At 68.2% G+C, this 43,669-nt stretch carries 39 protein-coding genes (1 of these 39 only partly in view); 16 read left to right on the forward strand and 23 right to left on the reverse strand.

From position 1 onward, the window contains the following. Positions 1-672, forward strand: the 3' portion of a protein-coding gene (locus ACFOSH_RS17270; protein ID WP_378239923.1) for an alpha/beta fold hydrolase. The gene continues 384 nt to the left of window position 1, outside the view; 672 of the gene's 1,056 nt are visible here — the last part of the coding sequence; its start codon lies beyond the left edge, outside the window; its stop codon occupies positions 670-672. 3 nt (positions 673-675) lie between these two features. Here ACFOSH_RS17270 and ACFOSH_RS17275 read toward each other — a convergent pair whose 3' ends face one another. The 5 genes from ACFOSH_RS17275 to ACFOSH_RS17295 all read right to left on the reverse strand — a co-directional run bounded on the left by ACFOSH_RS17275 (position 676) and on the right by ACFOSH_RS17295 (position 7,197). Next, positions 676-1,665, reverse strand: a complete 990-nt coding sequence (locus tag ACFOSH_RS17275) for an MASE1 domain-containing protein (protein WP_378239924.1) — start codon at positions 1,663-1,665, stop codon at positions 676-678. Positions 1,666-1,817: 152 nt separating this feature from the next. Next, positions 1,818-3,026, reverse strand: coding sequence for an acyl-CoA dehydrogenase family protein (locus tag ACFOSH_RS17280; RefSeq protein WP_378239925.1), 1,209 nt, complete (start codon positions 3,024-3,026; stop codon positions 1,818-1,820). A gap of 181 nt (positions 3,027-3,207) precedes the next feature. After that, a complete protein-coding gene (locus ACFOSH_RS17285) occupies positions 3,208-4,503 on the reverse strand; it encodes an acyl-CoA dehydrogenase family protein (RefSeq protein WP_378239926.1) in 1,296 nt (431 codons plus the stop codon). A gap of 256 nt (positions 4,504-4,759) precedes the next feature. Further along, positions 4,760-5,968: a low temperature requirement protein A gene (locus tag ACFOSH_RS17290; RefSeq protein ID WP_378239927.1), complete on the reverse strand. Its 1,209-nt coding sequence runs from the start codon at positions 5,966-5,968 to the stop codon at positions 4,760-4,762. A 35-nt stretch (positions 5,969-6,003) separates the two neighbouring features. Then, positions 6,004-7,197 (reverse strand): TetR/AcrR family transcriptional regulator, encoded by a 1,194-nt coding sequence (locus ACFOSH_RS17295; RefSeq protein ID WP_378239928.1) that lies wholly within the window; start codon positions 7,195-7,197, stop codon positions 6,004-6,006. Between the two features lie 156 nt (positions 7,198-7,353). Between ACFOSH_RS17295 and ACFOSH_RS17300 the strand changes: the two genes are divergently transcribed. Then, positions 7,354-8,565, forward strand: a complete 1,212-nt coding sequence (locus tag ACFOSH_RS17300; RefSeq protein ID WP_378239929.1) for an acetyl-CoA C-acetyltransferase — start codon at positions 7,354-7,356, stop codon at positions 8,563-8,565. A gap of 10 nt (positions 8,566-8,575) precedes the next feature. Further along, a complete protein-coding gene (locus tag ACFOSH_RS17305) occupies positions 8,576-10,747 on the forward strand; it encodes a 3-hydroxyacyl-CoA dehydrogenase NAD-binding domain-containing protein (RefSeq protein WP_378239930.1) in 2,172 nt (723 codons plus the stop codon). Between the two features lie 85 nt (positions 10,748-10,832). Here the strand turns inward: ACFOSH_RS17305 and ACFOSH_RS17310 are convergent, their stop codons facing one another. The 3 genes from ACFOSH_RS17310 to ACFOSH_RS17320 all read right to left on the reverse strand — a co-directional run bounded on the left by ACFOSH_RS17310 (position 10,833) and on the right by ACFOSH_RS17320 (position 14,807). Then, positions 10,833-12,956 (reverse strand): MMPL family transporter, encoded by a 2,124-nt coding sequence (locus ACFOSH_RS17310; protein ID WP_378239931.1) that lies wholly within the window; start codon positions 12,954-12,956, stop codon positions 10,833-10,835. 109 nt (positions 12,957-13,065) lie between these two features. After that, a complete protein-coding gene (locus ACFOSH_RS17315) occupies positions 13,066-13,734 on the reverse strand; it encodes a response regulator (protein WP_378239932.1) in 669 nt (222 codons plus the stop codon). Continuing rightward, complete coding sequence (locus tag ACFOSH_RS17320; RefSeq protein WP_378239933.1) at positions 13,731-14,807, reverse strand: sensor histidine kinase; 1,077 nt, start codon at positions 14,805-14,807, stop codon at positions 13,731-13,733. Before ACFOSH_RS17320 ends, ACFOSH_RS17315 begins: the two co-directional genes overlap by 4 nt. A gap of 84 nt (positions 14,808-14,891) precedes the next feature. On the opposite strand from ACFOSH_RS17320, the gene ACFOSH_RS17325 reads away from it, so the two are divergent. The 5 genes from ACFOSH_RS17325 (at position 14,892) to ACFOSH_RS17345 (ending at position 19,142) form a co-directional block, all read left to right on the forward strand. Beyond that, positions 14,892-15,449 (forward strand): helix-turn-helix domain-containing protein, encoded by a 558-nt coding sequence (locus ACFOSH_RS17325; protein ID WP_378239935.1) that lies wholly within the window; start codon positions 14,892-14,894, stop codon positions 15,447-15,449. A gap of 16 nt (positions 15,450-15,465) precedes the next feature. Then, a complete protein-coding gene (locus ACFOSH_RS17330; protein ID WP_378239936.1) occupies positions 15,466-16,329 on the forward strand; it encodes an SRPBCC family protein in 864 nt (287 codons plus the stop codon). Between the two features lie 11 nt (positions 16,330-16,340). Then, positions 16,341-17,093 carry an SDR family NAD(P)-dependent oxidoreductase gene (locus tag ACFOSH_RS17335; protein WP_378239938.1) on the forward strand — a complete coding sequence of 251 codons (753 nt, stop codon included), beginning with the start codon at positions 16,341-16,343 and terminating at the stop codon, positions 17,091-17,093. Positions 17,094-17,192: 99 nt separating this feature from the next. Further along, entirely contained in the window at positions 17,193-17,657 is a 465-nt protein-coding gene (locus ACFOSH_RS17340) for a DUF3761 domain-containing protein (protein WP_378239939.1), read from the forward strand. Between the two features lie 57 nt (positions 17,658-17,714). Beyond that, positions 17,715-19,142: an MFS transporter gene (locus tag ACFOSH_RS17345; protein WP_378239940.1), complete on the forward strand. Its 1,428-nt coding sequence runs from the start codon at positions 17,715-17,717 to the stop codon at positions 19,140-19,142. Positions 19,143-19,189: 47 nt separating this feature from the next. Here the strand turns inward: ACFOSH_RS17345 and ACFOSH_RS17350 are convergent, their stop codons facing one another. Next, positions 19,190-20,743 carry an acetolactate synthase large subunit gene (locus ACFOSH_RS17350; RefSeq protein WP_378239941.1) on the reverse strand — a complete coding sequence of 518 codons (1,554 nt, stop codon included), beginning with the start codon at positions 20,741-20,743 and terminating at the stop codon, positions 19,190-19,192. Between the two features lie 5 nt (positions 20,744-20,748). Next, positions 20,749-22,137: an FAD-binding oxidoreductase gene (locus tag ACFOSH_RS17355; protein ID WP_378239942.1), complete on the reverse strand. Its 1,389-nt coding sequence runs from the start codon at positions 22,135-22,137 to the stop codon at positions 20,749-20,751. Positions 22,138-22,327: 190 nt separating this feature from the next. Between ACFOSH_RS17355 and ACFOSH_RS17360 the strand changes: the two genes are divergently transcribed. Next, positions 22,328-23,116 (forward strand): Calx-beta domain-containing protein, encoded by a 789-nt coding sequence (locus tag ACFOSH_RS17360; RefSeq protein WP_378239943.1) that lies wholly within the window; start codon positions 22,328-22,330, stop codon positions 23,114-23,116. Here the strand turns inward: ACFOSH_RS17360 and ACFOSH_RS17365 are convergent. Next, positions 23,100-26,087, reverse strand: a complete 2,988-nt coding sequence (locus ACFOSH_RS17365; RefSeq protein WP_449224187.1) for a BTAD domain-containing putative transcriptional regulator — start codon at positions 26,085-26,087, stop codon at positions 23,100-23,102. The two genes, ACFOSH_RS17360 and ACFOSH_RS17365, sit on opposite strands and share 17 nt — an antisense overlap. A 149-nt stretch (positions 26,088-26,236) precedes the next feature. Between ACFOSH_RS17365 and ACFOSH_RS17370 the strand changes: the two genes are divergently transcribed. Then, positions 26,237-27,223, forward strand: coding sequence for a hypothetical protein (locus ACFOSH_RS17370; protein WP_378239944.1), 987 nt, complete (start codon positions 26,237-26,239; stop codon positions 27,221-27,223). Positions 27,224-27,286: 63 nt separating this feature from the next. Here the strand turns inward: ACFOSH_RS17370 and ACFOSH_RS17375 are convergent, their stop codons facing one another. Further along, a complete protein-coding gene (locus ACFOSH_RS17375) occupies positions 27,287-27,784 on the reverse strand; it encodes a DUF3830 family protein (protein ID WP_378239945.1) in 498 nt (165 codons plus the stop codon). Then, on the reverse strand, positions 27,784-29,034 hold the full coding sequence (locus ACFOSH_RS17380; protein ID WP_378239946.1) for an aspartate aminotransferase family protein: 1,251 nt from the start codon (positions 29,032-29,034) through the stop codon (positions 27,784-27,786). Before ACFOSH_RS17380 ends, ACFOSH_RS17375 begins: the two co-directional genes overlap by 1 nt. Before the next feature lie 88 nt (positions 29,035-29,122). On the opposite strand from ACFOSH_RS17380, the gene ACFOSH_RS17385 reads away from it, so the two are divergent. The 3 genes from ACFOSH_RS17385 (at position 29,123) to ACFOSH_RS17395 (ending at position 32,823) form a co-directional block, all read left to right on the forward strand. Next, a complete protein-coding gene (locus ACFOSH_RS17385) occupies positions 29,123-30,586 on the forward strand; it encodes an NAD-dependent succinate-semialdehyde dehydrogenase (RefSeq protein WP_378239947.1) in 1,464 nt (487 codons plus the stop codon). Further along, complete coding sequence (locus ACFOSH_RS17390) at positions 30,583-31,674, forward strand: tartrate dehydrogenase (protein WP_378239948.1); 1,092 nt, start codon at positions 30,583-30,585, stop codon at positions 31,672-31,674. Before ACFOSH_RS17385 ends, ACFOSH_RS17390 begins: the two co-directional genes overlap by 4 nt. Positions 31,675-32,343: 669 nt before the next feature. Then, the gene (locus ACFOSH_RS17395) at positions 32,344-32,823 is read left to right on the forward strand and encodes a DUF4262 domain-containing protein (protein ID WP_378239949.1); all 480 of its coding nucleotides are present in this window, start codon (positions 32,344-32,346) and stop codon (positions 32,821-32,823) included. A 4-nt stretch (positions 32,824-32,827) separates the two neighbouring features. Here ACFOSH_RS17395 and ACFOSH_RS17400 read toward each other — a convergent pair whose 3' ends face one another. Genes ACFOSH_RS17400 through ACFOSH_RS17410 form a run of 3 tightly spaced genes read right to left on the reverse strand, consistent with a single transcriptional unit; the run spans position 32,828 to position 35,079 of the window. Continuing rightward, positions 32,828-33,520, reverse strand: coding sequence for a GntR family transcriptional regulator (locus ACFOSH_RS17400; RefSeq protein ID WP_378239950.1), 693 nt, complete (start codon positions 33,518-33,520; stop codon positions 32,828-32,830). 3 nt (positions 33,521-33,523) lie between these two features. Continuing rightward, on the reverse strand, positions 33,524-34,294 hold the full coding sequence (locus ACFOSH_RS17405) for a maleate cis-trans isomerase family protein (protein ID WP_378239951.1): 771 nt from the start codon (positions 34,292-34,294) through the stop codon (positions 33,524-33,526). A gap of 44 nt (positions 34,295-34,338) precedes the next feature. After that, positions 34,339-35,079 (reverse strand): maleate cis-trans isomerase family protein, encoded by a 741-nt coding sequence (locus ACFOSH_RS17410; protein ID WP_378239952.1) that lies wholly within the window; start codon positions 35,077-35,079, stop codon positions 34,339-34,341. A gap of 160 nt (positions 35,080-35,239) precedes the next feature. Between ACFOSH_RS17410 and ACFOSH_RS17415 the strand changes: the two genes are divergently transcribed. Together ACFOSH_RS17415 and ACFOSH_RS17420 are read left to right on the forward strand one after the other, a co-directional pair. Further along, entirely contained in the window at positions 35,240-36,169 is a 930-nt protein-coding gene (locus ACFOSH_RS17415; protein WP_378239981.1) for a D-2-hydroxyacid dehydrogenase, read from the forward strand. A 7-nt stretch (positions 36,170-36,176) separates the two neighbouring features. After that, complete coding sequence (locus tag ACFOSH_RS17420) at positions 36,177-37,553, forward strand: amidase (RefSeq protein WP_378239953.1); 1,377 nt, start codon at positions 36,177-36,179, stop codon at positions 37,551-37,553. 51 nt (positions 37,554-37,604) lie between these two features. Here ACFOSH_RS17420 and ACFOSH_RS17425 read toward each other — a convergent pair whose 3' ends face one another. Together ACFOSH_RS17425 and ACFOSH_RS17430 are read right to left on the reverse strand one after the other, a co-directional pair. Further along, positions 37,605-38,825: an MFS transporter gene (locus ACFOSH_RS17425; RefSeq protein ID WP_378239954.1), complete on the reverse strand. Its 1,221-nt coding sequence runs from the start codon at positions 38,823-38,825 to the stop codon at positions 37,605-37,607. Further along, complete coding sequence (locus ACFOSH_RS17430) at positions 38,822-39,340, reverse strand: ArsR/SmtB family transcription factor (RefSeq protein ID WP_378239956.1); 519 nt, start codon at positions 39,338-39,340, stop codon at positions 38,822-38,824. The genes ACFOSH_RS17425 and ACFOSH_RS17430 overlap by 4 nt, the downstream gene beginning before the upstream one ends. A 109-nt stretch (positions 39,341-39,449) precedes the next feature. Here ACFOSH_RS17430 and ACFOSH_RS17435 point away from each other — a divergent pair, with 109 nt between their 5' ends. Further along, complete coding sequence (locus ACFOSH_RS17435; RefSeq protein WP_378239957.1) at positions 39,450-40,424, forward strand: aldo/keto reductase; 975 nt, start codon at positions 39,450-39,452, stop codon at positions 40,422-40,424. Here the strand turns inward: ACFOSH_RS17435 and pqqB are convergent. The 5 genes from pqqB to pqqA all read right to left on the reverse strand — a co-directional run bounded on the left by pqqB (position 40,421) and on the right by pqqA (position 43,515). After that, a complete protein-coding gene (gene pqqB, locus ACFOSH_RS17440) occupies positions 40,421-41,284 on the reverse strand; it encodes a pyrroloquinoline quinone biosynthesis protein PqqB (protein WP_378239958.1) in 864 nt (287 codons plus the stop codon). The two genes, ACFOSH_RS17435 and pqqB, sit on opposite strands and share 4 nt — an antisense overlap. Then, complete coding sequence (pqqE, locus tag ACFOSH_RS17445) at positions 41,281-42,369, reverse strand: pyrroloquinoline quinone biosynthesis protein PqqE (RefSeq protein WP_378239959.1); 1,089 nt, start codon at positions 42,367-42,369, stop codon at positions 41,281-41,283. The genes pqqB and pqqE overlap by 4 nt, the downstream gene beginning before the upstream one ends. Next, the gene (gene pqqD / locus ACFOSH_RS17450; RefSeq protein ID WP_378239960.1) at positions 42,360-42,632 is read right to left on the reverse strand and encodes a pyrroloquinoline quinone biosynthesis peptide chaperone PqqD; all 273 of its coding nucleotides are present in this window, start codon (positions 42,630-42,632) and stop codon (positions 42,360-42,362) included. Before pqqD ends, pqqE begins: the two co-directional genes overlap by 10 nt. Before the next feature lie 2 nt (positions 42,633-42,634). Beyond that, positions 42,635-43,315 (reverse strand): pyrroloquinoline-quinone synthase PqqC, encoded by a 681-nt coding sequence (gene pqqC, locus ACFOSH_RS17455; protein ID WP_378239982.1) that lies wholly within the window; start codon positions 43,313-43,315, stop codon positions 42,635-42,637. A 104-nt stretch (positions 43,316-43,419) separates the two neighbouring features. Continuing rightward, positions 43,420-43,515, reverse strand: a complete 96-nt coding sequence (gene pqqA, locus ACFOSH_RS17460; protein WP_007033797.1) for a pyrroloquinoline quinone precursor peptide PqqA — start codon at positions 43,513-43,515, stop codon at positions 43,420-43,422. Positions 43,516-43,669 lie beyond the last annotated feature (154 nt).

A 43,669-nucleotide genomic window follows, 5' to 3' on the forward strand; every position in this document is an offset into this window, starting at 1 on the left:
CAGGGCGTGCACGTCATCGCCTGGTGCCTCGGCGGGATCTTCTCCCTGCTGACCTCGGCCGATCAGCCCGATCTGCCGATCGAGTCGATCGCGACCATCGCGTCGCCGTTCGACTTCACCGCGATCCCGCTGATCGCCCCGTTCCGCCCGCTGGTGGACCTCACCGGCGGTCACCTGCTGACCCCGATCTACCGCGTACTCGGCGGCGCACCGTCCTATTTGGTCAGCCGCGTCTTCCGCGCGACCGGGATCAGCAAGGAGATCACCAAACCCCTCGCGATCCTGAAGAATCTCGATGACCGGGACTACCTGGCGCAGATCGAGGCCGTCGACCACTTCATGGACAACATGATCGCCTACCCCGGGCGGACGTTCGGCCAGATCTACCACCGGTTCTTCCGCGCGAACGACCTCGCCGAGGGCACTGTCGACCTCAACGGCCGCATCATCGCGCTGTCCGGGGTCAAGGTGCCGACCCTGATCATCGCCGGGCAGAACGACACGATCGCCCCGCGCGCGGCCGTCGAACGGCTCACCGACCTGCTGGACAACTCGCCGTCGGTGACCTTCGAGACCGCGCCCGGCGGGCACCTGGGCGTCCTCACCGGCCGGAAGGCGCGCGGGACCACGTGGCGCTACCTCGATCGTTTCCTCGACGAACAGGTCGCCTGAGCCTCAGCCGGTAAGTTCGTCGTCCTTGCGCTGGGTCATGGCGCTGCGCAGGGACTGGCGTGGCGCGATCATGTCCACCATTTCGGTGATCTGACGCCAGGCGTCGGTGATTTCGGCGGTCGCGCGGTCGCGTTGCAGGACGACCGTGGACAACGCGAGAGCCGTCAGCCCGACAGTGGCGTCGAAGGCCTGTACGTGCAGCATGCGGGCGGCCAGCTCGTAGGAACCGTAGGGACCGTGCCCGCGAGCGGCGGCGAAGATCGCGAAAGTGCAGGCGCACAAGGAGCACAGCAGTGCCCCGGCCTGGCGGAAGCGCAACGCCGCCCAGACGAGGATCGGGAACACGAGGAAGAGCTTGGGTGTGCTCGTGGTCGCGAGGATCGACGCGCCGAGGCCGGAGAGCGCGAGCGCCACCGCCTCACCCCACCGGGCGAGGGGGACCCGTACCGGCAGGCGGAATCTCGGCACCAGGAGCAGCAGGGGTGTGATCGTCAGGACGCCCATCGCGTCGCCGGTCCACCACACGAGCGCCGTCGACCAGAATTCCCCGGGACGCAGGGCGCCGTCGAGCACCAGCACCCCGGTGCCCAGCGCGGCGCTGACGGCCGTGCCCCCGGCCGCCCCGGCCACCAGGAGGACGGCGTCGGGAAGCCTGTCGAGCTGTTCGCGGAAGCCCAGCCGCCGCATCGCCGCGTAGGCCAGCATCGGGCCGATCGTGTTCCCCGCGGAGATCACCAGGACCGCGGTCAGCGAAGGTCCGAGGGCGATGTTCGTCAGGAGGGCGCCGAGGAAGATCCCCGGCCAGAACTTCGGTCCCAGCAGCATCGGCACGGCCAGCGCGACCCCGGCCGCCGGCCACAGTGGTGAGATCTGCTCCCGCACGATCGCCCACTGGATACCGATCTGGCCGGCCAAGAAGTAGCAGGCCGTGACGCCGAGGATGATGAGGCACCAGCGTGCGGCGGGGGAGAGCGGTCGAGCGGCGAGCCTCATCGCGACTCCGGGCCTTGGCGGGCTGGCGAGTCTAAGAGAGTACCTCTGTTCGGTCGCCATGGTGGTTCACTTGATGGTGTTGTCATTCTGTTGGGAATAAACAAAAAAGGGGCCCGTGCAGCTGCACGGGCCCCTTCACGGCACTTCGGGTGCTACTTGAGTTCGGCCGACGTCTTGCCCAGGATCCGGCGAGCCACGATCAGCTGCTGGATCTGCTGTGTCCCCTCGAAAATATCGAGGATCTTCGCGTCCCGGCTCCACTTCTCCAGCAGCGATTCCTCGGTATAGCCCAGGGTTCCGGCCAGCTCGACACACTTCAGCGTGATCTCGACGACCGACCGGCCCGCCTTCGCCTTGGCCATCGAGGCCTGCAGCGAGTTCGGCTTGCGGTTGTCGGCCATCCACGCCGATTCCATGGTCAGCAGGTACGCCGCTTCGTAGTCGGCCTCCAGCTGCAGGAACGTGGCGGCCGCCGCGTGCTGGCTGTGCACGGGCTTGTCGTAGTCGATCGTCACCCCGGCGTCGGCGAGGATCTTCCGCGTCTCCTCCAACGCCGCGCGGGCGACGCCGATGGCCATGGCGGCGACCAGTGGGCGGGTGTTGTCGAAGGTCTGCATGACCCCGGCGAAACCCTTGGCGGTGTCGATCTCCGGCGTGCCGAGGAGGTTCTCCTTGGGCACGCGGACGTTCTCGAAGCGCAGCACGGCGGTGTCGGAGGCGCGGATGCCGAGTTTGTGCTCGACGCGCACCACCTCGAAGCCGGGCGTGCCCTTCTCGACGACGAACGACTTGATCGCCGCGCGGCCCTTCGTCTTGTCCAGAGTGGCCCAGACGACGACGGCGTCGGCGCGCTCGCCGGCGGTCACGAAGATCTTCTCGCCGTTGATCACGTACTCGTCGCCGTCCAGACGCGCGGTGGCGGTGATCGCGGCCGAGTCCGAACCGCAGTCCGGCTCGGTGATCGCCATCGCGGCCCACAGCCCGGAGAACTTCTTGAGCTGTTCGTCCGTGGCGACCGAGCCGATGGCGGCGTTGCCGAGCCCCTGGCGCGGCATGGACAGCAGCAGCCCGACGTCGCCCCAGCACATCTCGATCGTGCCGAGCACGATGTTGAGGTTGGAACCGTTGCGGTTGCCCGGTTTCTCGTTCTTCTCCGACCGGCGGACACCCGCCGCGCCCGCACCGCCCTCGCCGGAGGAGTTCAGCCCGTCCAGCAGCGCGGCGAACATGTCGAGTTCAGCCGGATAGGTGTGCTCGGCGCGGTCATATTTGCGCGAGATCGGCCGGAACACCTCGGCCGCGGCCTGGTACGCCTGGTTGACCAGGGCGCCGGCCTTCTTCGGAACCTCAAGGTTGATCATGATCGCCTTTCGAAAGTCCTAGGTCGTGTCCTGTGAGTCCGTTCGATGGGCTTCGTGATCCAGGTGGTTCCTGGCGGTGCGGACGGTTCAGCCTCGTACCGGGTCGTACTCGGCTGGACCGCCCGTGCCGTCAGGGGCCGCCTGGGCGCGAAGACCGCGGACATGACTTGCAGGGCACGACCTAAAGAAGGACGGCGCCTTCCATCACGCCGATGGCACGGAGGTCGCGGTACCAGCGTTCGACCGGGTGCTCCTTGACGAAGCCGTGCCCGCCGAGCAGCTGCACACCGGCGCTGCCGATCTGCATTCCCTTGTCAGTAGCCAGTTTCCGGGCCAGCGCGACCTCGCGGGCGTACGGCTTGCCCTGTTCGGCGCGGGCGGCGGCGCGGAGCGCGACCAGCCGCAGTCCCTCCAGTTCGATGGCGATGTCGGCCACCGAGAACGCGACGGCCTGCCGGTGGCTCACCGGTTCGCCGAACGCCTTGCGCTCGTTGACGTAAGGCACCACGTAGTCGAGGACGGCCTTCGCGGTACCGGCGGCCAGCGCGGCCCAGCCGAGCCGGGAGAGCCGGACGACCTCGGTGAAGACCTCGACCTTGCCGCCGCCGAGCAGTGCCCCGGCGGGCAGGGCGACCTTCTCCAGGTGAAGCTTCCCGGTCGCCGCGCCGCGCAGGCCCATCGCCGGTTCGGTCTCGATGGTGACGCCGGAGTTCGACGATTCCACGAGGAACAGCGCCGGGCCGCGACCTTCGAGGTCTGCCGACACGATGAACAGTTCGGCGTCCGCGGCGCGCGGGACCAGTGACTTCACACCGTCGAGCTGGTAGCCCTTCGGCGTGCGGCGGGCCTTGGTGGCGGGCTTGAACGGATCGAACAACGCGGTGCGCTCCTGCAGCGCGAGCGCCGCGGCCGGGACGTTCTCGCCGACGAACGCGGGCAGGTAGTCCGCCTGCTGCTGCTCGTCGCCATAGGCCACCAGTGCGGTGCTGACCGCGGACGGCGCGAGCACCGCGACGGCCAGGCCGAGATCGCCGTGCGCGAGGGCCTCGGCGACCAGCGCGTTCGTGACGACCGACCGCTCGGTGCCGATGCCGCCCAGCTCCTCGGGGATGCCGACGAGCGTGATGCCGAGTTCGGCGGCGCGGCTCAGCAGGCCTTCGGGGGCCTGGAGCTTCGCGTCGGCGTCGGCCGCGGCGGGCCGCAGCTGTTCGGCCGCGAACTCCGTCACGGTCTCGACGATGAGCTGCTGGTCCTCACTCGGGGTGAGATCGAACAGTCCTGTGTCCTCGGCCGGCGCGAGCCGCGCGGGCTGGCCCAGCTTCTGTGCGGACTTGAACGTCCGTCCCGCCGCGCCCGCGACCCGGAAGCCGTTGCGCGTCCCGGCACTGACCAGGTTCTGCACGGGCTTCCGAAGTCCGGCCCGTTCAATGACCTTGCTCCCGGCCAGCCGGGTGAGCGCGGACAGGCCAAGGCCCATCGCGTCTCGTTTCCTAGGCGCACCCACGGTGAGTCTCCCTGCCTCGCTTACCTACTCGTGAGTAGGTTAACGCCCTCGGGGCCGATGCGCCACCAGGGGGGAGGCGAACGTCACGCTCGTGAGTGATTTGGGCGGTCCGGGGGACCCGGATTACTCACGACGTTGAGCCGCTTCGCTCGCTGTTCGGCCAGTGCGTGCTCCGCCTGGCATGTCCCGCCTGCGCCGAGGTAGGCCGAGCGTGGTCAGCCCGCGCGGGTCATGACGTCTCAGTCACCAGCGGTCGCTTCGCAAGCTGCGCCCGCTCAAGCAGTACCAGCCCCAGCACCGCCGTCGCCACGATCCCCACGAGCACGATCGCCGGCACCAGTTCGAGCAGCGGCGTCGCCGCCAGCAGGACGATCGCGAGCACCAGCCGCCGCACGTTCCACGCGCCCAGGTTCCGCCGCCGCAGCCCGCTCAACGCGATCAGGTAGAGCGCGAGCCCGCCGGTCAGCGCCCAGATCGGCGTCCCGTGCAGGCCGTCGGCGAGGCTGTGGTGCTCGGTGTCGGACACGTACAGCAGCGACTTCTTCAGGCCCAGCGCCACGAGCACGATCCCGGCGATGAGCGGGAGGTGCAGGAACGTGTAGGTGTCCGTCCCGATCCGCACTCGCTCCACGCCCTCCGCGCGCTTCAGGTTGCGCTCGGAAACGTGCGCGACGACGGCGAAGTACATCCACCACATCGCCGACGCCAGCACGAGCCCGAAGACGGCGGCCAGCGTGATCGGCCACGACATCGGATACGAGCTGATCCCGATGCCGATCGCCACGATCGACTCGCCGAGCGCGATGATCACGATCAACCCGAACCGCTCGGCGAAGTGGCCGGGCTGGTGCAGCCGCCAGTCCGAGGATCGGGTCCGGAAGACGTTGACGTAGTCGGCCAGCATCGCGACCGCCCAGATGCCGAGCTGGACCCAGCCGGTGAAGAACGCCGCGGCCGTCAGCAGCGCGACACTCGGCAGCAGGCCGACGAACATCTTCAGGACGACCTTGCGCAGCGCCGGATCGGTCCGGGCGGCGCCGATGTACGCGGTCAGATGCAGCAGCCGCACGAGGAAGTAGCAGCCGACGAACATCAGCGGCGCGTACAGGCCGCCGGGCAGATCGGTGAACGCCTCGGGAATGGTCAGCGAGACCAGGAACATCGTCCCCATCGCGGCGAACATCACCAGCTGGGTGCTGCCCCGGTCCACGTGGAGGGTGTTGGCCAGCCAGGCGTAGGCGCACCAGCACCACCACAGCACGGCGATCATGGCCACCCCCTGCCCGATGCCGAGCGGGGTGAGGTGATCGGCCATCAGCTGGGTGGTCTGGGTGATGGCGTAGACGAAGACCAAATCGAAGAAGAGCTCCAGCGTGGTGACCTTGTGGTCTTCTTCCCGGGTCACCAGATGCAGGCCGCGTTTCGTGGGCACGCGCATATCGTGCACCGCGGGCCTTTGCGGGACACGCGAGTTTACTGAGAGCTGACTTTCAGGACCGCGTGCATCAGCGCCGTCAGCTCGGCTTCGATGCCGGCCCGGCCGTTGACCCGGCGGGTGCGCGCGAGGTCGTTCGCGATGGTCAGCGCCGCGTGCACGGTGATCTTCACCTCGCGCAGGCTCAGCTCCGGCCGGACTTCCGAGGTCAGCGCGATCCAGCGCGCGACGTAGTCCCGCTGGACCCGGAGCAGGTCCGCCTTGTCGCGTTCCGGCAGCTCCATGGGGCTGCCGGAAAAGGACACCAGCAGCTCGGGCGTGCGCAGCAGGGTGTGGACGTAGGACTCCGCCAGCCTGCGCAGCGCGTCGCGTTCGTCTTCGGTCCGCAACGCGCGTTCCGCGGCGAGCGCCAGCCTGTCGGCCGCGCGATGCCCGATCGCCACCATCAGCGCGGCCTTACTGGGGAAGTGCCGGTACACGCTGGGCCCGGCGATCCCGGCCGCCGCGCCGATCTCCTCCATGCTCACCGCGCGGAAGCCGCGCTGCCCGAAGAGCTCTGTCGCGGCCGCGAGGATCTGCTCGCGGCGGGACGGCTCGCCGAGTGCGATCGACGGCGTCTCGTCCGCGGGCTCCAGGGGCTCGGGCAGTGTGACATGCAGCACCGACTCCGCCAGCTGCACCAGGATCTGCGCGAAGCGTTTCTTCGCCACGGACGTGTGATGGACGGACACGCTGCCGAAGACGCTCAGCCCCGCCCAGCACAGCAGCTCGGCGTCGTCGGCGGTCAGTTCGGGACGCAGTGCGAGCAGTGCTTTGGACCACGCCGCGAGGACCGCGCTCGACCGGCGGCGGATCTCCCGTCGTCCCTCCCGGGGCAGATGCCTGCCCTCCCAGCGCCACAGCGCGGCGACCTCGCGCCGCTCCACGGCCTGCGCGGCGAGGGTGTCCAACAGGGCCTTGACCTGGGCGGGAACCGGGGTGTCGAGGTTCGAGAGCGTTTCGAGGGTGGCCGTCTCCATGTCGTCGATGCCGGACAGCACGACGTAGGACAGCACCGCCTGCTTGTCCGCGAAATGCCGGTACAGCGCGGGCCCGGTGATCCCCGCCGCCGCGGCGATGTCGTTGATGCCGACGCCGTGGAACCCGCGGGCGCGAAAGAGCTCCGCGGCGAGGCCTGCCAGCTGGGCCTTGCGGTCGCGCGGTCGGGCTGAACGCTCGGTCGGGTGATCCATAGGTGAACACACGATAGCGCCGGTTGCGTACATCGCAACCCATTGACACCATGGGGTTATCGCGGTTTATGTTAATGACCATTAGCATGGCTACTGGTCGGTACGATCCGGCTGTGTTCATCCTTGATACAGCGCCGTACGCGGAGGAGTTTTTCTGTGAGTAGCGAGGCCTACATCTACGAGGCGATCCGTACGCCTCGCGGCAAGAACAAGGGCGGTGCCCTCCACGGCACCAAGCCGGTCGATCTCGTGGTCGGCCTCATCGAGGAACTGAAGGTCCGGCACCCGAACCTCGACCCCGCCGTGATCGACGACATCGTCCTCGGCGTGGTGTCCCCGGTCGGCGAGCAGGGCGCCGTGATCGCGCGCACCGCCGCACTGAACGCGGGCCTTCCCGAAACGGTCGCCGGCGTACAGCTGAACCGCTTCTGCGCCTCCGGCCTCGAAGCCACCAACACCGCCGCGCAGAAGGTGCGCTCCGGCTGGGACCAGCTGATCATCGCCGGTGGTGTCGAGTCGATGTCACGCGTGCCGATGGGCTCCGACGGCGGCGCGCTGTTCATGGACCCCGCCACCGCGTACGACAACTACATCGTCCCGCAGGGCACCGGCGCCGACCTGATCGCGACCATCGAGGGCTTCTCCCGCGAGGACGTCGACGCGTGGGCCGTCCGCTCGCAGGAGAAGGCCGAAGCGGCCTGGTCCGGCGGCTACTTCGCGAAGTCCGTCGTCCCGGTGAAGGACATCAACGGCGTCACGATCCTCGACCACGACGAGCACCGTCGCCCCGGTAGCACCGTCGAGAGCCTCGGCAAGCTCAAGCCCGCCTTCGCCGGCATCGGTGAGTTGGGCGGCTTCGACGCCGTCGCGCTGCAGAAGTACCACTCGGTCGAGCGCATCAACCACATCCACACCGGCGGCAACTCGTCCGGCATCGTGGACGGCGCCGCGGTGGTGCTGGTCGGCAACGAGCAGATCGGCAAGGACTTCGGCCTGACCCCGCGCGCCCGCATCGTGGCGACCGCGACCGTCGGCTCCGAGCCCACGATCATGCTCACCGGTCCGACCCCGGCCACCGAGAAGGTCCTCAAGATCGCCGGTCTCACCCCTGACGACATCGACCTGTGGGAGCTGAACGAGGCCTTCGCCTCGGTCGTCCTCAAGTGGATCAAGGACCTGCACCTCGACGAGGAGAAGGTCAACGTCAACGGCGGCGCCATCGCCATGGGGCACCCGCTGGGTGCCACCGGCGCGATGCTGGTCGGCACCGTCGTCGACGAGCTGGAGCGTCGTCAGGCGCGCCGCGCCCTGGTCACCCTGTGCATCGGCGGCGGCATGGGCGTCGCGACCATCATCGAGCGGGTCTGAGGAAGAGACAATGACTGAAGCGAAGACCATCCGCTGGGAGCAGGACGCCGACGGAATCGTCGTGCTCACCCTGGACGACCCGAAGCAGTCCGCCAACACGATGAACGCCGACTTCCGCGAGTCGCTCGGCGTGGTCGTGGACCGGCTGGAGGCGGAGAAGGACAGCATCACCGGTGTCGTCCTCACCTCGGCCAAGAAGACCTTCTTCGCCGGTGGCGACCTCAACGACCTGATCAAGGCCAAGCCGGAGAACGCGGCCGAGATCACCGAGAGCAGCGGCCTGATGAAGGGCCAGATGCGCCGGCTCGAGCAGCTGGGCAAGCCGGTCGTGGCCGCCATCAACGGCGCCGCGCTCGGCGGCGGCCTCGAAATCGCGCTCGCGACGCACTACCGCATCGCGGCCGACGTCAAGGGCAGCCAGATCGGTCTCCCCGAGGTCACCCTCGGCCTGCTCCCCGGCGGCGGTGGTGTGGTCCGCACCGTGCGCCTGCTGGGCATCCAGAGCGCGCTGCTGAACGTGCTGCTCCAGGGCCAGCGGCACCGCCCGGCCAAGGCCAAGGAACTCGGCCTCGTGCACGAGCTCGTCGGCACCGTCGAGGAACTGGTCCCGGCCGCGAAGGCGTGGATCAAGGCCAACCCCGAGGGCGGCGTGCAGCCGTGGGACGTCAAGGGCTACAAGATCCCGGGCGGCACCCCGTCGAACCCGAGCTTCGCGGCGAACCTGCCCGCGTTCCCGGCGAACCTGCGCAAGCAGATCAAGGGCGCGAACATGCCCGCCCCGCGCGCGATCCTGGCCGCGGCCATCGAAGGTTCGACGGTCGACTTCGACACCGCGATCACCGTCGAGACCCGCTACTTCGTGCACCTCGCCACCGGCCAGGTCTCGAAGAACATGACGAAGGCGTTCTTCTTCGACCTGCAGAGCATCAACTCCGGCGGTTCGCGGCCGGACGGCTTCGAGAAGTACACGGCCAAGAAGGTCGGTGTCGTCGGCGCGGGCATGATGGGCGCCGCGATCGCGTACGTCTCGGCGAAGGCCGGCATCGACGTCGTGCTCAAGGACGTCACCCTCGAAGGCGCCGAGAAGGGCAAGGGCTACGCGGTCAAGCTGGAGGAGAAGGCTCTCTCCCGCGGCAAGACCACGCAGGAGCGCTCCGACGCGCTGCTGGCCAAGATCAAGCCGACCGACAAGGCAGAGGACTTCGCCGGCGTCGACTTCGTGATCGAGGCCGTCTTCGAGAGCGTCGAGCTGAAGCACAAGGTGTTCAAGGAGATCGAGGGCTTCGTCAACCCCGACGCGGTGCTCGGTTCCAACACCTCGACCCTGCCGATCACCTCGCTGGCCGAGGGCGTGCAGCGGACCGAGGACTTCATCGGGATCCACTTCTTCTCGCCGGTGGACAAGATGCCGCTGGTCGAGATCATCTGCGGTGAGAAGACCTCGCCCGCCACGCTGGCGAAGGTCTTCGACTACACGCTGCAGATCAAGAAGACCCCGATCGTCGTCAACGACAGCCGCGGCTTCTTCACCTCGCGCGTCATCGGCACCTTCATCAACGAGGCCGTCGCCGCGCTGGGCGAGGGTGTCGAGCCGGCGTCGATCGAGCAGGCCGGCGCGCAGGCCGGGTACCCGGCCCCGCCGCTGCAGCTGATGGACGAGCTGACCCTGACGCTGCCGCGCAAGATCCGCAAGGAGACCCGCGAAGCGATCGAGGCGGCCGGTGGCACCTGGAACGCGCACGCGTCCGAGGGCGTCATCGATCGCATGGTCGAGGAGTTCGACCGCAAGGGCCGCTCCACGGGCTCGGGCTTCTACGACTACGACGAAGCGGGCAAGCGGACCGGTCTGTGGCCGGGCCTGCGCGACGCGTTCAAGTCAGGCAGCGCCGATGTCCCGTTCGAGGACCTCAAGGAGCGCATGCTGTTCGCCGAGGCGCTCGAGACCGTGAAGTGCTTCGACGAGGGTGTGCTGACCACCATCGCCGACGCCAACATCGGCTCGATCTTCGGCATCGGCTTCCCGGCGTGGACCGGTGGTGTCATCCAGTACATCAACCAGTACGAGGGTGGCCTGCAGGGCTTCGTCGACCGCTCGCGTCAGCTGGCCGAGCGCTACGGCGACCACTTCACCCCGCCCGCTTCGCTGGTCGAGAAGGCCGCGAAGGGCGAGATCTACGAGTAAGCCCCTTCGCCCGCTTTAGCGTGCTATGAAAGGTCCTTTCCTTGCGAAATTTGCAAGGAAAGGACCTTTCATAGCGTTCGGGGGTCTAGCGGGACGACGGTTCCAGGGCCACGTGCGGTAACCGCCGGTCCAGCCATCGCGGCAGCCACCAAGCGCGTTCCCCGAGCAGCCGCATCACCGCGGGCACCACGAGACAGCGGATCACGAACGCGTCCACCAGCACCGCCACCGCCAGCCCGAGACCGAACTGCGCCAGCATCCGATCGGGGTTGAGCAGGAACGCGCCGAAGACCAGGATCATGATCACCGCCGCGGCCGTGATCACCCCTCCGGTGGAGGCGAGCCCTTCGCGGACGGCGTGGCGCGCGTCGCCGGTGCGCCGCCATTCCTCGTGCATCCGGGAAACCAGGAATACCTCGTAGTCCATGGAAAGCCCGAACACGATCGCGAAGATCAGCACCGGCACGAACGCCTCGATCGGTCCCGGCTGCGCCCCGAACAGGCCGTCGCCGAACACCGCCGTCATCACGCCGAGCGCGGCGCCGATGCTCAGCAGGTTCAGCACGGCCGCCTTGAGCGGGATCAGGATCGAGCGGAACACGACCATCAGCAGCAACGCCGACAACCCGACGACCACCAGCACGAACAGCGGCAGCCGATCGCCGACGGCGCCCGCGAAGTCCACCGCGGCCGCGACACTCCCGCCGACCAGGTATTTGCCGGGCAGAGCCGGCAGCACCTCTGTCCTGAGCCGTTCGACCAGATCGGCGGTCGCTTCGTCCTGCGGCGACGACGTCGGGAAGGCGAGGACGGTCGTGACACCCTGCCTCATCGGCGGCGTCACCTCGGCGATTCCGGGAGTGGTTTCGAGTTTCCTGCGCAGCGCGGCACCATCGCCGTTTTCGGTGACCACGATCAGCGGCTGGCTGAATCCGGGGCCGAAGCCTTCGGTCATCAGGTCGTAGGCCTGGCGGGTGGTCGAGGTGCCGGGATCCGTGCCGGCGTCGGCGAATCCGAGGCGCATGCCGAGTGCGGGCAGGGAGAGTCCGATGAGGACGAGCAACCCCAGCGCGAGCGGCACCATCGGCCGTCGCTGGACCGCGTCCCCGAGCTTGCCCCAGGCCTTGCCGTGTTCCCGTTTCGCGGCGTGCTTGCGAATGCTCTTTTCCAGGCGGCGGCCGAAAAGGGAGAGCAGCGCGGGCAGCAGGGTGATCGACGCGAGCATCGTCACGAGAACGGTCAGCGCCACCGAGAGAGCGACACCGCGCAGCGAACCGAGGCCGAGCGCGAGCAAGCCGAGCAGCGCGATGATCACCGTGCCACCGGCGAACAGGACCGATCGGCCCGCGGTGTCGAGTGCCCGCCGCACCGCCCGTTCCCGGTCGAGACCGCCCAGGATTTCGCTGCGATACCGGGAAAAGATGAGCAGCGCGTAGTCCACGCCGACGCCGAATCCGACCAGCATCATCAGTGGCGCCGTGTAACTCGCGATGTCGACGAACCTGCTGACCAGCACGATCACGCCGAGCGTGCTGCCGACGGCGAAGATCGCCGCGATCACCGGGAGCCCCGCGGCGAGGATCGAACGGAACAGGAAGACGAGGACCACCAGCGCGGCCAGCAACCCGACACCTTCCGACGGGCCGCCGCCCCCGCTGGTCCGTTTGATCGGCTCGCCACCGAGTTCGACCTGAAGCCCGGCCGACCCCGCCTTCTGCGCGGTGTCGACGACGCGCACGATGTCTTCGTACGGCAGATCCTTCGACTCCAGGTCGAAGGCGATCGCGGCGTACCCGATCGTGCCCTCGCGGGAGACCGCGGAAGGGGAGTCGAAGGGGCTCGTCACCGCCTTCACATGGGGCTGGGTGCGGACTTCGGTGAGCATCGAGTCGATCGGCCCGCGTGCGGTCGCGAGTCCGCTGGCGGTCTTGAAGACGATTTCGGCGGTCGCACCGGTCTGCGCGGGAGCCTGTGTCTTGAACAGGTCCATGATCTGCTGGGAGTCGGTGCCCGGCAACGAATGGTCGTCGTGGTAGGCGCTTCCGGCCAGCTGCGAACCCAGCGTGACGCCGACAAGGGTGAGCAGCCAAAGCGAAACGGCGAGCCAGCGGTGGCGTTGCGACCAGCCCGCCAGCTTCGAGAGGCCGCCCCCAGGCTGCCCCTCTGGGCGGCTCCCGGGCCGGCTCTCGGAAGGAGTGATGGTGTCCATGCCGGACAGCATCGGCTTTCCGGGGCCGCGGATCGTCGGGCTGCGGCGGGCATTCCGGCCACAACTTCCGGATACCCCTAAGGCGCTTCCCGTACTACTGGGGTTGTGGTCACGGGGTCAACCAGCGAGGGGTGATCATGCCCGATTCGTAGGCGAGCACGACGAGTTGCGCGCGATCACGGACGTCCACCTTGGTCATGATGCGGCTGACGTGCGTCTTCGCCGTCGCCGGGCTGAGCACGAGTTCCTTCGCGATTTCGTCGTTGGACAGACCGGCCGCGACGAGGCTCATCACCTCACGTTCGCGTTCGGTGAGCCGGTTCAGGGCCGGCGACGGCGCGGGCCGCGCCACCCGCCCCGCGAATTCGGAGATCAGGCGGCGCGTGATCGACGGCGCGAGCAGCGCGTCGCCCCGGGCGACCACCCGGACACCGTGGATCAGTTCCTCGGGCTCGGTGTCCTTGACCAGGAACCCGCTGGCGCCCGCGCGCAACGCGCCGTAGACGTCCTCGTCGAGGTCGAAGGTGGTGAGGATGACGACCTTGATCCCGGTCAGCGCAGGATCTTCGAGCAGATGCCGGGTCGCGGTGAGCCCGTCCATCACCGGCATCCGGATGTCCATCAGGACGACGTCGGGTTTGTGTTCGTGCGCGGCTTCGAGGGATTCGCGCCCGTTCGCCGCTTCGGCGACCACGGTGATGTCGTGCTCACCGTCCAAGATGGACTTGAACCCGGCGCGGACCAGCCGCTGGTCGTCGACGAGCAGGACCCGGATCATTTCTTCACCCGCAAGGGAAGCCGGGCGCGCACGCGAAAGCCGCCGTCTTCGCGGGCGGACGCGGTGAGCTCGCCACCGAGTGCCTCGGCCCGTTCGGTCATCCCGCGGATCCCGTTGCCAGGCTCCGCCGCGCCTCCCCGGCCGTCGTCGTCGATCTGCACGGACACATCATGGTGCGTGTAGCCGATCCGCACCACGACGGTGCTCGCGGCGGCGTGGCGCGCGACGTTGGTCAGCGCCTCCTGGACGACGCGGAAGGCGGCGTGCTCGACGTCGGGCGGCAGATCCTTCGCCGTGCCTTCGATCTCTGTCCGGACGGTCAGCCCGTGCACGCCCGCCGACTCGGCGAGTTCGGCGACCCTCGCCAGGCTCGGCGTATCCGCCTGCCGCAGCATTCCCAGTGTGGCGCGGAGTTCGCGCAACGCCTCCTTGCTGGTCTGTTTGATCGTGGCCAGGGCCTCCTCGGATCTCGCCGGATCCCTGCCGTGCAGCGCCGCGCCCGCCTGGACGTTGATGAGCGCCAGGTGGTGGCCGAGAGCGTCGTGCAGTTCGCGCGCGATCCGGAGCCGTTCGTCCGAGGCCCTTCGCTGTGCCTCGGCCTCCTTGGTGCGCTCGGCTTCGCGGCGGTAGTACGTCACGGCTCCGACCGCGACCAGCGCGATGAACCAGCCCGCCATCAGCAGGAAGGCGAAGTTGTCCACCTGCCGGGCGGCGCCGGCCTGTGACTCGCCGATCGCGACACCGCCCAACGAGGCCGCCGCGACGACCGCCGCGCTGCGGATCCGCCCTGTCGAGGCGTTGTTGTACAGCGCGAAGGCGAACGCGAGCAGGACGAAGCCGTCCGGATCGGTCTGCGGGTAGTAGATCGCGCAGCAGACCGCGGTGAAGATCGTGACGGGGAGCGGATACCGGCGGCGCAGGAACAGTGCGGCGCAGGCGAGCACCACGCAGACCCAGCCGATGGCCGCGTTGCGTGGCGCCTCGGCGCTGTCGCCGAGTGAGGCCGCGACAGAGCCCGCGACCACCGCGATGGTGACCGCGATGTCCGCCGCGTACCGCCGCAGGATCGCCACACGACGAGAGTAGCGCGATCCGGCGCGATTGACAAAATGCTTTTTTACGTTCAAACTCTTTTTTGTGATCGAGGATGTGGCGCCGTGAAGGATGTGGAGTACCTGGAGCGGCTCGAGCAGGCCGAGGCGTTGCTGAAGCCCCAGCGGGTGGACGTTCTGCGGCAGCTGGCGGAGCCGCGGTCCTGCACCGAGGTGGCGGCGGTGCTGGACCAGACGCCGCAGCGGGTCTATTACCACGTGAAACGCTTGGTGGAAGCCGGGCTCGTGAAGCAGGTGTCCGAGCGGAAGGTGCGCGCCGTCAGTGAGGGTGTGTATCAGGCGAGCGCGCGTTCGTACTGGCTGTCGCCCGGGCTGGTCGGCCGGATCGGCCCGCGGGCGGCGCGGGACGAACTGAGCCTCGGCTATCTGATCGACCTCATGGAAGAGGTCCAGTCGGACGTGGCCGCGCTCGACAGGGCCGCACCGGAACTGCCGTCGATCGGCGTCTCCGGTGAGATCCGAGTGGAGCCAGAGCGGCGCCAGGAGTTCCTCGACGAACTGAAGACGACTTTGCAGGATCTGTTCACCCGCTACGGCGGAGCGGAGGGCGACGCCTTCAAGCTGGCCGTGGCCTGTTACCCGAAGGGAGAAGCCCGTGACTGAACCGACGAGATTCCAAGTGAGCGTACGCGCGCCGATCGACGAGGTCTGGCACGCGCTGCTCGATCCCGCAGCACTGCGGAGGTGGCTTTCCGAGCACGCGGAAGTCGACTTGCCGTCCCGGTACGAGTTCTGGGGCCGCTACACGCCGGACGGGGACGTTCCGCGCCAGCGCTTGCTGGCGGCCGAGAACCACGTCCTGCGGTTCGCTTGGACCGTCGGCGGGGCGGAGACCGTCGTCGAGATCGCGCTGACCGAAGAGGGGGACAAGACCTCCTTGTCGCTCAGTCAGACCGGTCTGCCGGACTATGACGCGATGCTCGCCGATCCGGACTCGCCGCCCGGAATGCTGTACACGTTCTGGGCGCTGTCCGTCGCGAACCTCGTCGATCACGTCGAGGGACGCCCGCTCACCGCCCGCTGCGACCTCACTTCCCCGCTGATGAGCGAAGAAGTGCGGATCGACGCGCCGCGCGGCGAGGTCTACGCCTCGATCGCCGACCCCGCCGTGTTCACCCGCTGGTTCGGCGCCCGGATAGAGGCGGAGCCTCACGTCGGCGGCCGGTGGGCGATGGGCTCGCTTGAACAGGATCCGGATCCGGCGAAGATCGTCGACCTGGTGCCCGGCTCCAGGATGTCGCTCGCGTACCAAGACGGCGTCGTCGCTTCCTGGGAACTCGAAGACTCCGATGGCGGCACGAAGCTGACGTTCGTCCAAAGTGGATTCTCCGACGACAAGCCGCCCTACGGTGCCTGGATGGGCTGGCTCAGCGGTTTGGCGGAGCTGCGCCGGTTCCACGAGATCGACAGCTGGCTCCCACTGTGGGCCGATGTCCACTTGGAAGGCATGCCCGAAGGACTCATCACGCTGGACGGGAAATAAGGGAGGATCCGATGTTGCTCGAAGGCAGGAACGCGATCATCTACGGGGCGGCGGGCGGAATCGGGAGCGCGGTGGCTCGCGGATTCGCCAGGGAGGGCGCGACAGTCCATCTCGTCGGCCGCACATTGAAGAAGCTCGACGCGCTGGCCGACGAGATCCGGGTGGCGGGCGGGAAAGCCGAAACGGCGGAGTTCGACGCGCTCGACGAAGCGGCCATCGACGAGCACGCCGCTTCGGTGGCTTCTTCGGCGGGCAGCGTCGACATCTCGATGAACGTGATCACGCACAACGACGTCCAGGGCACCCCGCTGGTCGAGATGTCGTTGGCGGACTTCGAAAGTCCGGTCCGGACGGCGGTTCAGACGAACTTCCTGACCGCGCGGGCGGCCGCCCGGCACATGATCGGGCAGGGGTCCGGGGTGATCCTGATGTTCGGCGGTGACGGCGATCCCTTGCCTGGGTACCACCTCGGCGGATTGCAAGTCGCGTTCAGCGCGATGGAAGCGTTGCGACGAGGGCTGGCGTGCGAGCTCGGACCGCACGGCATCCGTGTCGTGACTCTGCGTACCGGAGGCATTCCGGAGACCGTCCCGGCGAGCGCCGGACTTGACGAGGCGATCCGTGACATGGTCGAAGCGACGATGCTCAAGCGGACTGCGTCACTGGAAGACGTCGCCCGTGTCGCCGCCTTCGCCGCGTCGGACCATGCACGCAGCATGACGGCGACAGCGCTGAATATCAGTTGCGGCACGATGGTCGACTGACCCTCCAGTCGGAAGTAACACCGGCGAACGATCTCCCGACTACGCGGCACTACCAAGTGCTGGGAGACCGTTATGCCGAAGAGAGCAACGAAGCTGGGCATGGCACTGGCGATCGGATTTCTGGTCGCCGGGGGTTGCGGTGTGGAGACCGCGCCCGCCGGGCGGGTCACGACGCAGAGCAGCACGGCGTCGACGTCAACGACGGCGTCAACATCACCGACGCCGACCACCAGTTGGGCGGCGCCGACGACCACGGACACGCCCACGCCGGCACCTCAGCAGTTCGTGCCGCCGACCACGACCGCGCTTGCGGTGCCGAAGCAGGTCGATCCGACACCGTCGAAAGCACGCCCGAAGACGACGCCCACGGCGAAGGCGCCGAATCCGGCGGCGTGCGGAAGCGACTACTACCGCAACACCGATGGTGTCTGTGTCCATCGGCCGGCGACAGGTCCCGGAGCCGCCGACGGCGCGACAGCCCTCTGCAAAGACGGTTCCTATAGCTACAGCCAGAATCGCCGTGGTACTTGTTCCGGACATGGTGGGGTTCGCACCTGGTTGTGATCCCGTCGGTGAAGCGTTCACTCAGGAGGGTGGTGCTGTGTAAGGTCGGATCATGGGATGCACACGGTGAAACCGGTCGGACGGGCACCTTCGCCCCGGGTCTTCGTCGTCGTGCTCGCCACCTGCGGTTTGGTGGCGTCGTTCATGCAGACGCTCGTCGTCCCGCTCATTCCGGCGTTTCCCCGGCTGCTCAACGCGACCCCGTCTGACGCGTCGTGGGTGGTGACGGTGACCCTGGTCGCCGGAGCCGTGGTGATGCCGGTGAGCGGCAGGCTCGGTGATCTCTACGGCAAACGCCGGTTGCTGCTGATCAGCCTGGGATTCCTGGTCGTCGGATCGGTGGTGTCCGCGCTGACCAGCTCGCTCGCGCTGATGGTCGTCGGCCGGGGGCTGCAGGGTTGCGCGATGGGCGCGATCCCGCTGGGGATCAGCATCATGCGCGACGAACTCGCGCCGGAACGGGTCGGCGCCGCGATCTCGGTGATGAGTTCGACGCTCGGCGTCGGCGGCGCCATCGGGCTCCCGGTGTCGGCGCTGGTCGCGCAGAACGCCGACTGGCACGTCCTCTTCTGGGCGTCGGCGGGGCTCGGGCTCGTCTGTGGCCTGCTGATCCTGTTCGTGGTGCCGGAGTCGCCGGTGAAGACACCGGCGCCGTTCGACTACCTCGGAGCCGTGGGGTTGACAGCTGGACTCGTCTGCCTGCTGCTGCCGATCGTCAAGGGCGGTGAATGGGGCTGGGGCAGCGGCCGCACCCTCGGCTTCGCCGGGATCGCGGTGCTGATCCTGCTGGTCTGGGGTGTCTACCAGCTGCGCCGCCGCGATCCGCTCGTGGACCTGCGGGTCTCCGCGCGGCGCCCGGTGCTGTTCACCAACCTCGCGTCGATCATGATCGGGTTCGCGCTGTACTCGATGGCGTTGTCGTTCCCGCAGTTGCTGCAGGCGCCCGGATCGACCGGTTACTGCCTCGGCCTGACGATGGTGCAGGCCGGGCTCTGCCTGGCGCCGAACGGTGTCGTCATGTTCCTGCTGTCGCCGGTTTCGGCCCGGCTCATCGAGCGCTATGGCCCGCGAACGACGCTGATGGTCGGTGCCACCACCATCGCGACCGGGTACGTCTTCGCGACCGTGTTGATGGACAACGCCTTCGAGCTGATCACGGCGTCGATCATCATCGGTGGTGGCGTCGGCATCGCCTACGCGGCCATGCCCGCGCTGATCATGGGCTCGGTCCCGGTCACCGAAACCGCGTCCGCGAACGGGTTGAACTCGCTGATGCGCTCCGTCGGCACGTCGACGTCCAGTGCGGTGATGGCGACCATGCTCGCGTCGCTGGCGATCACCGTAGGCGGGGTTTCCGTCCCGTCCGCGGACGGGTTCCGGCTGAGTTTCGTGGTCGCCGCCGGTGCGGCACTCCTGGGTCTCGTCTTGACCGCTTTCGTGCCGAAACAGCGCCAGCCCGAACCGCTGGTCGCGGCGGTCCGGTAGCACCCTATGTGCGACGAAACGACTTCGTCGCACATAGGGAGCTCCGCTCAGAACAGCGTCGGAACGATCGCGTCGATCAGGTGCGGTCCCGGCTCGGCGAGCGCGCGCTGGAACTGCTCGGCCAGCTCCTCCGCGGTCGTCGCCCGGGTCGCCGGGACGCCCATACCCTCGGCGATCTTGGCGAAGTCCATGTCGGGCCTGGAAAGATCGAGCAGCTCGTTCGCCTTCGGGCCGCTGGCGTCCGCGCCGACGCGCTGCAACTCCAGCCGCAGGATCGCGTACGCGCGGTTGTTCAGCAGGACCGTGGTGACGTTGAGGTTCTCCCGTGCCTGCGTCCACAACGCCGAAATCGTGTAGAGGGCGCTGCCGTCGGACTGCAGGTTGATCACCGGCCGGTCCGGCGCGGCGACGGCCGCCCCGGTCGCGACGGGCATGCCGTAACCGATCGCGCCGCCGGTCAGGGTCAGCACGTCGTGCCGCGGCGCACCCGCGGTCGCGGCGGGCAGCAGCAGACCGGAGGTGTTCGCCTCATCGGCGATGATCGCGCGCTCCGGAAGCAGCGCGCCGATCACCTCGACCCAGTTCTGCGGGGTCAGCGGGCCGGACGGCAGCACGGGCCGCGAGGCCTCTTGCAGCACCGGCTCCGTCTCGGCGGCGACCAGGTCCGCGACGTCGTTCAGAGCGCGCGGGACGTCCTGCCCGACTTCGGCCAGCACATGGACCTGCGCGCCTTCGGGCACCAGGTTGCTCGCCTTGCCGGGGTAGGCGAAGAACGACACGGGCGCCTTCGTCCCGGCGACGATCAGGTGCTTGACCCCGTCGAGCTGGTACGCGACCTGCTCGGCGAGATAGCCCAGCCGCTCGATCGTCGGCAGGCCCTCGCCGCGTTCGAGCCGGGCGGGGAAGGTCTCGACGAACGCCTTCACTCCGGTCGCGGCGGCGATCCGGCTGGTCGCGAGCAGTCCGGCTTCGCGGCAGCCGTTGCCGCCGACGAGCAGCGCGACCGATTCACCACTGGCCAGCACCTCGGCGATCTTCTTCACCGTCGTCGCGTCGACGGCCTGCGGGATCCGCGGCGGGATGGGCGCGCAGGTCTCGCCTCCCTCACCCCAGGACGCGTCGGCGGGGAGGATCAGCGTCGCCACCTGTCCGGGGGCGTCCTGGGAGGCCGCGACCGCCGCGGCGGCGTCGGCACCGACGTCCTTCGTGTGCTCCGAGCGGCGGACCCAGCCCTCGAGCGAACCGGCGACGGCTTCGATGTCCGATTCGAGCGGGGCGTCGTACTGCTTGTGGTAGGTCGCGTGATCGCCGATCACGTTGACGATCGGGGTATGCGCGCGGCGCGCGTTGTGCAGGTTCGCCAACCCGTTCCCGAGGCCGGGGCCCAGGTGCAGCAGCGTGGCCGCCGGCTTGTCGGCGATACGCGCGTACCCGTCCGCGGCGCCGGTGACGACGCCTTCGAACAAGCCGAGCACGCCGCGCATCTCGGGCACGGCGTCGAGCGCGGCCACGAAGTGCATCTCCGAGGTGCCCGGATTCGAAAAGCACACGTCGACACCGCTGTCGACGAGCGTGCGGATCAGGGACTGGGCGCCGTTCATGTCACTCACTTTGAAGCCCTCTCAGCGAAAAGAACGCCGGGGTTGAGGATCCCGGCCGGGTCGAAGCTCTCCTTGATCCGGCGCATCAGCGCGATCTTCGCCGGGTCCTCCAGATCGAGGAAGTAGCCGGCTTTGGCCTTCCCGAGGCCGTGCTCGCCGGAGATCGCGCCGCCGAGTTCCATGCCGAGCGCGAAGATGTCGGCCAGCAGCTGTTTCCGCTTCGCCGGTTCCTTGCAGAAGATGGCGAGGTGGACATTGCCGTCGCCGGCGTGCCCGCAGCCGAGTGCGCCCGCCTCGCGCGAGAGCGCCATTTCCCTGCTCCGGCGCATGAACTCCGGCATCGCGGACCTCGGGACCACCACGTCGATGACGTCGTCGGCACCGGCGGCCTTCGCCGTCCAGAACGCCTTCTCGCGGGCCTCGATGAGCCTGCGTGCCGAATTTCCTTCGAGGACATACACGTCCATCGCGCCGAGATCGCCGAGCATGCCGCCGAGTTCCTCGACGTCGGCGTGCAGCCTGTCGTTGTCCCGGTTTTCCAGCGCCACCACCAGATAGGCCTGTGCGGTGTCGCGGATGCCGTCCGGGACACCGAGGCTGAGTTTCTCGTTGTAGCTGATCGCGGCGAGCGTCAGGTTGTCGATGTATTCGAGGATGTGCGGCGCGAGCCCGCTGGAGATGATCTTCGGGACGACGGTCATCACCTCGTCGAAGGTCTCGAACGGGGCGAGCACCGTGGCGCCGTGCGGCAGTCGCGGGTGCAGCTTCACGATGACCTCGGTCGCGATCGCGAGGGTGCCCTCGGAGCCGATGATCAGCTGCGTCAGGTCGTACCCTGTCGACACCTTCGAGGTCTTGCCGCCGGTCCGGATGATCTCGCCGGTCGGCAGCACGGCCTGCAGGCCCACGACGTTGTGCCGCGTGACGCCGTACTTGACCGCGCGCATGCCGCCCGCGTTCGTTCCGACGTTGCCGCCGACACTCGCGCTCAGTTCCCCCGGATGAACGGTGTAGCCGAGTCCGGCCGCCGTGGTCTTTTCGTCCAAATCGGACAGTGTGACACCCGGCTGGACGACGGCGACGTGGTTTTCGGTGTCGATCTCCAGTACCGCGTTCATGCGTTCGAAAGAGATCACGAGGCTGTCTTCGCGTGGTTGCGCACCACCCGAAAGCCCGGTGCCCGACCCTCTCGCGGTCACCGGTACGCCGAGTTCGCTCGCGGCCTTGAGCAGCTCCGCGATCTCCTCGGCGCTTCCCGGTTTCGCCAGGTAGGCGGGCTGCTGTGGGCTGGTGGTCAAAGCCTCGTCGTGTGCGTAGTCCTCGGGGATCGCCTCGCCTGAAAGCAAATTCGTATCCCCGACGATCTCGGCGAACCGTGCCGCAACATCGCCCATCGACTGCCCTTCCTCACGCGTCTTTGCCTGGTTACCGAAGCGTAGTACGTGTTGAGCGGGGATGGCCATGAATCATTTTCATGTTTGCTTCCCGGTGGTCACAACCTCGCGACAACCGCACTCGGTTACCCATGTCGCAGCGGGCCGCGGCGGCCCGCCGGAAGGGGTGGGACGCTCGATGGGACCAAGGATGAGACGGATCGCGACGCTGGGGGCGGCGCTCGCGATCATGTGCGGGCTCGCGGTACCGGTGGCCGAAGGCGGGGAAGCGGGCTGCACGGCGCCCGTGGTGAACGTCAGCGGCGTCAGCCGGGCCGAGGGGACAAGCGCCGGGTACACCACCTTTCTCTTCACCGTTTCCCTCGACGACGGCGGCTGCGCGCCGCAGGGCTCGGTCGAGTACCGGACGATCGAGGGCAACGGTTCGCCGGTCGATCCGGCGTTCACCGCCAAGGAAGGGGTCGACTACCTGCCTGCCGCGGGCACGCTGACCTGGTCCGGGGGATCGGGCACGCAGACCGTCGCGGTCAAGGTCCGCGCCGATTCCCTCGTGGAAAACGACGAGATGTTCTCCCTGCTTCTCTACGGCGAGAAGGGGGTGCGGATCGGCCACAGCGTCGGCGTGGCGTGGGTGGCCGACGACGACGCGACGAAGACCTCCCCGCTCGCCACCACACAGGACGGAGAGATCTGCTGGCTCGTCCCGCCCAACTTCGCGCAGGGCACGAGCTGCAAGGTGCCCGTCGTGCTCTCCCGGCCGTGGCCGGGACCGCTCACGATCCGCTATCGCACCGAAGGCTCCGGCCACGTCCCGGTGAAGGACGGTGTCGTCACCTTCCAGCGTGGTGAGACCAGGGGATACGCCGAAATCACCCCTTTGCCAGGGCAAGCAGGGAAGGTGCGGGTCGAGTTCTTCGAGCCGTCGCAAGGCAAGCTCGTGTACGCGACCTCGACCGTGGTGATCAGTCCCGCCCGGTGACGAGGTCGGCGTCGGCCGTCGCGTTCGCCCGCCGGTACAGCTCGATCGCTCGAGCCCAGTGGGCGGCCGCGGCGGCCGTGTCGCCACAGCGCGCATCGAGGTCACCGAGGTCGCGGTGCAGATGAGCCTCCTCGTACGGGTCCGGGACGCCTTCCCGGACCGCGAGGCCGCGTTCGAGGTTTTCGCGCGCGGCGGCCAGGTCGCCGAGGCCGAGATGGGCCCGGCCGAGCCGGTCGAGCGCGGCCGCCTCGCTGTGCCGGTTCCCGACGTCCCGGCTGATCAGCAGCGCCTGGTCGAAATCGTCCCGCGCGGCCCGGAAGTCGCGGCGGGCGAGGTGGACCTGGCCGGCGTGCAGCAGCGACTCCCACTCCTGCCACCGGTCGCCGATCGCCCGGGAGGCCGCCAGCGCCTTGCCGAGATGTTCCAGCGCGACGTCGTGATCGCCGAGTTCCTCGTAGGCCTCGCCGAGGGTGTCCAGCGTGGCGGCTTCCAGCCGGGCGTTGCCGAGTTCACGGAACGTCTCCAGCGCGGCCGTCAGCGGGCTGAGGCCGTCCATCGGCTGGCCGCGGCGGATGTAGGCGTGACCGAGGTTGCGCTGGGACAGCGCGCGCCCTAGCCGGTTGCCCGCCGAGGTGCAGCGCTCCACCGCGAGCCGGTACGCGGTGATCGCCTCGTCGAAGCGGCGCAGCGCGGCGTAGGCGTTCGCGGTGTTGTTGTAGATGTGCCCTTCGCCTTCGAGATCGCCCGCCGCGCGGGCGGCCTTCAACGCGCGGGCGTTGGTTTCGAGCGCGTCCGTCAGCCGGCGGGTCATGAAGTAGGCCGCGCCCAGCGCACGCAGCATTTCCGCCTCCGCCAAGGGGTCGTCGAGGTCGGCGGCCGCCGCGGCCCCCTCGCGGCACAGTCCGATCCGCTCGTTCCAGCCACCTGTGGTGTCGTAGAAACTGGTGAGCAGGTAGGTGAGCTGCCAAGCGGCGGTGTTGCGGCCGTGTTCGCGCGCGAACCGCACCACGGGCAGCAGGTTCGCGCGCTCGGCGCTCAGGAACGCCAGCGCCGCACGCCTTTCCGCCGGGAACGGCCGCTCCGGCGGAGGGTGGCGCAGCGCCGGGGTGACCAGATCACGGTTCGGATCGATGATCCGGTTCGCCTCGGCGGCAACATGCAGGTACCAGTCGATCAGCCGGTCCGCGGCCTCGGCGCGGCTCGACGTCGTTTCGTCGGCGCGGGCGCACGCGACGGCGAACTCGCGGATCAGATCGTGGAGGCGATGGCGATCCTGGCCCGCCGGGGTGATCAGGTGCGCGGCGGACAGCGCGGCGACCGCCGTCCGGCCCGCTTCGGCGGGCACCCCGCACAACGCGCTGCCGAGGGCCGAGCTGAACGAGGTCCCCGGGATCAACCCGGACAGCCTGAACAGTTGTGCCGGAGCATGCTCCAACGGCAGGTAGGCGCTCGCGAGGACGGTTTTGACCGTCCGGGAATCTCCTTGCACCGCAAGGGTTTCCAAACGGCCGACGCCGGTCAGCTCACGGGTGAGTTCCGCGATCGGACGGCCAGGTTCCCCGCTCAGGCGCGCGGCGGCGATCCGCAGTGCCAGCGGCATCCCGTCGCACAGCCTGGCCAGCCGCGCGGCCTGCGCGGGTTCGCGGGCGACCCGGTCGGCGCCCAGCACCCGGGTGAGCAGGGTCATCGATTCCGGATCGGCCAGCGCGTCGAGGGCGAACACCCGGACCGCGTGCCTGCTGCCGAGCGCGGCCAAGGTCTGCCTGCTGGTCACGATCAGCAGTGCCTTCGCCGTCCCGGGAACCAGCGGAAGGATCTGGTCGACGCCGCCCGCGTTGTCGGCGACGATCACGCACCGCCTCCCGTGCAGCAGCGAGCGGTAGAGCGCCGCGCGTTCGGCCGTCGCGTCGGGAAGCCGATCGTCGGGGAGACCGAGCCCGCGCGACAGATGCGCGAGCGCGTCGCCCGGCGAGACCGCTTCATGCGGATCGTGCCCGGCGAGGTCGAGGAAGAGCTGGCCCTCGGGGAAGCGGTCCGCGATGCGGTGCGCCCACTGCACGGCGAGCGCGGATTTACCCATCCCCGCCGCGCCGGAGATGACCACGACCGGCGGCTCCGGTTCGTCGAGGAGCCTGTCGAGCGAGGCGAGCTCCTGCAGCCGTCCGGTGAAATGCCCGACACGGGCCGGGAGCTGCGCGGGAGCCGTTCCCCGCACGGGCGTGTCGAGTTCGGGCGCACGGCGCAGGATCGCCGTATGCAGCTCGATCAGGTCCGGGCCGGGATCGACGCCGAACTCGTCGGCCAGCCCCCGGCGCACGGCCTGGAACGTCTCCAGTGCCTCGGCGTGCCTTCCGCAGCGATGCAGGGCGAGCATGTGGAGCGCGGCGAGCCGTTCGCGATACGGCTGCTCGGCCCGAAGCCGCGGAAGTTCCCGGAGGACCTCCTCGTGTTCGCCGAGCCTGAGTTCGGCGTCCCAGAGTTCTTCCCAGGCGGACAGCCGCAGTTCCTGGAGCCGTTCGACTTCGTGTAGCCCCCAACCGTCCAGTTCGGCGTCCGCGAACGCTTCGCCGTGCCAGAGCCGCAACGCCTCACGCAATACCGTCACCGCTTGGCCGGGATTGCTCCGCTTGGCGGCACGGAGTTCTTCTTCGAAGCGAAGAGCGTCGACTGAGGACGATACGACCGTCAGGACATACCCGGGTTTGCGTGTCAGCAGGACCGGCGGGAACCCGCAGTCCTCCAGCGCCTGCCGGATCCTGGCGACGTGGCTGTGCAGGGTCTTCACCGCGGTGCGGGGCGGATCCTCGCCCCAGAGGACGTCGACCAGCCGGGGGATCGGGACGACCGAACCCGCGTGCAGGGCGAGAACGCCGAGCACGGCTCGCTGGCGGGCGCCGTGCAGCTCCGCCCGCCCGGTGGGGCCGATCGCTTCGACCGGGCCCAGCACCCGTAATTCCCCTGGCCCGGGCACCCTGCTCCCTCCGGCATGTGACCTCGGTGAGCGTATCCGGGCGAAGACTCACCGAAATCGGCCAATTAGGGCACACGATCTCCACAACCCCGTCACAACCGGCTTGATCGACGGTCAGCAGGTCGAATGTTTCGCCCAAGGAGGGAAACATGATCAGCACGAACCCGCGGCGCCGTCGAACGCTGCTCGCCTCGGCCGTCTTGGCCGTCGCGACACTGTTCGCCGGTGTCGCACCGGCGGTGCAGGCCGCACCGGGAGCCCGCAGCGATGTCTTCATCCGGGACAACGGATCCGACTACGGGTACGAGGACTCGTCCGGCTCGCTCTACTCCAGCCCCGACGTCCGGGTGTGTTTCTCGGCGACGATCCTGTGCGCCACCGACGACCCGATCGTCCAGGGCGGTAACGCCTTCATCCACGTCACACTCAACCGTCCCGGCCCGTACGGTGACGCGTACGAGAAGGGGAACCTGCAGGTCTGGTACACCAAGCAGGGCACCGTGGCCCAGTGGCCGAACCAGTGGAACTACATCGGTTCGAAGCTCGACGTGGACGTGCCCTACGGCACCAAGACGGTCGTCATCCCGTGGAAGGTCCCGATCGGCTCGCACTTCTGCCTGCTGGCCAGGTGGCTCTCTCCGACCGACCTGCCGACGGAAGGCGTCAGTACTTCCATCAACACGCGGAAGAACAACAACATCGCGTGGCACAACGTGAACGCGGTCCCGTTCAAGATCAAGGTCCCGGTGATCCGGCCGATCGTGTTCGGCTGGCACGGTCCTGACCCCACGGCGGTCGGCGACATCGTCTTCACCCAGCCGGGCAAGCCGTTCACCGGCCCGGGACGGATCACCATCGACCTCGGCCCCGACCTCGCCGCACGCTGGCGGGCAGGCGGCGCGAAGGGTGAGGGCATCGAACGGGTCGGCGAGACCGAGCTGGCCATCGTGAACCCGCAGCGGGCCCGGATCAGCGGGCTGGCGTTCAAGGCGGGCGAACAGATCGACGCCAAGCTGAGCTTCACCGCCGGAGCCGAGGCAGCCGGTGGGCAGTACACCGTCCACGTGACCCAGGTCGACCAGCGCGGCGAAGAGGTCGGTGGCGTCGAATACCGGCTCGCGGGCGAACGACAGTAGCCAGGGAGGGGTGCCGGCCCGTGGACGGCGAGGGAAGGGGAACCCTCGCCGTCCACGGGCTTTTCACGCGCGTGCGAACGAAAGCGTCTCGCCCTCGACACCTCGCAGCCAGAGGTCCTGTGCGGCTTCGGCCATTTCGGCCAGCCCCTCTTCGATCGTCGCGAACACGTTGCCGGGCACCCAGCCCGCGTCGCCGTTGATCAGCAGGTTGTTGCGGCCGTAGAAGATCGCGAGGTCGGTCGCGCCCTGGTCGCTGTGCGCCTCACTGTCCTGGTCGTAGCCGTACGCCGGATTGCCGATCTCCCAGGCTTCGAACCCGAAGTACACGACATCACCCGGGATCGGGGTGATCGTGGGGTTTTCCCGGCCCGGTTTCGGTTCGGCGAAGGGCGGCACGAGCGCGTAGACCTCGTTGCGCGCGTACTTCGCGTGGTAGGCCGAACCGCTTTGCGGCAACGCGTCCCAAACGGCGCGGCAGGTTCGCGGGGCTTCGGCGTCGAGCAGCCGGGCCCGGCAGGACACCCCGCGCTTGTCGAGGGTGATCGTGATGTAGCGGGCCATCACTCGACCCCCGCCACGACGTCGCCCCAGATCCGCAGCGCCTCGTCGACCTGCTCGGTATCGACGATCAGCGGCGGCACCATCCGGACGACGTTCATGTACGCCCCGCACGTCAGCAGCAGCAACCCGTTGGCGGACGCGGCTTTCTGGGCAGCCTGGGCCTTCGCGGTGTCCGGCTCGCCGTCCGGTGTGGTGAACTCGGAACCGACGAGCAGCCCCAGCCCCCGGACGTCGCCGATCGACGGCGACTTGTCCGCGATCACCCGGACCCCTTCGAGTAGCTGGCGTCCGCGTTCGGCGGCGTTCTCGACCAGCCCCTCCCGCTGGATCACCTCGAGCGTGGCGATCGCCGCCGCGCAGGCCACCGCGTTGCCACCGTAGGTCCCGCCCTGGGAACCGGGGAGCGCCTTCGCCATCAGCTCCTCCGAAGCGGCGATACCCGAGATCGGGAACCCGCTCGCCAGTCCTTTCGCGATGAGCACGATGTCCGGGCGCACCCCGAAGTGCTCGTGCCCCCAGAACCGGCCCGTCCGGCCGAAGCCGGTCTGGATCTCGTCCATCACCAGCAGGATCCCGTGCTTGTCGGCACGCTCCCGGAGCCCGGCCAGGAACTCGGGGTTCGCCGGGACGTACCCGCCCTCGCCGAGCACCGGCTCGATGAAGAACGCGGCCGTCTCGTTCGGCGCGCAGACCGTCGCGAACAGGTAGTCGAGCTCGCGCAGGGCGAACTTCGTCGCGGTCTCCTCGTCCCAGCCGTAGTGGAAGGCGTACGGGAAGGGCGCGATGTGCACACCGGACATGAGCGGCGAGATCCCGGCGCTGAACCGGGTGCCCGACGTCGTCATCGTCGCCGCCGCGACCGTCCGGCCGTGGAACCCGCCCTGGAAGACGATGACGTTGGGCCGCTTGGTCGCCTGCCGCGACAGCCGGAGCGCCGCCTCGACAGCCTCGCTGCCCGAGTTCGCGTAGAAGAGTGAATTCAGGCCTTCGGGCAGGACGCCGCCCAGCTTCTCGGTCAGCTCCAGCATCGGCTTGTGCATGACCGTCGTGTACTGGCCGTGGATGAGCTTGCCGACCTGTTCCTGAGCGGCGCTCACCACGTGCGGGTGGCAGTGGCCGGTGCTGGTCACGCCGATCCCGGCGGTGAAATCCAGGTGACGTTTGCCGTCGGTGTCGTAGAGGTACACCCCTGCACCGTGGTCGACCACGACCGGCGTTGCCTGCTTGAGCAGCGGTGATAGCTGGGCCATGGGCTGCGCTCCTAGGTCGGCTGAGCTGTTGTCGATTGTTGACAATATCCATAGCATGGCGTTCGGGACAACATGGAGGAGCGTTGGGATGAGCTCGATCAGTGAGGCCGGAGTAGTCGCGGCGGTCGACAAGGAACTGTTCATCGGCGGCAAGTGGGTGCCCGCCACGGGTGGGAAGACTTTCCCCGTTCTCGACCCCTCGACAGGTGAAGCCCTGTGCGAGGTGGCCGACGCGTCACCGGCGGACGGTGTCGGCGCACTCGACGCCGCCGTCGCCGCGCAGGCCGACTGGGCGAACGTCGCCCCGCGCGAACGCGGCGAGATCCTGCGTCGCGCCTACGAACTGCTCGTCAAGCGCGCCGACGAGCTCGCGTTGCTGATGACCCTCGAGATGGGCAAGCCGCTCGCGGAGTCGAAGGGCGAGATCACCTACGCGGCCGAGTTCTTCCGCTGGTTCGCGGAGGAGGCCGTGCGGATCGACGGTGGCTACGCCGTCGCGCCCAACGGGACAGGCCGGTTCCTGGTGACGAAGCAGCCCGTCGGGCCGTGCCTGCTGATCACGCCGTGGAACTTCCCCATGGCGATGGGCACCCGCAAGATCGGGCCCGCGGTCGCGGCCGGCTGCACGATGATCATCAAGCCTGCTGCTCAGACCCCCCTTTCGATGCTGGCCCTCGCGGCGATCCTCGCCGAAGCGGGATTGCCGGAAGGTGTGCTGAACGTGCTCACGACGTCGGACTCCGGCGGCGTGATGGAGCCGCTGATCCGGGACGGCCGTGCCCGGAAGCTGTCCTTCACCGGTTCGACCGGCGTCGGGCGGAAGCTGCTGGAACAGTGCGCGGACAAGGTGCTCCGCACCTCGATGGAACTCGGTGGCAACGCTCCCTTCCTCGTCTTCGAAGACGCTGACCTCGACGCGGCGATCGATGGCGCGATGACCGCGAAGATGCGCAACATCGGTGAGGCCTGCACGGCCGCGAACCGCTTCTACGTCCAGCGAGGCATCGTCGACGAGTTCTCCCGGCGCCTCACCGAGCGCATGGAGGCCCTGCCGATGGGGCGCGGTACCGAGGAAGGCGTCGTCGTCGGCCCCCTCATCGACAAAGCCGCGGTCGAGAAGGTCGGTGGGCTGGTCTCCGACGCCACCGAACGAGGTGCGCGCGTCCTCACCGGCGGGTCTGCTGTGGACGGTCCGGGCAACTTCTACCAGGCCACTGTGCTCACCGACGTGCCCAAGGACGCCAAGCTCGCTTCAGAAGAGATCTTCGGACCGGTCGCTCCGATCACTTCGTTCGACACTGAGGACGAGGCCATCGAGGCGGCGAACGACACCGAATTCGGGCTCGTGTCCTATGTGTACACCTCCGATCTCAAACGGGCACTGCGGGTTTCGGAACGGCTGGAAGCCGGCATGATCGGCCTCAACCAAGGCCTGGTCTCGAACCCGGCGGCACCGTTCGGCGGGATCAAGCAGTCCGGGCTCGGCCGTGAAGGCGGCACCGTCGGCATCGACGAGTTCCTCGAGACCAAGTACATCGCGGTGGCTCTGTGACTTCTCAAACCGGGACTTCTCAAACCGGGACTTCCTCTTATCGGATCGCCAGCATTCCCGGCGACGGGATCGGTGTCGACGTGACGGTCGAGGCTCGCAAGGTCCTCGACCGCGCGGCGACATCGCATGGTTTCTCCCTGTCGTGGCAGGAATTCGACTGGAGTTGTGAGCGGTACACCAAGACCGGCGCGATGATGCCGGACGACGGTATCGAGCAGCTTTCCCGGTTCGATGGGATCTTTCTCGGCGCCGTCGGCTTTCCCGGCGTGCCGGACCACGTGTCGTTGTGGGGCCTCCTCATTCCGGTGCGGCGCGCGTTCACCCAGTACGTCAATCTCCGGCCGGTCCGGCTGCTACCGGGGACGACTTCGGCGCTGGCGGGCCGCACCGCCGAAGAGCTGGAGATGGTGATCGTCCGGGAGAACTCCGAGGGCGAGTACTCGGAGATCGGCGGCAGGCACAATCGTGGTCAGGAGAACGAGTTCGTCTTACAGGAATCCGTGTTCACGCGGGTCGGGGTGGAGCGGATCATCCGCTATGCCTTCGAACTGGCGAAGACGCGGACGGGACGGGTCTGCTCGGCGACCAAGTCCAACGGGCTCATTCACTCGATGCCGTTCTGGGACGAGATCTTCGCTGAAGTCTCTTCGGACTATCCGGACGTGCAAGCTGAACAGTGTCATGTCGACGCGCTCGCCGCCCGGATGGTGCAGGCGCCGGACCGGCTCGACGTCGTGGTCGGTTCCAATCTCTTCGGCGACATCCTGAGCGACCTGGCGGCGGCCGTGACGGGCGGGCTCGGAATGGCGCCTTCGGGCAATATCAATCCGACAGGTGAGTTTCCTTCCATGTTCGAGGCCGTGCACGGCAGCGCTCCCGATATCGCCGGGCAGGGCATCGCGAATCCGGTGGCGCAGATCCTGGCGGGTGCGATGATGCTCGACCATCTCGGAGAAACCGTTGCGGCACAAAATATTCACGCGGCGGTGGAGAAGGTTCTCGAGGAGGGGACCGTGCAGACCCCTGACCTCGGCGGGAAGTCCACCACCGCCGAACTCGGGTCCGCGGTGGTCGCTGCTCTATCTTGAACCATCCGCATAGTGGCTTGTCAAGTCCCTGGGTGGTGTGAGTGTTTGGGGTAAGGCAAATGTGTCGGGTTGGTGAAGGGGACTTTCGTCGCATCGCATGCGGGGAAGGTTCCCTTCACGACACGACACATTTGCCTTACCCCCAATAAATCTCACGACCTCTTTTTGCGGGGCCTGGGGGCACTTCGGAGCTTTAGGTGCAAGGGTGTGAGTAGCGAGTGGGTCGGGGTGGTCGTGAGTGGTAAGTGTCGTTCTAACGACACTTACCACTCACGACCACCCCGACCGACACGGCACTGCCGCCTCACTCACGTACTCCGGCAAGGCGCGAAGGGCGAGTTCCCTCGGCTGAGCCGAGGCAAGGGGGCCTTCACGCGCAGCGTTGTGACTACTGGGAAAACGTGGCGATTGCCGAGTCCGCGAAGGCCTCCTTAAGGGACTCTCGGTCCTTTCATGGGCCTTCGGGAACAGAATCCATTAGGTACCCAAGGCGCTTTCGGACCTACCCCAAATCGCCACTCACTCGAAGGAGTGGCGGACGGCGCTTTCCTCGCGAAATTCGCGAGGAAAAGGCCAGTCGTCGCACGCGTGCCGTTCCGGGCCGTGAGTTTTTGTCGGTGCTCCGGTGCACAGTGTCGATCATCGGATTCGACGACTGGAGGAGTGCCGATGTGCTGGCATTGCGACAACCCCGGGAAGACTCGCGACGACTACCTCATCGAGGAGGTCCGTCCGCTGATCCGGAAGTACGGCTGGATGGTGCAGACGGTCGAGCGCGGGATCGGCCAACCCGGCTTCGCTTACACGGTCGGGCTCACCGACGCCGGGCTGCCGGAGCTCGTCGTCACCGGCCTGAGAGAGCGAAGATCCGGTCAGCTCCTGAACTATTTCGCCCAGCAGGTGGTCCGGTCGGGGCCACCGGAATCGGGTGAGGTGCTGCCCGCCGCGGTGGGCTGGCCCGCGTTCGAGGTCGTTCCGCTCAGTTCGCCGTCGGCGCACCTGATCACCGCCGTCCTCATGTACGGCGACGAATTCCGTGCCCTGCAACTGGTCTACGAGGACGAGCGCGGAAATTGGCCGTGGGACAGGGAGTTTCGCGGTGGGACGGGCGGGCAGCCGGTGCTGGGTGCACGGTGCCGTGGTCACTGAATCCCTAAGGCACCGCGGGTGCTTCGCCCTCCCGCAGGCTGGTCCCCGGGGCCAGCCGCTGCACGGCGTCCTCCATATGGGCTTCCAGCAGCGACAGCGCGGTCTCTTCGTCGCCTGCCCGCAGGGCTTCGATGATCCTGGTGTGCTCGGTGACCCGTTCTTCGACCCGCTGATAGGTCCCCTGCAGCGCGGTGAGGCACATCCGGGTCTCGATCAGCAGGGTCCGGGCCATGCGCACGAGCCGTTTGCTGCCGGAAGCCGCGATCAGCGCCTCGTGGAAGCGCAGATCCGCCCAGGAGAGCGCGGTCGGGTCGTCGTCGTCCGCGGCGGCGGCCATGGCGCCCACGGCTTGTTCGAGTTCGGCGGCGACCCGTTCCCGGTCGCCGCGCAGGGCTCGCAGCATCGCGGCGCGTTCGATGGCCGAGCGCGCCGAGTAGATGTCGTAGACGTCGCCGGGTTCGAGGTCGATCACGAACAGGCCGCGGTGGCGTTCGCTGCGCAGGAGTCCTTCGGAAACGAGGTGCTGCATCGCCTCTCGCAGCGGGCCCCGCGAAACCTGGAACCGAGAGGCCAGGTCCGTTTCACCGAGCTGGGTGCCGGGAGGAAGAGCGCCGGTCATGATCGCGTCCCGCAGCTGGCGCGCGATGATCCCGGCGGTCGATTCCCGGCTGACCGGCTCGATATCCGGCAAGGACATGGTTCAGTCGCCCCTCTGCCCGAACAACGCGCCCAGCGTGCGGACGAGCGGGGACCGCCCGGTGAGCCGCAGGCCCTCCCAGACGGTGACCTGGTTGGCGGTCAGCACCGGCTTGCCGAGCCTGGTCTCGATCGTGTTGATCTCGCCGAGTGTCCGCATGGCGGTGTCGGGGACGAGGAGCGCGTCGGCGGCCGGGTGATCGCCGCGCACGGCGAGCTCGACGACGGCTTCCGGGGTGAGCTCGCCGACCTCGGCGGCGGTGTCGATGTCCGCGCTGCCCATCGAGACCACCTCGATCCCGCCCGCGCCGAGGAACTCGACGAACAGCCGGGCGACGTCGTCCGGGTAGCTGGCGGCGACCGCGACCCGCCGGACGCGGAGGGCGTGAGCGGCGTGGACGAAGGCGAAGGAGGTGCTTGACGCCGGGACGCCGGCGACGGCGGCCAGCCGGTCGGCCTGGTCTCGGGCGCCGTCCCAGCCGTAGACGAAGCTGCCGCTGGTGCACGCCCACACGACCGCGTCCGGTTCGTGTTTGGCCAGCAGCGCGGCGCCGTCGGCGAGACGGCTTTCGCTGCCGAGGTCCAGGAGCTCGGGTACGGCGTGTAGATCGGTCCCGTAGATGTGCTCGACAGGCAGCTTGATCCCGGCCATGTCCCCGCCGAGGAGCTGTTCCGCGAGCGGGTAGTCGTCTTCGGCCGCGTGATCGGGGTAAATGAATCCGATCGTGGTCGTGTCGGACGGCGGCTCAGGTGGGCTGAACGGGGTGTTGGGCACGGGACCTCCGGAGGACAGATTGTCGACAATCGTAAGGGAAGAGGTCAGTCGACCTCCCGGAGCCACTTGCCGGGGCCGACGATCGGCAGGTTCATCCGCCGGAGGCAGGCCCACATCGTGAGCTGGTTCGCGGTGAGGACGGGTTTGCCGAGCGCGCTTTCGAGTGGCTCGATCAGATCGTAGGTGGGGAGGTTGGTGCAACTGACGAAGATGGCGTCTGCGTCGGCGTGGTCGGCGGCGAGGATGCGTTCGGCGATGGTCCGGTAGCTGACCTTCCAGATGCCGCCGCCCAGGCCGAGGTGGTCGCTCGACACGGTGCGCACGCCGAGTTCGGCCAGGAAGTCGTGCAGCTTCCCGGTCAGGTCGCCGTCGTAGGGCGTCAGCACCGAGACCCGGTGCAGGTCGAGCTGGTGCAGGACCTCGGCCAGCGCGCCGGAGGTGGTGACGGCGTCCGGCGCGCCCGCGTCGCAGATCGCCTTGGTCAGGGAGCGTTCGTAGTCGACCCCGTTGACGAAACTGCCGGAGGTGCACAGATAGGCGACGACTTCGGGCTCCACGTGGAGCACGTCTCTCGTGGCGGTGGCGAGATGCCTGCTGTCGCTGACGAGCTGGGCCATCTCCATGCTGACGGGCACGGGCTCGTACGGCGTCCGGGCCAGATGGAGGGAGACCTCCATGGGCACCCAGCGCCAAAGCTCGCGTTCGAGGGCAAGGTCGAAGGGAGCGATCACGCCGATGCCGCGCTGCGCCAGTGGGCCTTCGAACTCCAGTAAGTCGAAATCCAAGTCTCAGCCTCCGGAAAACTACTGCTGTCACAGGTCCGGTGCTCCGGGGTCGTTCCTCGGATTGTTGACAATCATACGAGCCACTTTTACGGTGTCAATCGTGATCGCCTCGGAGACCCCAGTGGTGGCGGTGCTCTGCGGAGACGCACGCCCACCGGACATGCGCGCTATCGAAGCTGAAGCGGTGGTTCGTTACACCGACGAGGCGGGCTTGGCCGACGCGTTATCCGGAGCCGACGCGTTCTTCGTCTACGACTTCCTCTCGACCGCCGTCCCGGGCGCCTGGCACGCGGCCGACAAGCTGCGCTGGCTGCACATCGCCAGCGCGGGTGTCGATCCTGTGCTCTTCACGGGGCTGCAGGAGAGCGACGTCGTGCTCACGAACTCGCGCGGCGTGTTCGACGGGGCGATAGCCGAATACGTCCTCGGGGTCGTCCTCACGTTCGCCAAAGACTTCGTCCGTTCGTGGGACCTGCAGCGGCAGCGGCAGTGGAAGCACCGGGAGAGTGAACGGATCTCCGGCCGCCGGGTGCTCGTGGTCGGCACCGGGCCGATCGGCCGCTCGATCGCACGGATGCTGCGGGCGGCCGGCATGTCGGTGGCGGGGGTCGGGCGCCGTTCCCGAGAGGATGATCCCGACTTCGGAGACGTGTACGCCTCCTCGGACCTGGCACGCCATCTCCCCGAGGCGGACTACGTCGTCGCGGTCGCGCCACTGACCGAGCAGACGAAGGGCATGTTCGACGCCGAGGCCTTCGCCGCGATGAAGCCCGGCGCACGGTTCGTCAACGTCGGCCGCGGCGAACTGGTCGTCACGTCGGACCTGGTCGGCGCGCTGCGGGACGGACCGCTAGGCGGCGCGGCGCTCGACGTCTTCGACACCGAGCCGCTGCCCTCCGAGAGTCCTTTGTGGACCATGGAGAACGTGCTGATCTCGCCGCATATGTCGGGCGACTTCGTCGGCTGGCGCTCTACTCTGGTAGAGGTGTTCGCGGACAACTTCCGTCGCTGGCGCGCGGGGGAGCCACTGCGCAACGTGGTGGACAAGCAGCTCGGATACGTGCCGTCGGAGACGCTTCGCCAAGGTTAGGGGCCGGATGAACGACACCAAATTGACCGCGAGTGAGCTGGTCGCCGCGTATGCCACCGGGGAGCTGTCGCCGGTCGAGGCGACCCAGAACGCGCTGCGTGTCATCGAGGAACGAGACGGCGAGGTCAACGCCTACTGCCTTGTCGACGCCGACGGCGCGCTCGAACAGGCGAAAGCGTCCGAGATCCGCTGGCGGGACGGCAACCCGATCGGCTGGCTCGACGGCGTCCCGGCCTCGATCAAGGACATGTTCCTGACACAGGGCTGGCCGACCTTGCGCGGTTCACGGTGCATCGACCCCGACCAGCCGTGGGACGTCGACAGCCCGGTCACCGCGCGACTGCGCGAGAACGGCTTGGTGCTGCTGGGAAAGACCACGACACCGGAACTCGCGTGGAAGGGCGTCACGGACAACACGCTGACCGGGATCACCCGTAACCCGCACGACCTCGCGACGACGGCGGGTGGGTCCAGCGGGGGGAGCGCGGCGGCGGTCGCGGCGGGGATGGGCGAGCTTTCCGTCGGCACCGACGGCGGCGGCTCGATCCGGATCCCGGCTTCGTTCTGCGGAATCGTCGGCCTCAAGCCGACGCACGGCCGGATCCCGCTGTTCCCGGCGAGCCCGTTCGGGCCGCTCTCGCACGCCGGCCCGATGGCGCGTTCGGTGGACGACACGGCGCTGCTCCTCGACGTCCTCGCGATGCCCGACCACCGCGACCCGGCGGCGCTCGCCCCGCTCGTCTCGACCTTCCGTGAAGCCGTCCGCCGGGACGTGCGCGGCCTGAATGCCGCCTACTCGCCGACGCTCGGCTATGTCGACGTCGACCCGGAGGTCGCGGAGATCGTCAAGGCGGCGGTCCAGGCGCTGGGCGAAGCGGGCCTGCACATCGAAGAGACCGATCCCGGCTTCGCAGACCCCAAGCCCGCCTTCGACATCCTCTGGTCGACGGGGGCGGCCAAGTGGCTGGACACCTTCCCCGCCGGTTCGGCCGAGATGGTAGATCCCGGGCTGCGGAAGGTGTGGGAATTCGGCAAGACCTTCTCGGCGAGCGACTACCTCGGCGCCAACGCCGAGCGTGCCGCGCTGGGGATCCGGATGGGCGAGTTCCACACGCGTCACGACGTGCTGATCACGCCGACCCTCCCGATCGCCGCCTTCGAAGCCGGGCACGAGGTGCCGCCGGGCAGCGGGCTGAGCGGCTGGCCGGACTGGACCCCGTTCACCTACCCGTTCAACATGACCCAGCAGCCCGCCATCAGCGTCCCGGCGGGCCGCACCTCCGGCGGGCTCCCGGTCGGCCTCCAGATCGTCGGCCCGCGGCACTCCGACGACCTGGTGCTCGCGGTCGCGAAGCTCCTCGAAGAGGTCCGTCCCTGGCCGTGACCAGCGGAAAGAGAGCAAGGGACCTTTGCTATCGCTCTTGGGCGCGAGGGTCTAGGACCGGACGGCGTGGGTCTTCCGGACGAGGCCGCGCACCTGGCCACTGCACAGTGCGAGACAGGTGGCGGCCACGACCAGGGCGGCGCAGGCGAGCAGGGTCTTGCTGACCCCGAAGTGCTGCGCGGCCGGGCCGGCCGCCATCTGCCCGAGGGGCAGGGCGATGAAGGAACCGAGCATGTCGTAGGAGTAGACGCGCGCGAGTTTCTCCTCGGGCACGTTCTCCTGCAGGGAGACGTCCCAGGCCACCACGAACTGCTCGATCGCCAGGCCGGAGACGAACATGGCCGTCAGCAGCAGCGGCAGCCACGGCGCCTGGCCGAGGAGGATCAGCGGCGGCGCCTCGAAGAAGATCACCGCGACTCCGATGAACAGTGCGCGCCGCGGCTGCCAGCGAGCCACGAGGATCCCGCCGACGAGCGAGCCGATCGTCTGCGCGGCGAGGGCGAATCCCCAGCCGGTGCGCCCGAAACTGCTGTCGGCGACGAGGGGGCCGAGCACTCCGATCCCGCCGGCGATGACGGCGTTCACCACCATGAACTGCACGACCACGACCCACACCCAGGTCCGTGACCGGAACTCGCGCCAGCCTTCGGCGAGTTCCGCCAGCGGGCGGCTGCCGGGGACCCGTTCCCGGCGGTTGAGGCGGATACGCCGATAGGACAGGGCGGAGCCGAGGAACAGCAGCGCGTTCCCGGCGAGCGCCCAGCCGGGGCCGACCGCGGTGACCAGGAGACCGCCGAGCCCGGCGCCGGCGATCCGGCCGGAGTTCGAGAGCAGCCTGGCCAGGGCGTTGGCCTGCGCCAGCATGGTGGCGGGCACCGTCAGTGGGGTGAGCGACGCGGAGGCGGGCGCCGAGATCGCGGCCACCGCGCCGTTGACCACGCTCAGGCCGACCAGCAGCGGGATCGACGCGAATCCACAAAGGACGCTCGCCGCGATGAGCGCCTGGGTCAGTGTCGCGGCGACTTCGGTGCCCTGCAGGATCACCGATCGCGGCAACCTGTCCGCCAGTACCCCGCCGAACAGCAGCAGGACCACGCTCGCCACCGACCGCGCGCCGACGACGATGCCGATGTCGACGGCCGAACCGGTCAGGTCGATCACCGCGAACGCCAGTGCGAGCGGAGCGACGGCGTTGCCGAACTCCCCGAACGTGCGGCCGCCGATCAGCCAGCGGAAGTTGTGATGGCGCAAGGGTTCGCGCAACGACGTCACGATCGGCTCATTTCGAACATCGAGATCGTCGCGCTGACCGGGATCGTGCCCCGCGTGCGGGGTGGCCGCGCGGCCGAGTGCAGAAGCTCGCCCAGTTCGCGAGCTTGCCGGAGCGCCTTCTCCCAGGTCTTGTTGTCGACCCATATCTCCACGTCGGTCCTCGACCCGCTTTCGCCGAGGACGCGGAATTCGCTACGGCGCTTGAGCTCTTCGGCCATCGCCGCGATGAGCAGCTGTTCCTCATCCGGGTTCGTCGAGGTGAACCGCGCTCCGGACTCCGGATCGTGCCGGTAGCGTTTCGCCAGCCCGCCCCGGATCCGGACCTCCTCGACGACGTCGAGCAGCCCGGCCTCGTGCAGCCGCCGCAGGTGATAGCTGACATTCGCCTGTGTCTCACCGAGTTCGCGCGCGGCCTCGGCCGCACTCATCGGGGCGCCGGTCAAAAGCGACAGAATGCGCAGCCGGACGGGATGGGCGAGGACGCGCAACCCGTCGAGGCCGGGGGACTCGGACATGCGGCCGAGTATCGACTGCCGGGACGCAGACCGTCAAACAGTTATTTGGGGGTTTCGTTGGCCGGGAGATCCGGTGCAATGATCCGATGTCTGTGCTCTGCTGGAGGGTATGCGTACGACGACATTGGGCAGGAGCGGTCTCGAGGTGTCGAGGATCGCCTTCGGCACCTGGCAGCTCGGCGGGGACTGGGGATCGTTCGACGAGGACGCGGCGATCGCCGCCATCCACCACGCCCGCGAACTCGGGGTCACCTTCTTCGACACCGCCCAGGCCTACGGTTTCGGGAAGTCCGAAGCGATGCTCGGGAAGGCGTTGCGCGAGGAACTCAAGCGCGACCGCGACAACCTCGTCATAGCCACGAAAGGCGGGATCAAGCCGCGTTCCGAACGTCCGCGCGACTCCCGTCGCGAGTGGCTGACACAGGGGATCGAGGACAGCCTCCGCTTCCTCGACGTCGACCACATCGACCTCTACCAGATCCACTGGCCCGATTCCGGCGCTCCGGCCGAGGAGACCGCGGGGATCCTCCAGGAGTTCGTCGACGCCGGGAAGATCCGACATGTCGGTGTCTCGAACTACGACGCCGCGGGGCTGGCGGACTTCGACAAGACCCGCCCGGTGGAAACCCTGCAGCCGCCGTATCACCTGTTCCGCCGCGACAGCGAAACCGATCCGCTGCCGTACGCACGGGAGAACGACATCGGCGTGCTCGTGTACAGCCCGCTGGGCAGCGGTCTGCTGACCGGATCCTTCACGCCGGAGACGACGTTCGAGAAGACCGACTGGCGTTCGCGATCGTCGGCGTTCACCGGCGAGACCTTCCGGCACAACCTCGCCATCGTCGAAAGGCTCAAGGAATTCGCCGCGGGCAAAAGGATTTCGGTCAGTCAGCTCGCGATCGCGTGGACGCTGGCCCAGCCGGGTGTGCACGTGGCGATCGTGGGCGCGCGCAAGGCGACCAACATCGAAGCCAGTCTCGCCGCGGCCGACATCGACCTGACCGCGGACGATCTCGCGGAGATCGACAGCCTCACCGCCGGCGCCGTTCCCGTTTCGGGTGCCAGTCCCGAAGGCGTCGCCTAGAGCTTGAATTCGGTACCGTCCAGGGGAAGCGAGGCGCCGCCGTCCAGTACGGCGGCGTGCTCCGGCGAGGACGGGTCGATCACCGGGTTCGTGTTGTTCAGGTGCGTGTACGCCCAACGCGGTCCGGGACGCAGCTTCGTGAGACTGCCGGTGATCGGCAGATGTCCCATCGCCAGCTGGGCGCCGTCGCCGACTTTGGCCGCGGTGGCCCCCGACATTTCGTCCGGCGCGTAGAAAGTCCCGTCCAGCAACACCAGACCGGCGTCGCGGGTGAAGGAGTCGAATCCGTCCGGCCAGCTCTTCAAACAAGGCGCGTACACGAAGACACCGCCGGTCTCGACGTCTTCGATCCGATACGCGACCACCCACGGACCGTCCTCGGCGGACGAACGCGCGTATTTCGGCCGCTTGTCGCTCACGGGAAGCATGCTCACCCGGAGCCCGTCGATGGAGACCTCCGAAGACGGCAGCCAATCCCAGCCACCGTAACCGTCGATGATCGACCGCGCGGGGAACTGTGCGGACAGCGCGCCCAAAACAGCGTCCGGTGCCCAGACCGGCAGTCCGCCCGCTTCCCGCAACAGAAGCAGGCCGAGCGAATGGTCGAGCTCGGCGTCGGTGAGCAGCACCCCGCGCAGCGGGATCTCTCTCGGTCCCGGTCCGGCACGCAGCGCCGGCGTGGCGAGGATCTGCGCGCGGATGTCCGGTGACGCGTTGAGCAGGTACCAGCCCTCGCCGTCCGCACTCACCGCGACACAGTCCTGCGTCCGCGGCGGCGCGTCCGAAACGCACAGCGCGCAGGCGCAGTTCCATTGCGGGAAACCGCCGCCCGCCGCGGTGCCGAGCAGGATCACCCTCATCGCGGCCCCCGCATCACGAGTTCGTCCGTTTTCGGGGGTGTGGCGAGGATGAGATCGACGACGTCGCGCTGCGGCGAACGCGAGCACACCGGGTCCGTCCCCGAGGCGTCACCGGTGAGCTGGAACGCCTGGCACCGGCAGCCGCCGAAGTCGATCGCGCGCCGATCGCAGGTGCCGCAGGTGTCCGGCATCCAGTCCTCGCCGCGGTAGGCGTTGAAGGAACTGGATTCGTACCAGATCCGTGCCAGCGGAACGTCCCGCACGTTGTCGAACTCCAGTGTCTCGATCGCTGTCGACGCGGGACACGGCAGCACGTTCCCGTCGGGCGCCACGGTCAATTGCCGCGCGCCCCAGCCGTACATGCAAGGCTTGGGGTACTTCTCGTAGTAGTCGGCGACGACGTAGATGATCTCCATGCGATCGCGCAGCCGTTCGGTGGCCGCGCGCACGATCGGCTCGGCCTCGTCGAGTTGCCGCCGGGTCGGCATCAGGGCGTCGCGGTTCCGCAGCGCCCAGCCGTAGTACTGGGTATTGGCCAGTTCGAGCCGGTCCGCGCCCATTTCCTCGGCCAGGCCGATGATCCCGGCGAGCTGGTCGTGGTTCTGCCGGTGCAGCACGACATTCACCGAAAGCGGCAGCCCGGCCTTCTTGATCAGCTCGGCGACGACCAGTTTCCGATCGTGGGCCCGGGCGCCGGCGAGCCTGTCCGCGCGTTCGGCGGTCGACCCTTGGACGGACAGCTGGATATGCGCGATGCCGCGTTCGACGAGATCGTCCAATCTGGACTCCGTCAGTCCGAGCCCGGACGTCACGAGGTTGACGTAGCAGCCCAGTTTCGTGGCGTGCTCGACCAGGATGGGCAGGTCGGGCCGGGCGAGTGGTTCACCGCCGGACATGTGCACCTGGAGCACGCCGAGTTCCCGTGCTTGCGTGAGCACGGAAATCCATTCCTCTGTGGACAGTTCGCCGTCGCGGGCGACCATTTCGACCGGATTCGAGCAGTACGGACAGTGCAGCGGACAGCGATGGGTCAATTCGGCCAGCATGCCCAGCGGCGGCGCCGCGGTGGAGGTGTTCAGGTCCATTCGACGATCCGCCGATCTCCCAGCCGGGAAAGGACTTCCAGGATTTCTTCCTCGCGGACACCGGCGTAGCGCTCGCGCAAGGCCGATGCGATCGCCGTGACGTCTTCGACGCCGTCGCAGAGTGAGAGCACGGCCGCGGCGGTCGGATTCGGGACGAGCACGCCCTCGGGGAAGAGGAGGACGTGCGTTTCCCTGGTCTGGTCGTAGCTCAGCCGGACACCGCGCCGCAGCCGCGGCACCGAGCCCGTTTCGAGGGTGGCCATCGCTACTCCTTGGCCGCGGCGCGCTCGATGGCGTCGAGCAGGGACCAGAGCACGTCGGTCTTGAACGACAGCGCGGCGATCGCCTTCTCCTGCTGTTCGCGGGTGACGGCGTGCCGCACGACGATGTCGAGCGTTCCCTTGCCCTCGCCGGAGACCTTGTCGATGCGATTGGTGAAATAGGCGAGGTCGTCCGGCGCGATCCACGGGTAGTTCGCCAGCATGTCGGCGACGCGCCGCTGCATGAGATGGCCGGCGAACATTTCGGTCAGCCCCGAAGCGACCGCTTCGAGCCAAGGTTTCGTGCGGGCGAAATTCACGTAGGCGTCGACGGCGAAGCGCGCGCCGGGGGCGACGTGCCGCTGATCGAGAACCTCTTCGCGGTCGAGCCCGACCGCGGTGCACAAGCGGAGCCATCGCTCGGTTCCACCGTCCCCGGCTTCCGTCCCGTCGTGATAGACGATGCGGTCGAGCCATTCCCGGCGCACTTCCGGCACCGGGCAGTTGCTGATGATCGCCGCGTCCTTCTGCGGGAGCACACACTGGTAGTACCAGCGGTTCGCGGCCCAGATCTTCAGTTCGTGCTCGGACAGTTCGCCGTCGTGCATCCGCCGATGGAACGGGTGAGTACCCCAATAGCGGTGGGAAAGTCCACGCAGGGCCGCGACGAATTCCGACGGCGACATCGGCGCGGCGGAAGGGGAAAGAGACACGGTGCTGCCTCCAGCGGCTCGATGGTCGGGACGGCGGCGCGGTGGTGGGGGACGGCCCCCCACCACCGGAGGGGAGATCAGTCCTCCATGCGGGCCGCGTATGCGGTGACCTCCATGGGAGTTTCGTACTCGACGAAGTCCGGCGTGGTCCATACCTCGATGGTCTCGATCATTTCCTGCTCCTAACGTCCACATGGGATCGAACGGGGACGAGCCCCGTCACCCTAGTACTCCAGCCGTAGTTCGTGATGGTCATGGTTCGTGGGTCGATTGTCGCTGGTAGTGGCCTTGCTGGGCGCGGTATTGGTGGCGTCTGCGCCACCTCGA

The sequence above is a fragment of the Amycolatopsis speibonae genome (assembly GCF_042647925.1).
Taxonomy (GTDB): domain Bacteria; phylum Actinomycetota; class Actinomycetes; order Mycobacteriales; family Pseudonocardiaceae; genus Amycolatopsis; species Amycolatopsis speibonae.

Coding starts and splice junctions, on each gene's coding strand:
- ACFOSH_RS17415 (WP_378239981.1), top strand. CDS start 35,240: ATGCGCGCTATCGAAGCTGAAGCGGTGGTTCGTTACACCGACGAGGCG.
- pqqB (WP_378239958.1), bottom strand. CDS start 41,284: ATGAGGGTGATCCTGCTCGGCACCGCGGCGGGCGGCGGTTTCCCGCAA.
- ACFOSH_RS17295 (WP_378239928.1), bottom strand. CDS start 7,197: ATGGATCACCCGACCGAGCGTTCAGCCCGACCGCGCGACCGCAAGGCC.
- pqqA (WP_007033797.1), bottom strand. CDS start 43,515: ATGATCGAGACCATCGAGGTATGGACCACGCCGGACTTCGTCGAGTAC.
- ACFOSH_RS17385 (WP_378239947.1), top strand. CDS start 29,123: ATGAGCTCGATCAGTGAGGCCGGAGTAGTCGCGGCGGTCGACAAGGAA.
- ACFOSH_RS17400 (WP_378239950.1), bottom strand. CDS start 33,520: ATGTCCTTGCCGGATATCGAGCCGGTCAGCCGGGAATCGACCGCCGGG.
- pqqC (WP_378239982.1), bottom strand. CDS start 43,315: ATGTCGCCGTCGGAATTCGTCGCGGCCCTGCGTGGACTTTCCCACCGC.
- ACFOSH_RS17290 (WP_378239927.1), bottom strand. CDS start 5,968: ATGCGCGTGCCCACGAAACGCGGCCTGCATCTGGTGACCCGGGAAGAA.
- ACFOSH_RS17360 (WP_378239943.1), top strand. CDS start 22,328: ATGAGACGGATCGCGACGCTGGGGGCGGCGCTCGCGATCATGTGCGGG.
- ACFOSH_RS17280 (WP_378239925.1), bottom strand. CDS start 3,026: ATGATCAACCTTGAGGTTCCGAAGAAGGCCGGCGCCCTGGTCAACCAG.
- ACFOSH_RS17370 (WP_378239944.1), top strand. CDS start 26,237: ATGATCAGCACGAACCCGCGGCGCCGTCGAACGCTGCTCGCCTCGGCC.
- ACFOSH_RS17395 (WP_378239949.1), top strand. CDS start 32,344: ATGTGCTGGCATTGCGACAACCCCGGGAAGACTCGCGACGACTACCTC.
- ACFOSH_RS17435 (WP_378239957.1), top strand. CDS start 39,450: ATGCGTACGACGACATTGGGCAGGAGCGGTCTCGAGGTGTCGAGGATC.
- ACFOSH_RS17430 (WP_378239956.1), bottom strand. CDS start 39,340: ATGTCCGAGTCCCCCGGCCTCGACGGGTTGCGCGTCCTCGCCCATCCC.
- pqqE (WP_378239959.1), bottom strand. CDS start 42,369: ATGGACCTGAACACCTCCACCGCGGCGCCGCCGCTGGGCATGCTGGCC.
- ACFOSH_RS17375 (WP_378239945.1), bottom strand. CDS start 27,784: ATGGCCCGCTACATCACGATCACCCTCGACAAGCGCGGGGTGTCCTGC.
- ACFOSH_RS17420 (WP_378239953.1), top strand. CDS start 36,177: ATGAACGACACCAAATTGACCGCGAGTGAGCTGGTCGCCGCGTATGCC.
- ACFOSH_RS17285 (WP_378239926.1), bottom strand. CDS start 4,503: ATGGGCCTTGGCCTGTCCGCGCTCACCCGGCTGGCCGGGAGCAAGGTC.
- ACFOSH_RS17380 (WP_378239946.1), bottom strand. CDS start 29,034: ATGGCCCAGCTATCACCGCTGCTCAAGCAGGCAACGCCGGTCGTGGTC.
- ACFOSH_RS17350 (WP_378239941.1), bottom strand. CDS start 20,743: ATGAACGGCGCCCAGTCCCTGATCCGCACGCTCGTCGACAGCGGTGTC.
- ACFOSH_RS17315 (WP_378239932.1), bottom strand. CDS start 13,734: ATGATCCGGGTCCTGCTCGTCGACGACCAGCGGCTGGTCCGCGCCGGG.
- ACFOSH_RS17345 (WP_378239940.1), top strand. CDS start 17,715: ATGCACACGGTGAAACCGGTCGGACGGGCACCTTCGCCCCGGGTCTTC.
- ACFOSH_RS17310 (WP_378239931.1), bottom strand. CDS start 12,956: ATGGACACCATCACTCCTTCCGAGAGCCGGCCCGGGAGCCGCCCAGAG.
- pqqD (WP_378239960.1), bottom strand. CDS start 42,632: ATGGCCACCCTCGAAACGGGCTCGGTGCCGCGGCTGCGGCGCGGTGTC.
- ACFOSH_RS17355 (WP_378239942.1), bottom strand. CDS start 22,137: ATGGGCGATGTTGCGGCACGGTTCGCCGAGATCGTCGGGGATACGAAT.
- ACFOSH_RS17335 (WP_378239938.1), top strand. CDS start 16,341: ATGTTGCTCGAAGGCAGGAACGCGATCATCTACGGGGCGGCGGGCGGA.
- ACFOSH_RS17305 (WP_378239930.1), top strand. CDS start 8,576: ATGACTGAAGCGAAGACCATCCGCTGGGAGCAGGACGCCGACGGAATC.
- ACFOSH_RS17340 (WP_378239939.1), top strand. CDS start 17,193: ATGGCACTGGCGATCGGATTTCTGGTCGCCGGGGGTTGCGGTGTGGAG.
- ACFOSH_RS17275 (WP_378239924.1), bottom strand. CDS start 1,665: ATGAGGCTCGCCGCTCGACCGCTCTCCCCCGCCGCACGCTGGTGCCTC.